The sequence below is a fragment of the Gammaproteobacteria bacterium genome (genome assembly GCA_013151035.1).
In the GTDB taxonomy this organism is placed as follows: Bacteria; Pseudomonadota; Gammaproteobacteria; order JAADJB01; family JAADJB01; genus JAADJB01.
Map to the genome: position 1 here is coordinate 57,672 of JAADJB010000019.1, position 57,671 is coordinate 115,342.

The 57,671-nt window shown below is 44.8% G+C and carries 55 protein-coding genes and 2 pseudogenes (2 of these 57 cut by a window edge); 47 read left to right on the forward strand and 10 right to left on the reverse strand.

Features of this window, described 5'->3' with window-relative positions:
• From GXP22_04610 to GXP22_04725, 24 genes and pseudogenes are all read left to right on the forward strand, one after another.
• A protein-coding gene (locus tag GXP22_04610; GenBank protein ID NOX08762.1) for a hypothetical protein crosses the window boundary here: on the forward strand, window positions 1-626 show its 3' portion. 2,812 nt of this gene lie to the left of the window's left edge; only the last 626 of its 3,438 coding nucleotides appear in the window; its start codon lies off the left edge, out of view; it ends in the stop codon at window positions 624-626.
• Window positions 613-1,809 (forward strand): hypothetical protein, encoded by a 1,197-nt coding sequence (locus GXP22_04615; protein NOX08763.1) that lies wholly within the window; start codon window positions 613-615, stop codon window positions 1,807-1,809. Before GXP22_04610 ends, GXP22_04615 begins: the two co-directional genes overlap by 14 nt.
• A gap of 599 nt (window positions 1,810-2,408) precedes the next feature.
• The gene (locus GXP22_04620) at window positions 2,409-2,636 is read left to right on the forward strand and encodes an antitoxin (protein ID NOX08764.1); all 228 of its coding nucleotides are present in this window, start codon (window positions 2,409-2,411) and stop codon (window positions 2,634-2,636) included.
• 2 nt (window positions 2,637-2,638) lie between these two features.
• Window positions 2,639-3,037, forward strand: a complete 399-nt coding sequence (gene vapC / locus GXP22_04625; GenBank protein ID NOX08765.1) for a tRNA(fMet)-specific endonuclease VapC — start codon at window positions 2,639-2,641, stop codon at window positions 3,035-3,037.
• Between the two features lie 4 nt (window positions 3,038-3,041).
• Window positions 3,042-3,310, forward strand: a pseudogene (locus GXP22_04630) (nucleotidyltransferase domain-containing protein).
• A 208-nt stretch (window positions 3,311-3,518) separates the two neighbouring features.
• On the forward strand, window positions 3,519-3,725 hold the full coding sequence (locus tag GXP22_04635; GenBank protein NOX08766.1) for a CopG family transcriptional regulator: 207 nt from the start codon (window positions 3,519-3,521) through the stop codon (window positions 3,723-3,725).
• An 8-nt stretch (window positions 3,726-3,733) separates the two neighbouring features.
• Window positions 3,734-4,531 (forward strand): ATP-binding protein, encoded by a 798-nt coding sequence (locus GXP22_04640; protein ID NOX08767.1) that lies wholly within the window; start codon window positions 3,734-3,736, stop codon window positions 4,529-4,531.
• 174 nt (window positions 4,532-4,705) lie between these two features.
• Window positions 4,706-5,317 carry an NAD(P)H-dependent oxidoreductase gene (locus tag GXP22_04645; protein ID NOX08768.1) on the forward strand — a complete coding sequence of 204 codons (612 nt, stop codon included), beginning with the start codon at window positions 4,706-4,708 and terminating at the stop codon, window positions 5,315-5,317.
• A gap of 120 nt (window positions 5,318-5,437) precedes the next feature.
• The gene (locus GXP22_04650; protein ID NOX08769.1) at window positions 5,438-5,659 is read left to right on the forward strand and encodes a DUF2892 domain-containing protein; all 222 of its coding nucleotides are present in this window, start codon (window positions 5,438-5,440) and stop codon (window positions 5,657-5,659) included.
• An 8-nt stretch (window positions 5,660-5,667) separates the two neighbouring features.
• Window positions 5,668-7,080 (forward strand): FAD-dependent oxidoreductase, encoded by a 1,413-nt coding sequence (locus GXP22_04655; GenBank protein NOX08770.1) that lies wholly within the window; start codon window positions 5,668-5,670, stop codon window positions 7,078-7,080.
• Window positions 7,081-7,418: 338 nt separating this feature from the next.
• Window positions 7,419-8,381 carry a radical SAM/Cys-rich domain protein gene (locus GXP22_04660; protein ID NOX08771.1) on the forward strand — a complete coding sequence of 321 codons (963 nt, stop codon included), beginning with the start codon at window positions 7,419-7,421 and terminating at the stop codon, window positions 8,379-8,381.
• On the forward strand, window positions 8,378-8,974 hold the full coding sequence (locus tag GXP22_04665; protein NOX08772.1) for a class I SAM-dependent methyltransferase: 597 nt from the start codon (window positions 8,378-8,380) through the stop codon (window positions 8,972-8,974). The genes GXP22_04660 and GXP22_04665 overlap by 4 nt, the downstream gene beginning before the upstream one ends.
• Before the next feature lie 8 nt (window positions 8,975-8,982).
• The gene (locus GXP22_04670; protein ID NOX08773.1) at window positions 8,983-9,660 is read left to right on the forward strand and encodes a glycosyltransferase family 2 protein; all 678 of its coding nucleotides are present in this window, start codon (window positions 8,983-8,985) and stop codon (window positions 9,658-9,660) included.
• A 164-nt stretch (window positions 9,661-9,824) separates the two neighbouring features.
• Window positions 9,825-10,460 carry a glycosyltransferase gene (locus GXP22_04675; protein ID NOX08774.1) on the forward strand — a complete coding sequence of 212 codons (636 nt, stop codon included), beginning with the start codon at window positions 9,825-9,827 and terminating at the stop codon, window positions 10,458-10,460.
• A gap of 136 nt (window positions 10,461-10,596) precedes the next feature.
• Window positions 10,597-12,321: a type I restriction-modification system subunit M gene (locus GXP22_04680; protein ID NOX08775.1), complete on the forward strand. Its 1,725-nt coding sequence runs from the start codon at window positions 10,597-10,599 to the stop codon at window positions 12,319-12,321.
• Window positions 12,322-12,328: 7 nt separating this feature from the next.
• Window positions 12,329-13,759, forward strand: a complete 1,431-nt coding sequence (locus GXP22_04685) for a restriction endonuclease subunit S (protein ID NOX08776.1) — start codon at window positions 12,329-12,331, stop codon at window positions 13,757-13,759.
• The gene (locus tag GXP22_04690; protein ID NOX08777.1) at window positions 13,756-14,778 is read left to right on the forward strand and encodes a DNA-binding protein; all 1,023 of its coding nucleotides are present in this window, start codon (window positions 13,756-13,758) and stop codon (window positions 14,776-14,778) included. The genes GXP22_04685 and GXP22_04690 overlap by 4 nt, the downstream gene beginning before the upstream one ends.
• A gap of 1 nt (window position 14,779) precedes the next feature.
• Window positions 14,780-15,214: a type II toxin-antitoxin system death-on-curing family toxin gene (locus GXP22_04695; protein NOX08778.1), complete on the forward strand. Its 435-nt coding sequence runs from the start codon at window positions 14,780-14,782 to the stop codon at window positions 15,212-15,214.
• Between the two features lie 217 nt (window positions 15,215-15,431).
• The gene (locus GXP22_04700; protein ID NOX08779.1) at window positions 15,432-16,415 is read left to right on the forward strand and encodes a Fic family protein; all 984 of its coding nucleotides are present in this window, start codon (window positions 15,432-15,434) and stop codon (window positions 16,413-16,415) included.
• A gap of 17 nt (window positions 16,416-16,432) precedes the next feature.
• The gene (locus GXP22_04705; protein NOX08780.1) at window positions 16,433-16,972 is read left to right on the forward strand and encodes a hypothetical protein; all 540 of its coding nucleotides are present in this window, start codon (window positions 16,433-16,435) and stop codon (window positions 16,970-16,972) included.
• On the forward strand, window positions 16,969-20,115 hold the full coding sequence (locus tag GXP22_04710) for a type I restriction endonuclease subunit R (GenBank protein NOX08781.1): 3,147 nt from the start codon (window positions 16,969-16,971) through the stop codon (window positions 20,113-20,115). The genes GXP22_04705 and GXP22_04710 overlap by 4 nt, the downstream gene beginning before the upstream one ends.
• Window positions 20,116-20,287: 172 nt before the next feature.
• A protein-coding gene (prfB, locus tag GXP22_04715; protein ID NOX08782.1) for a peptide chain release factor 2 occupies window positions 20,288-21,386 on the forward strand; the annotation gives its coding sequence in 2 pieces (ribosomal slippage) (window positions 20,288-20,362 and window positions 20,364-21,386; 1,098 coding nt in all).
• 28 nt (window positions 21,387-21,414) lie between these two features.
• Window positions 21,415-22,923, forward strand: a complete 1,509-nt coding sequence (gene lysS, locus GXP22_04720; protein NOX08783.1) for a lysine--tRNA ligase — start codon at window positions 21,415-21,417, stop codon at window positions 22,921-22,923.
• Window positions 22,924-22,938: 15 nt separating this feature from the next.
• Window positions 22,939-24,855: a diguanylate cyclase gene (locus GXP22_04725; GenBank protein ID NOX08784.1), complete on the forward strand. Its 1,917-nt coding sequence runs from the start codon at window positions 22,939-22,941 to the stop codon at window positions 24,853-24,855.
• 73 nt (window positions 24,856-24,928) lie between these two features.
• Here the strand turns inward: GXP22_04725 and GXP22_04730 are convergent, their stop codons facing one another.
• On the reverse strand, window positions 24,929-25,981 hold the full coding sequence (locus GXP22_04730; protein ID NOX08785.1) for a folate-binding protein YgfZ: 1,053 nt from the start codon (window positions 25,979-25,981) through the stop codon (window positions 24,929-24,931).
• A gap of 175 nt (window positions 25,982-26,156) precedes the next feature.
• Between GXP22_04730 and GXP22_04735 the strand changes: the two genes are divergently transcribed.
• From GXP22_04735 to GXP22_04775, 9 genes are all read left to right on the forward strand, one after another.
• Window positions 26,157-27,020 carry a hemerythrin family protein gene (locus GXP22_04735; GenBank protein NOX08786.1) on the forward strand — a complete coding sequence of 288 codons (864 nt, stop codon included), beginning with the start codon at window positions 26,157-26,159 and terminating at the stop codon, window positions 27,018-27,020.
• A 100-nt stretch (window positions 27,021-27,120) separates the two neighbouring features.
• Window positions 27,121-27,501 carry a succinate dehydrogenase, cytochrome b556 subunit gene (gene sdhC / locus GXP22_04740; protein ID NOX08787.1) on the forward strand — a complete coding sequence of 127 codons (381 nt, stop codon included), beginning with the start codon at window positions 27,121-27,123 and terminating at the stop codon, window positions 27,499-27,501.
• The gene (sdhD, locus tag GXP22_04745; GenBank protein NOX08788.1) at window positions 27,498-27,833 is read left to right on the forward strand and encodes a succinate dehydrogenase, hydrophobic membrane anchor protein; all 336 of its coding nucleotides are present in this window, start codon (window positions 27,498-27,500) and stop codon (window positions 27,831-27,833) included. The genes sdhC and sdhD overlap by 4 nt, the downstream gene beginning before the upstream one ends.
• 23 nt (window positions 27,834-27,856) lie before the next feature.
• On the forward strand, window positions 27,857-29,620 hold the full coding sequence (sdhA, locus tag GXP22_04750; GenBank protein NOX08789.1) for a succinate dehydrogenase flavoprotein subunit: 1,764 nt from the start codon (window positions 27,857-27,859) through the stop codon (window positions 29,618-29,620).
• A 9-nt stretch (window positions 29,621-29,629) separates the two neighbouring features.
• The gene (locus GXP22_04755; protein NOX08790.1) at window positions 29,630-30,331 is read left to right on the forward strand and encodes a succinate dehydrogenase iron-sulfur subunit; all 702 of its coding nucleotides are present in this window, start codon (window positions 29,630-29,632) and stop codon (window positions 30,329-30,331) included.
• Window positions 30,328-30,618 (forward strand): succinate dehydrogenase assembly factor 2, encoded by a 291-nt coding sequence (locus GXP22_04760; GenBank protein NOX08791.1) that lies wholly within the window; start codon window positions 30,328-30,330, stop codon window positions 30,616-30,618. Before GXP22_04755 ends, GXP22_04760 begins: the two co-directional genes overlap by 4 nt.
• A complete protein-coding gene (locus tag GXP22_04765) occupies window positions 30,575-31,003 on the forward strand; it encodes a hypothetical protein (GenBank protein ID NOX08792.1) in 429 nt (142 codons plus the stop codon). Before GXP22_04760 ends, GXP22_04765 begins: the two co-directional genes overlap by 44 nt.
• 102 nt (window positions 31,004-31,105) lie before the next feature.
• Complete coding sequence (locus GXP22_04770; protein ID NOX08793.1) at window positions 31,106-31,660, forward strand: pseudouridine synthase; 555 nt, start codon at window positions 31,106-31,108, stop codon at window positions 31,658-31,660.
• Between the two features lie 5 nt (window positions 31,661-31,665).
• Window positions 31,666-32,142 carry a L,D-transpeptidase gene (locus tag GXP22_04775; protein ID NOX08794.1) on the forward strand — a complete coding sequence of 159 codons (477 nt, stop codon included), beginning with the start codon at window positions 31,666-31,668 and terminating at the stop codon, window positions 32,140-32,142.
• A gap of 1 nt (window position 32,143) precedes the next feature.
• Here the strand turns inward: GXP22_04775 and GXP22_04780 are convergent, their stop codons facing one another.
• A complete protein-coding gene (locus GXP22_04780) occupies window positions 32,144-33,712 on the reverse strand; it encodes an EAL domain-containing protein (GenBank protein NOX08795.1) in 1,569 nt (522 codons plus the stop codon).
• Window positions 33,713-33,880: 168 nt separating this feature from the next.
• Here GXP22_04780 and nagZ point away from each other — a divergent pair, with 168 nt between their 5' ends.
• The 11 genes from nagZ to GXP22_04835 all read left to right on the forward strand — a co-directional run bounded on the left by nagZ (window position 33,881) and on the right by GXP22_04835 (window position 45,411).
• Entirely contained in the window at window positions 33,881-34,915 is a 1,035-nt protein-coding gene (gene nagZ, locus GXP22_04785; GenBank protein ID NOX08796.1) for a beta-N-acetylhexosaminidase, read from the forward strand.
• A gap of 5 nt (window positions 34,916-34,920) precedes the next feature.
• Window positions 34,921-36,030 carry a mechanosensitive ion channel family protein gene (locus GXP22_04790; GenBank protein ID NOX08797.1) on the forward strand — a complete coding sequence of 370 codons (1,110 nt, stop codon included), beginning with the start codon at window positions 34,921-34,923 and terminating at the stop codon, window positions 36,028-36,030.
• Window positions 36,020-36,385, forward strand: coding sequence for a peroxiredoxin (locus tag GXP22_04795; GenBank protein ID NOX08798.1), 366 nt, complete (start codon window positions 36,020-36,022; stop codon window positions 36,383-36,385). The genes GXP22_04790 and GXP22_04795 overlap by 11 nt, the downstream gene beginning before the upstream one ends.
• Entirely contained in the window at window positions 36,385-36,915 is a 531-nt protein-coding gene (locus GXP22_04800) for a hypoxanthine-guanine phosphoribosyltransferase (GenBank protein NOX08799.1), read from the forward strand. The genes GXP22_04795 and GXP22_04800 overlap by 1 nt, the downstream gene beginning before the upstream one ends.
• 170 nt (window positions 36,916-37,085) lie before the next feature.
• A complete protein-coding gene (locus GXP22_04805; GenBank protein NOX08800.1) occupies window positions 37,086-38,858 on the forward strand; it encodes a restriction endonuclease in 1,773 nt (590 codons plus the stop codon).
• Window positions 38,859-38,959: 101 nt separating this feature from the next.
• Window positions 38,960-39,211, forward strand: coding sequence for a type II toxin-antitoxin system ParD family antitoxin (locus GXP22_04810; protein NOX08801.1), 252 nt, complete (start codon window positions 38,960-38,962; stop codon window positions 39,209-39,211).
• 26 nt (window positions 39,212-39,237) lie between these two features.
• Complete coding sequence (locus GXP22_04815) at window positions 39,238-39,495, forward strand: type II toxin-antitoxin system RelE/ParE family toxin (GenBank protein NOX08802.1); 258 nt, start codon at window positions 39,238-39,240, stop codon at window positions 39,493-39,495.
• Window positions 39,496-39,540: 45 nt separating this feature from the next.
• A complete protein-coding gene (locus GXP22_04820; protein NOX08803.1) occupies window positions 39,541-40,311 on the forward strand; it encodes an S-methyl-5'-thioinosine phosphorylase in 771 nt (256 codons plus the stop codon).
• Window positions 40,311-41,300, forward strand: a complete 990-nt coding sequence (locus tag GXP22_04825) for an ABC transporter substrate-binding protein (GenBank protein ID NOX08804.1) — start codon at window positions 40,311-40,313, stop codon at window positions 41,298-41,300. Before GXP22_04820 ends, GXP22_04825 begins: the two co-directional genes overlap by 1 nt.
• A 7-nt stretch (window positions 41,301-41,307) precedes the next feature.
• Complete coding sequence (locus GXP22_04830) at window positions 41,308-44,535, forward strand: GAF domain-containing protein (GenBank protein ID NOX08805.1); 3,228 nt, start codon at window positions 41,308-41,310, stop codon at window positions 44,533-44,535.
• A 99-nt stretch (window positions 44,536-44,634) separates the two neighbouring features.
• The gene (locus GXP22_04835) at window positions 44,635-45,411 is read left to right on the forward strand and encodes a sulfite exporter TauE/SafE family protein (GenBank protein ID NOX08806.1); all 777 of its coding nucleotides are present in this window, start codon (window positions 44,635-44,637) and stop codon (window positions 45,409-45,411) included.
• Between the two features lie 44 nt (window positions 45,412-45,455).
• Here GXP22_04835 and GXP22_04840 read toward each other — a convergent pair whose 3' ends face one another.
• From GXP22_04840 to sat, 7 genes are all read right to left on the reverse strand, one after another.
• The gene (locus tag GXP22_04840) at window positions 45,456-46,628 is read right to left on the reverse strand and encodes a hypothetical protein (GenBank protein ID NOX08807.1); all 1,173 of its coding nucleotides are present in this window, start codon (window positions 46,626-46,628) and stop codon (window positions 45,456-45,458) included.
• A gap of 150 nt (window positions 46,629-46,778) precedes the next feature.
• On the reverse strand, window positions 46,779-47,627 hold the full coding sequence (locus tag GXP22_04845) for an SDR family oxidoreductase (GenBank protein NOX08808.1): 849 nt from the start codon (window positions 47,625-47,627) through the stop codon (window positions 46,779-46,781).
• A complete protein-coding gene (locus tag GXP22_04850) occupies window positions 47,614-48,513 on the reverse strand; it encodes a hypothetical protein (protein ID NOX08809.1) in 900 nt (299 codons plus the stop codon). Before GXP22_04850 ends, GXP22_04845 begins: the two co-directional genes overlap by 14 nt.
• Window positions 48,514-48,517: 4 nt before the next feature.
• Window positions 48,518-51,961, reverse strand: a complete 3,444-nt coding sequence (gene mfd, locus GXP22_04855; protein NOX08810.1) for a transcription-repair coupling factor — start codon at window positions 51,959-51,961, stop codon at window positions 48,518-48,520.
• 145 nt (window positions 51,962-52,106) lie between these two features.
• Window positions 52,107-52,907 (reverse strand): tRNA cyclic N6-threonylcarbamoyladenosine(37) synthase TcdA, encoded by an 801-nt coding sequence (gene tcdA / locus GXP22_04860; GenBank protein ID NOX08811.1) that lies wholly within the window; start codon window positions 52,905-52,907, stop codon window positions 52,107-52,109.
• A 26-nt stretch (window positions 52,908-52,933) separates the two neighbouring features.
• Complete coding sequence (locus GXP22_04865) at window positions 52,934-53,698, reverse strand: TatD family hydrolase (GenBank protein ID NOX08812.1); 765 nt, start codon at window positions 53,696-53,698, stop codon at window positions 52,934-52,936.
• Window positions 53,699-53,801: 103 nt separating this feature from the next.
• A complete protein-coding gene (sat, locus tag GXP22_04870; GenBank protein ID NOX08813.1) occupies window positions 53,802-54,992 on the reverse strand; it encodes a sulfate adenylyltransferase in 1,191 nt (396 codons plus the stop codon).
• Between the two features lie 463 nt (window positions 54,993-55,455).
• On the opposite strand from sat, the pseudogene GXP22_04875 reads away from it, so the two are divergent.
• The 3 genes and pseudogenes from GXP22_04875 to GXP22_04885 all read left to right on the forward strand — a co-directional run bounded on the left by GXP22_04875 (window position 55,456) and on the right by GXP22_04885 (window position 56,973).
• Window positions 55,456-55,557: pseudogene (locus GXP22_04875) on the forward strand (VPLPA-CTERM sorting domain-containing protein).
• 159 nt (window positions 55,558-55,716) lie between these two features.
• A complete protein-coding gene (locus tag GXP22_04880; GenBank protein NOX08814.1) occupies window positions 55,717-56,661 on the forward strand; it encodes a DnaJ domain-containing protein in 945 nt (314 codons plus the stop codon).
• Window positions 56,662-56,667: 6 nt separating this feature from the next.
• Entirely contained in the window at window positions 56,668-56,973 is a 306-nt protein-coding gene (locus tag GXP22_04885; protein ID NOX08815.1) for a MerR family transcriptional regulator, read from the forward strand.
• Here GXP22_04885 and GXP22_04890 read toward each other — a convergent pair.
• Window positions 56,953-57,671: the 3' portion of a TatD family hydrolase gene (locus GXP22_04890; protein ID NOX08816.1), read on the reverse strand. 61 nt of this gene lie beyond the right edge of the window; only the last 719 of its 780 coding nucleotides appear in the window; the start codon falls outside the window, past its right edge; it ends in the stop codon at window positions 56,953-56,955. The two genes, GXP22_04885 and GXP22_04890, sit on opposite strands and share 21 nt — an antisense overlap.

Here is a 57,671-nt window from a genome sequence, read left to right on the forward strand (position 1 = left end):
AAGACCATGAGGCTCGCTTTCAACAATTGAAACTGGTTGTTGAAGTGCTGGAAAAGGCCAGCAACCCAACAACGGCGGGTACCCTGGAAAGTTTGCGGCTGCTTGATCCTCGTTATCAGATGTCATTTTTTGCTGAAGAGCTGGATGCAAAAACTCACGAGGTTCGTGATGTTCTGGCATCCTCCAGTGGTAAGTCAGGTGGTGAAAAGGAGTCTTTTGCTGGCACAATTGTTGCGGCAAGTCTGGCCTATGTTTTAACGCCGGATGGTTATGATCGACCCGTTTACAGCACGGTATTTCTGGATGAGGCGTTTTCCAATACAGCAGAAGCGGTTAGTCGTAGAGTGCTCAGGGTTTTCAGGGAACTCCATATCCATGTTAATTTGATAACGCCCTACAAAAACCTCAATCTTGCAAGAGAGTCTGCTCGCTCATTACTTATTGCAGAGCGAGATCAGGAAAAACATGAAAGTCACCTTTGCGAAGTGACTTGGGAAGAAATAGATCGCCGTTTAAAATCAGAGCGTGAACGAAAAACCAGGCTTGAAGCGCAAGCCCATGGAATAGAAACCCATGCAATAAAATCGGGTGTGGAAACCGAGCAGGGGATTGATGGTGGGCTCTAGATTGTCAGCCCGGGATTGGGGGTTATTGCCTGCGGATGTGAGAGTCCTGGTTTTAAAACGGGAATGGAATAATGATGCAGGCTTGAAGGCGCGTCTTCTGAATCGCAAACCCTTTCCGATTCGTATCGGGCTAAAGCCACCCGCAGGGCGTAGCGCCATTGCTGATATCGCCCACTTTCAAAGATTTATTGGTGAATGGCGTTCGTATTCATTGCAAAAAAATATTCGATGGGAATCTCGGCGTTATAGAGCACTTGCAGAACAAACAGTGCCAAAGTTTTTTATTCTTGAAAACATTAAAGAGTTGATTGAGTTTGTTGGCAAAGAGGCACTTGTCCGGAGTGAAAAATGGACGAAAAACATGGCTCCGCTGCTGTCGATTAGAGCGGATCTCTATCCAGCACTGGTAAAACATTTGAAAACCATTGAGTTGATACAATTATCTGATGCTGAGTTAGTTCACGATCTAGTCAAACAATTGTCCTTTCAAATGGGGGCGGGACTTTACCTGCGAGCCCTGCCTCTGATCGGTGTAGATACCAAGTTTTTAGAAAATCACCAGGCGCTGATATCGGATCTTCTGGATGTTCTGCATGATGGCGAGATCACGGCAAGCGGCGGGCTGCTTGAATGGCTCGGCTGCCTGAAAAACCCGAAAGGCTGGTTAACAGTTCGCCCGCTGTGCGAAAAAGTAAAAATGAACATCGGTGGTTTTCCTGTCATGCAACTTCATAACGATGTTTTGCGAGAACATGCACTACCCGCTAACAATATTCTTGTGGTGGAGAATATGCAGTCAGGATTAGGTCTGCCTTTGCTCAAGGATACTATCGCCGTATTGGGTGGCGGTAAGAATGTTAGCTGGATGGATGCTGACTGGCTTAAATCCAGGCGCGTTGCCTATTGGGGGGATATTGATACCTGGGGGCTATCTATATTGAGTGATGTTCGTTCTAAGCTCTCATCTGTTAAAGCGATCATGATGGATTCAGATACCCTTGGACAGCATGAAGATCGTATGGTTGTTGAACCGGAACCGTTGCAATATCTACCCGAATTTCTAACTGACTCTGAAGCGAAAATATTCTCGAATTTAAAGAACGGTTATTACCAGGGTTCCAGACTGGAGCAGGAGCGGTTGTCTCCCGACTATATACGTATCAAGCTGGAAGCTTGGCGATAAGCATTTTTAGAAATACGGTAATAGACACGGGTCTTAATATTATGAAACTCAATACGGAGCATTTAGGTCGATGTTCTTGACTGGACACGGTTGCAGAAGAGACGCTTAAATTGCTCCCTGGTTTTATCGCTGATGCCAAACAATTAAACCAGGCACTGAAGCGTATTGAATCGAGAAGTAGTGCGCAGGTGAAGTTGAAAAAGCAGCAGAGGTAAGTCTAGCCAAAGTTTTTCGGGGAAGCCATCCTCTTCGAGGTCGAAATCGGGGAGCTTGCTTATATGGACAAGCTCCAAAGCCTCCAGGGGCATATCCATCCGGATAAACGGGAACTGGATGAGGCGCTTTATCGACTCTATGAGAACGCAGCTGGTGATGATACTCGTATCACACACTACCATTGAGGCGAAAAAGGCCTACGAGCGCGGTGTGAGTGAGTTTAATGTGACCAGACAAGGCGTTAATTTTTTTGCCCTGGAGGAAAAGTCTTTATCGAAGGTATAGAGTTTTCATATTCAGGGGTTTTGCTGTTGATATATCCAAATCAGCCCGCTATGATTGGATATACCACAAGGATATACATGGAGATTACGATGACTGCAATCCACACCACCCTTTTTAAGAGCAACAAAACCCAGGCAGTGAGACTCCCCAAACCGGTTGCATTGCCGGAATCTATCAAAAAAGTGGCTATTGTTGCCATTGGTAATACCCGGATCATCACTCCTGCTGGAGAGTCATGGGATCACTGGTTTGACAGTCCCGGTGTATCCGATGACTTCATGCTCGATCGTGAACAAGCTTCAGGCCAGGATCGTGAGGCGTTTTAAACATGCTGAAATACATGCTGGATACCAATATCGTTATCTACACGATCAAGAATCGTCCAGAACAAGTTCGTGATGCCTTCAAACAACACGAGAATCAGATGTGCATCTCAGCTGTTACACGTGGTGAGCTGATTTTTGGCGCTGAAAGATCCTCCCAGACTGAACGAAACCTTGCAGATATTGAGGGTCTGATTGCACGCCTGGAAGTTGTACCCTTTGAAGAACACGCGTCGGAACATTTTGGGCAACTCAGAGCGGAACTATATCGTACCGGACAGCCTATCGGGCCTTACGACATGATGATTGCTGGCCACGCAAGGGCAATGGGTTTAATCCTGGTCACCAATAATATGAAAGAGTTTGAACGGGTGCCAGGACTCCGACTTGAGAATTGGGCGTGAGTGAATAGGTATACTGTCCCTCTATATCCATGTTCTTCATGCCGAGGTCTGGGCCTATGGTAGCCGGGTTAATGGTCAATGCCATGAGGCGAGTGACCTCGATCTGGTATTGCGAATCCGGTTGATCTTACCTGTCCACAGGAAGGCTTGTCTGACCTCAAGCAGGCTCTTAGTGATAGTAATATCCCGATATTGATCGATGTGCTGGATTGGGCACGGTTGCCGGATGATTTCCATGCTGTGATTGAACAGGAATATGTTGCTGTGAGATAGGGTCTTGTTGCATGGGGCGGCGTGTGAAACGCCGATTCTTGCATGTTGATAGATGCAGTGTGTCAATTAAGGCCTTTAATGTAGATTACAGGTGAACTCAATGTTAAAGAGGCAGCGGAATATATCGCGACTAAATGGCCCAAGCATCGTTGACACCTCTTATTCGTGTATTACAATATGTATTACACGCTCCGCATGAGAAGATAAAATGATCACCCTTAGACTTGACCCGGAACTGGAGAAAAGTATCAATAATATCGCCCATCAAATGGGTATTAGCAAATCAGAATTGATACGAAAAAGTATTGCCGAGTTCCTTAATGACACGGTGCAATATAATGTAGATTATGGGGTAATATGCCTGGACTTTAAGAGGAAGCTCTCTTATCCTTTTCGCATCCCACTCAAGCCATAAAAATCACTGTGTCCAACAATAGCATTATAACCATTTTAAAATTCTTAATACTGGGTGCCCTTATCGGAGTGCTGGTTCTCCATCCGTTGACAATGGCTCTTTACTGGTTTGAATTTAATCCTCCTGAAGCGGCAGGCGTTTCATTACTGGACTTTATATTTAAAAAAATGGGTGCGGCATTTTATGGAAAAATGCTATTTATGACCTTGGCTTTTTCGACTATAGGTGCCTTTCTGGGATTGTTCTTCTGGTTCTACCATAGAAGCTTATCTGCCAGAGAAAGACTGATTTTTTCGCTTTCCGGTGAGCTGGACAGAGATATTTATTCTTTGATAAAAAATGGCGAAACTGAAACACTCGAATTCAAGTCCTCTGCTCGATGGGATTTTAGACAGAACAAAACAAACAAGGCACTTGAATTAGTCATCGTAAAGGCCATATCTGGTTTTATGAACCATAAGGGTGGGACACTATTAATTGGTGTTGATGATGAGGGTCAATCCCTTGGTCTGGAGAAGGATTACAACTCATTAAGGAAGAAAAATAGTGATGGCTATGAGCAATTTATTATCGGGCTGATTTCATCTTATATGGCGACCGATCTTTGCCAGAACATCAGCGTGATATTCCAGATGGTTAACTCGAATGAGATTTGTCGAATCATTATTTCACCCTCTCAACGTCCGGCTTTTTGTCAGAATGGTAATGACACTCATTTCTTTCTTCGCACCGGCGGTGGTACGCGTGAACTCAATGTGAAAGAGGCAACGGAATATATTGCGACTAAATGGCCCAAGCATAGTTAACATCCAGCATTCCCGTACTGGACTTGTGCAAAATGGGGGGGTTATTCTGTTAAACATGATAGCGAAGACCTACATAGAGAAGTTTCTAATGCTGATGCCGCCAGCGATAGGGTTGTTTGTATCCGGGTTATTGGGTTTATTAACACTTTCAAGGCGTAATATTAAGGCACTAATATGAAACTAGGAATTATCTGTGGTAGCCACAGAAGACCATCACAGAGTGCCCGGGTTGGACATTACATGGAACAGCGATTACTGGATAAGGGCTATTGTGATGAAGTCTTTTTTCTGGATTTATTTGAGCAACCCTTCCCGCTTTGGGAAGAGGGTATCTGGGCAGGTGATGAGCAATGGATGGCAAGGCTTAACCCGGTATCCGATGAGTTGATCGCCTGTGATGGGTTTATTGTCATCGTGCCCGAGTATCATGGCATGGTGCCATCGGCATTGAAGAATTTCTTTCTGATGTGGGGTAAGGGTGAGCTGGCGCATAAACCAGCCTTGATTACGGCTGTTTCCAGTGCTGATGGTGGTTCTTATCCAGTGGCAGAATTACGCATGAGCAGTTACAAGAATAATCGTCTTTGTTATATCCCTGAACAGTTAATCTTGCGCCATGTTGAAACCATTCTGAACGATGATGGCGATAATGATGAGGATGCAGATCGTTATTTTCGTCAACGAATCGATTATGCTATCGGCATATTACATCAGTATGCATTGGCCTTGAGGTCGGTGCGTGATAGCGGTGTGGTGTTTGATCCGATGTTCAAAAACGGGATGTAGATAATGGTGAACGACCCGGCGAAGCGTATTAACAAGCCGGAGTCACTTCCCGATATCCTATTTGCAGATAGACCAGCAATCACCTATAGTTATTGACATATATCAAACAGAGGAAAGGCGATGTCTAAATGTAATGTCTGTGGTATTGACCAAAAATTACGTATTATTTTTGGCCTGGTTGTATTCAGCCTGGCATTTATCGGACCACAGACGCCCTGGGGATGGTTAGGTCTGATACCGTTAATGACAGGTATTCTGGGTTTTTGTCCTTTTTATCCTATGGCGGGCTTTAGCACTTGTGCGGAAGCCGATGAGAAAGTGGAAATGGAAGTCGATAAATAAGTACAAGCATGTCCATACAATATGACTTTATCATCATTGGTGGTGGTGCCGGTGGCCTGGTGGTTGCTAGTGTTGCCAGTCAACTGGGGCTTTCTGTTGCACTGATTGAAAAGGAACCCACCCTGGGCGGGGATTGCCTGCATTACGGCTGTGTGCCCAGCAAGACCCTGATCCATAGTGCCAATCTGGCAGCAAAGATGCGTCATGCCTCGAACTATGGTCTATCTGATACTGACCCCAAAGTTGATATACATAAAATCAATGCGCATATCGCGAGTGTGGTCGCACATATTCAGCAGCATGATTCGACTGAGCGTTTTCAAGATTATGGTTGTGATGTATTTATCGGGTATGCGCATTTTACCGGTAAGGATGAAATAAGAGTCGATGATCAACGGCTATCCGGCAAACATTTTGTCATTGCCACGGGTTCTGAGACCTTTGTTCCTCCTATCAAGGGGCTGGATCAGACTGCATTCCTGACCAACCGGGAGTTGTTTTCACTGGATCAACTTCCTCCGCGACTGGCTGTGTTTGGTGGCGGTGCCATTGGTGTTGAAATGGCACAGGCCTTTTCTCGGCTTGGTTCACAGGTCACAATTCTTCAACGCAACAGGCATATTCTTGCACGTGAGGATACCGGTGCATCCGAGGCACTTAAACAGATATTGCTTGATGAAGGAATTGATATACGCACCTCAACAGATATCAACGAGGTGTGTGAAACGGCGGAGGGGAAGCGAATTATTTGTGCCGATGGAGAGGAATTGTTGGTTGATGAAATCCTGGTTGCCAGTGGTCGCAGACCGGTAGTAAATAACTTGGGGCTGGGTGATGCGGGTGTCGATTATAGTCAATCTGGTATTAAGGTGGATGCCAAACAGCGTACGACACAGCCACATATCTATGCCTGTGGTGATTGCTGTGGCCCGTATGCCTTTACTCACATGGCTGAATACCAGGCGGGGATTATTATCAGTAATGCTATATTCAAGATTCCGAAAAAGGCAGATTACCGAGTGGTTCCTCGGGTCATTTATAGTGACCCTGAACTGGCGCAGGTAGGTCTAACAGAGGATGAGGCCAGACAGCAGGGGATTAAATATAAAATCGCACAGTTTCCTTTCAATGGTATTGATCGCGCGTTAACTGATGCTGAGAGTGCCGGTTTTATCAAACTGTTGACCTGTCGAGGCAAGATAGTGGGTGCCACTCTGTTAGGTCAACAAGCGGGTGAATTGATCCATGAGATTGTGCTCGCGATGCAAGCTAATATTCCAGCACGACAAATAGCAGCAACCATTCATGCCTATCCGACCCGCGCCCAGATTCATCGGCGGGTGGTTAATAGTACCTATACGCAAAAATTATACGGGCCGGTGTCACGTTTTATTGTAAAATGGTTGCATCGAATATTTTAAAACTAAACACTGCTGTCCGTTAAGGTCGAGACATGAATTGTTCTTCTCTAACAGAGACACGCCGTGAATACATCCCTGTAGGCTCGATGCCCGCGTCCATGCGGGCAACGGTCTCTGTTAGAGAAGAACAATTCCTATCTCTTGAGTTAACGGGGTAGCAGTGAAAAATAAAGTAAAAACCTCTAGTTATTGAGTTTGTACAATATGGAAAAATTAGTTCTTGATTTATCACACATGGATTCTCTCTTGCGAGGGAACGAGAAAAACTTGTCATTCTCGCGTAGGCGGGAATCCATACAATGGGGTTTCACCTCTTCAGGAATAACAAGAGTAATAATATGTTAGCCACCTTACCTCTTTTACAACAGCGTCATTTCCCGGCTATCAAGCGTGGAAAATTGAACATCCTACAGGTCAATATGGGTTATCGTTGTAATCAATCCTGCCTGCACTGTCATGTGAATGCAGGGCCAAAGCGTACCGAAGAGATGTCTGCTGAGACACTGGATACCGTGGTCGAGTTTATTCGCAAGCAATCCATTACGACACTTGATTTAACCGGTGGGGCACCGGAATTACACCCTGGTTTCAGAGACCTGGTGAGCAAGGTATCCGCGCTAGGGGTGCGTATTATTGATCGTTGTAACCTGACCATACTGGAAGAACCTGGACAAGAGGAGCTGGCTTCTTTTCTGGCACAGCATCGAGTTGAGGTGGCGGCATCACTGCCTTGTTACTTGTCTGAAAATGTAGAAAATCAACGGGGGGCGGGAGTATTCAAAAAGAGTATTCTTGGCCTGCAACAATTGAATCAGCAAGGTTATGGCTTAAAGGATACGGGGCTACAATTGAATCTGGTATTTAATCCACAAGGGCCGGTTCTACCGCCCTCACAGGAAGGGCTGGAAGCGGATTATCATCGCATTCTGCAACAGGATCATGCGGTATCCTTTAATCAATTATTCACCATTACCAATATGCCAATTAAACGCTTCGGTAGTAGCCTGATATCAAAGGGTCAGTTTGATGATTATATGGAGCTATTGCAACAGGCCTATCAGCCGGAAAATCTTGATGGTGTGATGTGTCGCAGCTTGATTAGTGTCGATTGGCAGGGTTATGTCTATGACTGTGATTTTAATCAAATGCTGGATCTGCCACTCAACATCCATCATCATAATCAACCTCGTTTGAGTGATCTAATAAATGTGGATCTGGAGTCCAGTGATATCGTGGTGGCTGATCATTGTTATGGTTGTACAGCAGGACAAGGGTCAAGCTGTGGTGGTGCCTTATCATGAGCAAACAAGATCTCTTTCATGCTACATTAATGCCGGATCAGGATTGGTGGCAGGCCTTATGGCCTGACCCAGCTGCGGTATTACGCACGGTAGGCATTAAACCGGGTATGGATGTGGTTGATCTATGTTGTGGCGATGGTCTCTTTACCCGACCCATGTGTGAACTGGTTTTCCCTGCCAAGACCTGGGCACTGGATCTGGATGCTGATTTGTTGGAACAGGCACAAAAGGCCTGTCGAGATAATTCAAATCTTCATGTTATTGCTGGCGATGCCCGTGAATTAGTCAACACGATTGATCATCCTGTTGATTTTATCTTCATTGCCAATACCTTTCATGGTGTCCCTGAAAAAACCGAGCTGGCAAGGGCGGCGCATCAGTCACTCAGAGAGGATGGGCACTTTGCTGTTGTTAACTGGTCTCCTCAGCCACGCGAGGAAACCACGGTACTGGGTCAACCGCGTGGTCCGGATACCGAACTACGGATGCACCCGGACGATGTGCAGCGATTTGTTGAGGCGGCGGGTTTTAAACTGGAGCAGTTGGTGGATGTAGGGCCTTATCACTACGGGGCTGTGTTTCTGAAGGTGTAAATGCAGACATGGTGAAGATCTCGATTATTATTCCGACCTTGAATGAAGAACAACATATAACAATGACCTTACAGGATCTACAGTGTCTGCGTCAGCAGGGGCATGAGATTATTGTGGTCGATGGTGGCAGTGAAGATAAAACCCTGCAAAGGATTGGTGGTTTATATGATTCACTGATATCCAGTCAACGGGGACGCGCCCGCCAGATGCATGAGGGCGCGATACAGGCCAGTGGTTCTATCCTGTGGTTTTTGCATGCAGATACCCGTGTGCCTAAGACGGTTATTGATTCGATGATACAGATTACAGCGACATCTGAAAGGCTCTGGGGACGTTTTGATATTAAACTATCGGGGACGCATCCATTACTACGCATTGTTGAACGTCTAATTAATCTCCGTTCAAGGCTTAGTGGTATCGCTACCGGTGATCAAGGTATTTTTATTAGTCGAGCACTTTATGAACAGGTTGGCGGCTACCCACAGATCTCCTTGATGGAAGATGTTGCTCTGAGCAAGAGGCTGAAACAACAATGTAAACCGCTCTGTCTTCATCAACGACTATTGACCTCTTCAAGACGTTGGGAAGAGAAGGGAATTATGCGCACGATTTTTTTAATGTGGTCTCTGCGTCTGGCTTATGCGATGGGAGTTAGCCCTGGCACGCTTGCCCGTTATTATCGGTAGGGTGCGTACCACGCACCAATAAACCACCATAAACAATATCATCTGGTGCGCATTGTGCACCCTACCAAAATGAGGGTTCTGTCATTCCCGCGCAGGCGGAAATCCATCTGTAAAAGTACCATGGATCCCCGCCTACGCGAGGATGACATTAAAAGGCACCAGTAATGACCAATAAACTCATCATCTTCACCAAGGCACCTGAACCGGGACAGGTTAAGACACGTTTGATTCCAGCCTTAGGCGCGGTTAATGCGGCTAAGTTATACCATCGTCTGCTCATCCATACCCTGCAACAACACAGCAAACAACAAGAATACAGTATTGAACTTTGTTGCACCCCGGATACGAATTATCCGCTATTCCACACCCTGCAGAAAGATTACGGCTGTCAATTATCTGTACAGACGGGCACTGATCTTGGTCAACGTATGCATCATGCCCTGCAACAAGCATTAACTGAATCCCCCCGTGCCATCCTGATTGGCTGTGATTGCCCACTATTATCGGCTACCGATATCTTGCAAGGATTTGAGTTATTGGCACAGGACAATGAACTGGTATTAGGCCCTGCCGAGGATGGTGGTTATGTCATGATCGGGCTATCCAGCCCTCATGAAAGTTTGTTCCAGGGGATTAACTGGGGCAGTGATCAAGTCTATCAACAGACTATTGAACGTACGAACACACTGAACATACGTCATGCCTCGATAGCAAGCCACTGGGATCTGGATTTGCCAGAGGATCTGGAACGATTAAAGGCATCACCAAAACATGCAGACCTGGTAAAAGGCCTTTGGTAGGGTGCGCACTGCACACCAAAATATTCTTCCCCAACATATCCTGATGCACACGACTCACCAAAGTGCTAATATCAATGATTCACTCTGAACACAAACTTTCATGATAATAAACAATCAATAACAAGGCATATCATCAATGCAACAGGATGAACAACAATTCCTTAATGAACTGGAGAAAAAGCTCTGGACCAGCGCTAATAAACTGCTGCCAGCACTGGATGCCTCACAATACAAACATGTTGTCTTAGGATTAGTGTTTTTAAAATATGTCTCCGATGCCTTCGATATTCGAAGAAAGGAACTCAGCAAACAATTCAAAGATAAGGCCCACGATTATTTCCTCGACCCTGCCGGATTCGACTCAGAACAAGAGTGTCTGGAAGAGATCAACAGCGAACTCGAACAACGTGACTTCTATGCCGAGGCCAATGTGTTCTGGGTGCCACAACAGGCACGTTGGGAGTTCCTGCAAAATCAGAACAAGGTGGTCATCACCGGTGAGATAGAGATTGGGACAGGCAATCGTAAAAAGAAGATCCGCTCCGTCGGCCAGCTTATTGATAATGCCCTGGAGGCCATCGAGCACGACAACCCCAAACTCAAGGGTGTACTCAACAAACGTTATACCCAGTTACAAATTGATCAGGCCAAGCTGGGCGAATTGATTGATCTGGTTGCCACCATCCCCTTTACTCATGCAACATTAAGCAGCAAAGACATCCTCGGCCATGTCTACGAATACTTCCTCGGTCAATTTGCCCTGGCTGAAGGTAAAAAAGGTGGTCAGTTCTACACCCCTAAATCCATCGTTAGCCTCATTGTACAGATGCTCGAACCCTTTAAAGGCCGCGTCTATGACCCCGCCATGGGTTCCGGTGGTTTTTTTGTGCAGTCCGAGCATTTCATTACCGCACATGAAGGCCGTATGGGCGATGTCTCCATCTATGGACAAGAATACAACCACACCACATGGCAACTGGCCGCCATGAACATGGTGATACGCGGTATCGACTTTAACTTTGGTAAAGAACCTGCCAGCACCTATACCAATGATCAACACCCCGATCTACGTGCCGACTTTGTTATGGCTAATCCACCCTTTAATATGAAAGAGTGGGATATCGGGGTAGATGAAAATGACCCCCGTTGGCAATACGGCAAGCCACCCTCGAACAATGCCAACTTTGCCTGGCTACAACACATGCTCTGGCACCTGGCTCCCAATGGCAGTATGGGACTGTTATTAGCCAATGGCTCCATGAGTTCCAATACCAGTGGTGAAGGTACAATTCGTAAGGCCCTGATTGAGAATGATCTGGTGGAATGTATGGTCGCCTTACCCGGCCAGCTATTTACCAATACCCAGATACCCGCCTGTATCTGGTTTCTGACCAAAAACAAGAAAGAACGTGCAGTAGATTACAGTCATTACCGTGATCGCAGTGGTGAAATACTCTTTATTGATGCCCGTAACCTTGGCTATATGAAAGACCGTGTACTCAAAGACTTTAGCCCTGAAGATCTGGAAAGCATCACCCGAACCTATCACGGCTGGCGTATGAACTATGGTAAATGTGATAATGGCGATGGCATCATATCCAAGGTCGATCCTGATCCAGAATACCTGTACCAGGATACCCCCGGCTTTTGTTATTCCGCCAAACGAGAAGAAATAGAAAAACATGATTATGTACTCACCCCAGGCCGTTATGTTGGTGCCGCCCCTGAGGAAGACGATGGCGAGCCCTTTGCTGAAAAAATGGCACGATTGACAGGGCAGTTAAAGGTACAGTTTGAAGAGAGTGATCGGCTGGAAGGGGAAATTAAGAAGAATTTGGCGGGGTTGGGATTTGATGTCTAATTCAAGCATGAAAATAACAGATTTTATTGATTTCAACCCAAAGAGGGCCCTTAATAAAGGTTGTCTTGCACCATTTATAAACATGGCTGCTTTACCTGTGGATAGTCGAGATATAAACCAAATTGGTGAGCGAGAATTCAAAGGGGGTGGATCAAAATTTAAAAATGGTGATACCTTGTTTGCACGAATAACACCATGTTTAGAAAATGGGAAAACAGCAAAGGTTGCTGAGTTGCCTGAAAATACCGTAGCGCATGGTTCAACAGAGTTCATCGTAATGGCCGCTAAAGAGCCGGAATATGATCAAGACTATATTTATTATTTGGCTAGACTGCCTGAATTCCGTTCATATGCTCAGGCACGTATGGAAGGCACATCTGGACGGCAACGCGTCCCATGGCAATCGCTTGTGGAATTTGACTTCAATTTTCCAGAAAAAGAGAAGAGAAAAGAGATCGGTGATTTTCTTAAAACTATTGACAACAAAATCGAACTAAACCGCCAAACTAACCAAACTCTCGAACAAATCGCCCAGGCCATTTTTAAATCTTGGTTTGTGGATTTCGACCCTGTAAAAGCCAAGGCACAGGTATGTGCCAGTGTCGCGGAGGGCAGGATACCCGGGAGCGAAAAAAATACACCACTACCCAAAGACTTTGATGTAGAAACTGCCATCGAACGTGCCGCCATGTGTGCCATCAGTAGCAAGTCATTAGAAGAACTTGAACAACTAAGTTCTGAAACCCAACAACAACTCAAAACCATCGCTGCTTTATTCCCTGATACTTTGGTTGAATCTGAGTTAGGTGAGATACCGGAAGGGTGGGCTGTTACTCGTTTTAAACAAATTGTTGAAAAGTACATTGATAATAGGGGAAAGACACCGCCTTTAGTAGATTTTGGGATTCCATTGCTTGAAGTGAAGCATCTACCTAATGGCTCGATGAAACCTGACCTTGATACTACAAAATACGTAGATGACGAAACTTATGAAAATTGGTTTAGAGCTCATCTTGAGACGAGTGATATTATTATTTCAACTGTTGGGACTATAGGCCGGATTTGCATGGTTCCTGAAAATGAAAAGTTTACTATTGCGCAGAACTTACTCGGTATGCGTTTTTATAAAGAAAAATCTTCACCATATTTTATGTATTACCAGATGGATGGTTTCAGGTTTCGACATGATGTTGATGCGCGCTTAATTATTACGGTACAAGCTAGTATAAAAAGAAAAGATCTAGAGACAATTGACTTGTTATCACCACCTGTTGAATTACAAAATAAATTTGAAGAATTTATTAGCCCATTTGTTTCAATGCAACAAAGTAATCAAGAAATTAAACTTTCTAATATGAGAGATTCCTTATTGCCGAAACTCCTTTCCGGTGAACTCCAAATAGAACAAAATCAAACAGGATTGGAGGAAGCGATATGAGTCATGACTTAACCACTTCAGAAGTCGCTCGGCAAAATGTGCTAAATAATCGCTATGCCTTGACCAAGTTGGAGGAACATCTGGCACTTGGGGGGCTTCAGTTTGAGGGTGAGACGATTTTCACTAAATCCCAGCTTGCTGAAATATTAACCATTGATGAGCGTACAGTTGACCGTTATTTGACCACTCATGGTAGTGAAATCAAGGCAAATGGCTATCGAATACTGAAAGGTCATGCTTTAAAAAACATAAAGTTAGCCTATGTCGACGACACAGATGTCGTCGACATCATCGACCCCAAAACTCCTTCTCTGGGTGTGTTTTCATTTCGGGCGGTTTTGAATGTTGCCATGTTGGCTACGGAGAGTGAGCGAGCCAAAGTCATTCGCAGCCGAATGTTGGATATTGTTATCGACGTAGTAGCTGAAAAAGCAGGGGGACATACTAAATATATTAATCAACGGGATCAAGATTATTTACCTGCGGCATATATGGAAGACAGCTACCGTAAGCAATTTACCGATTCCTTGCGAGATCATCTGGAAATGGGAAACCATAAATATGCTGTTTATACAGATAAAATATATAAAGTGGTATTTTGTGAAAATGCACTTGAATATAAAAAAGTTTTAAAGCTTGCAAGTAAAGAGAAAACACGTAACACCATGTATGCCGAGGTACTCAAGGCCATTGCAGGCTTTGAACACGGGTTGGCCACACAAATGCGAGAGTGGTCTGAACAACATAATCGTAAATTAGTGCCTTCTGAACTAGATAGCATGATTACAGAGGCAAAGAACAATCCATTTCTAAAACCATCAATTGAGGATGCCAGGGTGAGAATGGCAAGCCGCGATTTGGGTTTTCGTGATGCTTTACATGATAAGTTAGAGCACTACATTCAAACGGTTCCAGAAGGTGATTTCGATCGATTTTTGGGTGAAAAGACAAAGTCCTTGGAAGAACAGCTTTCTGATACTAAGACGCTAGAAGTTTTAAAGCGGTTAAAGGATCGCTAGTATGAATGAGCTGATTCTTTACTTTGATGTAAATCATGCTGTAGAGGTACATGATTGGATTATCGAAAACTCAGGCGGTTTGTCTGGTACAAAAGATTTAGGTCAAGTGGATAGTGTTCTAGATCATATTCAAAATGATTTGTATTACCCAAGCTTTGAAGAGAAGTTGAATCATTTAGTTTTTTCTATTAATAAATTTCACGCATTTAATGATGGCAATAAGCGTTCGAGCCTGAGTTTAGGTGCCTACTTTCTTGAGTTAAATGGTTATGATTATTGTGTCCAAACATTTGTTCAAGAAATGGAAAATATTGTAGTTTGGCTGGCAGAAGGAAAAATTTCAAAAGCCTTGTTATTGAAAATAGTGACTTCTCTTATTATGGATGATGAGTTTTCAGAAGAATTAAAACTAGAATTATTAGAGGCGGTAAAATAATGATTACCGAAGATCAATTAAATAATCAAGGGGCACCCATTGAAAATCACGAGTCACACTAAACGTAACAAAAACTTGATATTAAAAACCCTGAAAAACAAAAGGCCCCGACGAATCTGCCGAGGCCAGTTGTCGACCGAGAATCCCCAGTCCTTTGAAAAGATTGTAGGAATATGACTACTTAATAGCAATACATTAATGTGTAAATAATAATCCCATGCCTGAATATAAACCGCCATTCACCTTAACCAACACAATCCTGAAACTGATCGCTGAGATCAGTGAAGCAATAGGGCGTTTGTCGGTACAGCTTGAATGCGAACAGAACCTACGTTTACGGCGTGTCAATCGTATGCGTACTATTCAGGGTTCATTAGCGATTGAAGGCAATACGCTGTCTGAAGAACAGATCACAGCCATTCTTGATGGTAAACGAGTTGTTGCACCGCCTAAAGAGGTCAAGGAGGCACTCAATGCGATCAGTGTCTATGAGCAACTGGATACCTGGCAGCCCTCTAGTGAACAGGCTTTGTTAGCGGCTCACAAAACACTTATGACCGGGTTGGTTGAAGAGGTCGGCAGCTATCGTACTGGTGGTGTTGGTGTCATGTCGGGTGATAAGGTGGTACACATGGCCCCACAGGCGAATCGAGTCGCTAAACTGGTATCCGATTTACTGGAATGGCTGGCGCATACAGATAGCCATCCATTGATTGCCAGTTGTGTCTTTCATTATGAGTTTGAGTTCATTCATCCCTTTGCGGATGGTAATGGCCGCATGGGGCGTTTATGGCAGACCCTTATCCTGTCCAGATGGCATCCTGTCTTTAGTCATCTTCCAGTGGAAAGTCTGGTCTATCAGCATCAAGATGAATATTATCAGGCGATCAGGCAAAGTACCGCACAAACTGATTCTTCGCCATTTATTGGATTTATGTTACAAATGATCCTGGATGTGCTTATTGAAGTTCAGGCTGAGGCTGTAACTACCCAGAAGACTACCCAGAAGACTACCCAGAAACAGAAGGCGATTCTAGCCTATCTGCAGTCCAATCCAGGGGCAGGAAGACGAGAGATCGCTGAGGCCCTGGGTAATATTACTGAGGATGGTGTAAAGTATAATCTTAAAAAATTACAGGAATTCAATCTGTTGAAGCGAGTGGGTTCAGCACGTTCTGGCCACTGGGAGGTGCAGGCATGATTACGGAAGAGTTATTTATGTCGGAAACTAATCAAATTCAACTATTCCAATCCGCTGATGGTGTTGTGCAATTAGATGTATCACTTGATCAAGAAACCGTATGGTTGTCACAAGCCCAAATGACTGAATTATTTGAACGTGAACGATCTGTTATTACCAAACATATTAATAATATTTTTAAGGAAGGGGAATTAGAGCGTGATGCAGTATGTGCAAAAATTGCACATACTGCTAATGATGGGAAAACATATAAAATTCAATCATTTAATTTAGATGTTGTGATTTCAGTAGGCTATCGAGTGAAATCACAGAGGGGCGTACAATTTAGACAGTGGGCCACTAACATCCTGAAACAGCACGTAGTAAAAGGCTATATTTTTTTATTCCTGTATTTACGACTTAATCAACATTTTTTGGAGAAACCCGTTGAGTTATTGATTAATGATAATACGCTAGTAGCCTTAGCTCTATTGGTTGCAGAGAGCAAGCCTGAACAGAAGGAGCTAATGATCAGATTAGTAGAACATTTTATAATATTAAAGGATAGTAAGACGTGATCACGGAAGACCAACTGGAACAACTCTGTCTCGACTGGTTTAGGTCCATTGGTTATGACTCTATCTGTGGCTATGATATTGCCCCTGATGGTGATCGCCCTGAACGTACTGATTATGCTCAGATCATTCTATTTGAACGTTTGATTCAACAACTGCAAAAGATCAATCCACATATCCCGTTGGCTGTGCTGGAGCAGGTGACCGGACAGGTTGCCAAACCTGAAACCCCTGTATTAATCAAAGGCAACAAGGTCTTTCACCAGTTCTTACTGGAAGGTATCAAGGTTGAATTCAAGGACGGTGATAAATCCAGGACGGACTATGTGCAATTAGTCGATTTCACCAATGTCGATAACAATCAGTTCCTGGTGGTCAATCAATACACTATTGCTGGCAGCAAGGGTCATCGTCGCCCTGATGTCATTGTGTTTATCAATGGTCTGCCACTGGCGGTTATTGAACTCAAAAATCCAGCGGATAGCAGTGCCGATATATGGTCGGCCTATCAACAGCTACAAACCTATAAGGATGAGGTACCTGATCTATTTGTCTTTAATGAGGCCCTGGTGGTCAGCGATGGTTTGAATGCCCGGATCGGTTCATTAACAGCCAATAAAGAACGTTTTTTGCCCTGGCGTACCATGACCAGTGAAAATGATAAACCCTTGTTTGAGTATCGGCTGGAAACCTTGATTAAAGGCTTCTTTAATCGTGAGTTGTTTCTGGACTATATCCATTACTTTATATTGTTTGAGCAAGAGGGTGATGCACTAATTAAAAAGATCGCTGCCTATCACCAGTTTCATGCTGTGCGTGCTGCTGTGGATGCCACAGTGATAGCCTCACGGCCACCCTTGCTTGATAAGGTTGCTGATGCACGGGAGCATTATTCTGGCAGCTTACAAGGCTCAGGATCAGGCAAGGCAGGTGTAGTATGGCACACTCAAGGTTCAGGTAAGTCTATCTCCATGGTGTGTTATGCCGGTAAGTTGTTGGCACAGCCAGAGATGAATAATCCAACCATTGTGGTCGTTACTGATCGCAATGATCTGGATGGCCAGTTGTTTAATACCTTTGCCATGGCGGCTGATGCTCTGAAACAAACCCCGGTACAGGCCAGTAACCGTGATGATCTGCGTGATATATTGGCCTCACGCCAATCGGGTGGCATTGTTTTTACTACCATACAAAAGTTTGCATTACTGGCGGATGAAGCCAGTCACCCGGCATTAAGTGAGCGACATAATATTGTCGTAATCAGTGATGAGGCACACCGCAGTCAATACGGTGATAAAGCCAGATTTAATGCGAAGACAGGCAAGTACACCTTTGGTTATTCCCGGCACATGCGTGATGCCTTGCCCAGGGCCTCATTTATTGGTTTTACCGGCACACCGATTTCAGCAGCCGATAAAGATACCCGTGCTGTGTTTGGCGATTATGTCTCTATCTATGATATTCAGGATGCGGTGGATGATGGTGCCACCGTGCCAATCTATTATGAATCACGTCTGGCTAAGCTGGATATTAATCAGGCAGAGCTTGAGGCGCTGAATGATGACGTTGAAGAGGTGATTGAAGACGAAGAGGATATGGCTACCCGGGAACAAACCAAATCCAGATGGGCTGCATTAGAAAAACTGGTGGGTAGTGCACCGCGCATGGAACAGGTGGCTAAGGATCTGGTTGCTCATTTTGAAAGCCGTATTGCTACTATGCCGGGTAAGGGCATGATTGTATCCATGAGCCGTGAAATCTGTGTGGATATGTACAATGCCATTATCACTATCAGGCCTGAATGGCATGATAGTGATACAGCCAAGGGCGCAATTAAGGTTGTAATGACCGGATCAGCATCGGATAAGGAAAAGCTGCAACCACATATCCACAACAAGGAAACCAAAAAGCGGTTTGAAAAACGTTTTAAGGATGTTAACGATCCGCTACAACTGGTAATCGTGCGAGATATGTGGCTCACCGGTTTTGATGCCCCTAACTGTCACACTATGTATATCGATAAACCGATGAAAGGGCATAACCTGATGCAGGCCATCGCCAGGGTAAACAGGGTGTTTAAGGATAAGCCTGGTGGTTTAGTCGTGGACTATATCGGTATTGCCAGTGAATTAAAGCATGCATTGAAGACCTATACCGATTCAAAGGGTAAGGGTGCGCCGACCCTGGATACCAATGAAGCCTATGCCATCCTGTTAGAAAAGATGGACGTTGTGCATGGTATGTTAAGTGGTTTTGATTACAGTGATTATAAAACCAATGCCTTGCAACTGTTGCCAATGATAATGAATCATATCCTGGGTCTGAAAGAGGGTAAAAAACGCTTTTTAGATGTCATGGCTGCGATCAGTAAGGCTTATACCCTATGCGGCACTATGGATGAAGCAGAAGGAATGAAAAAAGAGATTGCCTTTCTTTCTGCAATAAAGGCGGCGATCAGTAAATTTACCACCATCGATAAACGGCGCACCGATGAAGACAAAAATACCGCCCTGAAACAGATTATTGATAATGCTATCGTTGCTGATGGTGTGGCGGATGTGTTTGAAATGGTAGGGCTGGATAAACCGAATATTGGCCTGTTATCCGATGAGTTCCTGGAAGATGTAAAGAATATGCCGCAGAGAAATCTGGCCATGGAGCTACTGGAAAAGCTGTTACGGGATGAGATCAAGGCGCGCTTGAAAACAGATGTGGTGTCAGAGAAGAAATATTCTGATCGTATACTGGAAACCCTGCGTAAATATCATAATCGTGCCATTGAGACCGCTCAGGTGATTGAAGAACTCATTAATCTGGCCAAAGAGATGGAAGAGGATCTGGTCGAAGCAGATAAGTTGGGTCTGAATAATGATGAAATTGCTTTTTATCGCGCCCTGATTCAAAACGAAAGTGCAGTACGTGAACTCGGTGATAATAATCTACGTGAATTAGCCAAATACGTCACGGAACAACTGCGTAAAAGCACGACTGTTGACTGGCAAGTACGTGATAGTGTGCGTGCAAAGCTACGCAATCTTGTCAGGCGAGCTCTGAAACGATGGAAATACCCACCGGATAAGGCCGATGAAGCCATTGAGTTATGTCTGAAGCAGGCCGAGGTTCTGAGCTGTAGTTGGAGTATTTAATCATGTATCCATTCCTACGCAGAGCGTAGGAACGAGGTGAATATATTTGGTAGGGTGCGCATTGCGCACCCAATAACCGAAGTCCCCAAGCAACGGAAAATAAGGCGTTTTTCCGCTAGCTGTTGTATCATGCGCACGCAAGAATAATGTATTCATCAGGATCAAGACCACCATGCTTGAAGTTAACCCGATATTCAATCAGATCAAAGACCTGGAACAGCGTTCAGATGCGCTTAGGGGGTATCTTTGACTATGATCTCAAGAGTGAACGTCTCACCGAGGTTGAGCGTGAACTAGAGGACCCGGCAGTCTGGAATAAGCCTGAACTCGCTCAGGCACTGGGGCGGGAACGTTCCCGTTTAGAAGAGATCGTGTCTCTATTGAGTGGTATCGGTCAGACGCTACAGGATGCGGGTGAATTGCTGACCATGGCGCGTGATGAGGATGATGTGGATACAGCGGCTGAGGTTGAGGCGGATATTGTTGACCTTGAACAACAGATTGCGGCAATGGAATTTCGTCGTATGTTTTCCGGTGAGATGGATGCCAACAATGCCTTCCTCGATATCCAGTCAGGTTCCGGGGGTACTGAGGCGCAGGACTGGGCGGAAATATTGTTACGCATGTTTCTGCGTTGGGGTGAGCGCCATGAGTTTAAAGTAGAACTGATGGAGGTCTCAGCGGGTGAGGTTGCGGGTATTAAGAGTGCGACAATCAAGTTTGATGGTGATTATGCCTTTGGCTGGTTGCGCACCGAGATTGGTGTCCATCGTCTGGTGCGAAAATCCCCGTTTGATTCCGGCAATCGCCGTCACACCTCTTTTGCTGCCGTCTTTGTCTCACCCGAGGTGGATGATGATATTGATATTGACATCAACCCGGCAGATCTGAGGATCGATGTCTATCGTGCCAGTGGTGCCGGTGGTCAGCATGTCAACCGGACTGAATCCGCTGTGCGTATCACCCACCAACCTTCGGGTATCGTGGTACAGTGTCAAAATGATCGCTCCCAGCATAAGAACAAGGCAACGGCGATGAAGCAGCTCAAGGCTAAACTCTATGAGTTGGAGATGCAGAATCGCAATGCTGATCAACAAGCGTTGGAAGAAACGAAATCAGATATCGGCTGGGGCAGTCAGATCCGTTCCTATGTGCTGGATCAGTCGCGTATCAAAGATCTGCGTACCGGAGTTGAGACTGGAAATACCCAGGCTGTTTTAGATGGTGATCTGGATCAGTTTATCGAGGCCAGCCTGAAGGCGGGTTTATAATTTTTAATCTAACTAGATGTGAATAGCCATGAGTAAAAAAAATCAACAAGCCCCTGTGCAGGATGAACACCGTTTAATTGCTGAACGTCGCGCCAAACTGGCAAAGGTACGTGAACAAGGCATTGCCTTTCCTAATGACTTCCGCCGCAATGTGATGGCAGGTGAGTTACATGCTGAATATGACGATAAGGAAAATGACTTCTTTGAGGATCAGGAGGTTCGCGTCAAGGTCGCTGGACGCATGATGGCAAAGCGCGTGATGGGTAAGGCTAGTTTCATCCGTATTCAGGATATGTCCGGGGCTATTCAGTTTTTTCTACAGCGTGACACCCTGCCAGAAGGGGTTTATCTTAATTTCAAGACCTGGGATGTCGGGGATATTGTCGGCGGGGAAGGCAAGTTATTTGTCACCAAGACAGGTGAGTTAAGCGTTAAGGTGGATCAGTTATTTTTACTGACAAAATCACTGCGTCCACTACCTGAGAAATTTCATGGCTTGAGCGATCAGGAGACGCGTTATCGTCAGCGTTACCTTGATCTGATTATGAACGAGAGCTCCAGGGATGTGTTTCGTATGCGCACCCGGATTGTTCAGTACATTCGCAATTACCTGAATGAAAAAGACTTCATGGAAGTGGAAACCCCCATGATGCAGGCGATACCGGGTGGTGCCACGGCACGACCTTTCACCACCTTTCATAATGCCCTGGATATGGAGTTATTCTTGCGTATCGCGCCGGAGCTTTATTTGAAACGTCTGGTGGTTGGTGGTTTTGAACGCGTCTACGAGATTAATCGTAACTTCCGTAATGAAGGTCTATCCACACGTCATAATCCAGAGTTCACCATGCTTGAGTTTTATGAGGCCTATGCCACTTATCATGATCTGATGGATCACACGGAAAATTTGTTGCGCGGACTCGCCAATGACTTGCTGGGTTCAACCACCATTGAATATCAGGGTGATCACTATGACTTTGGAAAACCCTTTACGCGTATGACTATCAAGGGTTCTATTCTGCACTTTAACCCGGATATTACAGCAGATCAGATTTCGAATATTGACTCTGCACGCAAGATTGCCGAGGGTCTGGGTATTCCATTAAAAGACAGTTATGGGCTGGGCAAAGTGCAGATTGAGATCTTTGAAAAGACCGTCGAGCATCGTCTGATGGATCCTACTTTTATTACCGCCTATCCAACCGAAGTGTCCCCCCTGGCCCGACGCAATAATGACGATCCCTTTGTTACAGACCGTTTTGAGTTCTTTGTTGGTGGTCGTGAGATTGCCAATGGTTTCTCCGAGTTAAATGATGCCGAGGATCAGGCAGAACGCTTCCAGCAACAAGTGGCCGAAAAAGAGGGCGGTGATATTGAGGCGATGCATTTTGATGCGGATTATATCTGTGCCCTGGAACATGGTATGCCACCGACAGCGGGTGAGGGTATTGGTATTGATCGGTTGGTCATGTTGTTTACCAATGCACCTTCGATTCGCGATGTATTATTGTTTCCACATATGCGCCGCGTAGAATAGTGCTATTATCAGGTAATGAATCTGATTTCTCGTAAAAAGGGTTTGTTGGTAGGGTTGTTGACCTTATGTCTGGCTCTGCTTGTTTTTCTTTATGGTTTTCTGGTTACCAGTCAGATAAAACAAATTCATCAGAAATGGAGTAACTACGATTCTGATGTGGTACTCACCTATTACACCTTATCCAGGATTGAACGCAGTTTTGGTTATGGCGGGTTTATTCATAATTTCAAAAATATGGTGTTACGCCTGGATGCCTCGCGTATACCGTCCATCGACCAGAATCTGGCAGAGACCTATGCCGCTATTACTGAATACGAACAGCTTGAATCAAGCAAGCATGATGTGCCAGCCCTGATACATATTCGTGCGGTAGTCGATGAATACAGTGCTAAATATGCCATTGCCAAGGAGATGCTTGCAGCAGGATATAGTGCAACAGAGATTGATAGCAAGGTGAAGGTAAATGACAAACCGGCATTGGCGGCTATTGCCAACTTAAGTCGACATGCCCTGAATCACGCAAAAACCTATCAACAAGGTATCGGGCATGATCTATCCTATACCCTGTATTTTTTGCAATGGGGTATTGCTTTGATCCCGCTGATTCTGTTAACAGGAGGACTGGTGTTATGGTTTCTCAGACAGTTGATTATTCGCACACAAGAAACTCAAAAAGCCAAGTTGTTTTTAAGCGATGTATTGGAGGCAACCCCGGATGCATTGCTTATTATTGACGAGGATGGCTTTATTCGACGTACCAATATCCAGGCTGAACGACTGTTGGGCTATCAACGTGATGAACTGTTATCCATGACCGTTGAGGATCTGATGCCGGGGCGGTATCGTGGTCATCATGTGGCACAAAGACAGCAAACATTTTCTCTGCGCACCAAAAAATCATTCAGACCTCATACCCACTTTATAATCAAGACCAAAGAAGGTCAGGAAATACCGATTGATATCAGTATTGGTTACACCCGGCAGGATTCCGAAGTATTGGCGATCACTTCTATTCGTGACATCCGTGAGCGTAAAAAGGCAGAAGAACGTCTGCGTTTATCCCAGCGTATCTTTGAAGATACCGTTGAGGCTATCCTTATTACTGATACCAACAAGTGTATCGTTGATATGAATGATGCATTTTGTCGAGTGACCGGTTACAGCCGAGGTGAATTATTAGGTAATACGCCCAGTATATTTCGTTCTGGCAGACATAATGATGTGTTTTATCATGCCATAGAGGAATCCTTGGACAAGACCGATCATTGGCAGGGAGAAGTTTGGGATAAACATAAGGACGGGCATATCTTCCCACTGAGGAATTCAATTAGTGTCGTCAGGGATGATTATGGTCATATTAGCCATTATGTCGCGGTGATGTCTGATATCAGCACAAGAAAAGAACATGAAGCAAAACTCAAGGATATGGCTCTGCATGATCCATTAACAGGTCTGGCGAATCGTATTCTGTTTTACACCAAACTGAACAGAGAGATGGCGCGTGCTCAACGAGAAGGCCATCGTCTTGCCGTTGTCTACATTGATCTCGATGGTTTTAAAAAAATAAATGATACCTTGGGACATGATGCGGGTGATCAATTACTCAAGAAAGTAGCCAGGGAAATTTTATCGAATATTCGTGAGTATGATACTGCAGCACGTCTTGGTGGTGATGAGTTTGCACTTATTATCCCTAACGCAGATAGTATCATGTCAGAGTTGACCGCACGTATTATTGAAGGGCTATCCATTACGGTGGAAGAGGCGGGTAAGTGTTTATCCATTAGTGCCAGTGCAGGCATTGCGATTTATCCTGATGATGCCTCTACCCGTGATGAGCTGCTATATAACGCCGATACCGCTATGTATTATGCCAAGCAACATGGTCGCAATAATTACAAGATATTTAACAAGACGATGTTGACTAAATAGATCCCCGCCTGCGCGGGGATGACAGGGGAACTGCGCGGGATGACAGGGCTGGTGGGGTGACAGGGAAGCTGTGTTATTCCTCTGGAACCTCGTAGGGTAAATCCATCAGTTTAAGTGCAGCACCACTCTTGCTACCTAGATAAATATCACCCTGTTTGACACTGGCGATTTCAATGACTGCCAGGCAGACATAGCCACCATCAGCATAGGGGCTGGCATTAATGATCTTGCCCGCGCCCTGAGCCGATGTCGAGTTGCTGGAGAACAAGGTGTCACCTGCCTGTGGGGCTGATTCACTATCTATTTGAGCCAGATAGGTACGGCGCTTGACCTTACCCAAATACTGCATACGCGCCACAATCTCCTGGCCGGTATAACACCCTTTTTTGAAACTAACCCCGTTAATTAATTGCATATTGGCCATTTGTGGCACAAAGGCCTCTGCGGTAGCATCCAGAATAACCGGAATCCCGGCTAGAATATCCAGTGAGTCCCAATAATCTTGTCCAATGGGTGCGGCTGCAACATTCAGGTTATCCCATAATGCCATTATTTTTTCAGATGGGCCAAAAACCTCAAAGCGAGGGACAATACCCATTACGCGAATAATAGTGACATCAGCGGCTTGAACCACCTCATCAACAGCAACAGGTAAATCACAGCCGCAGGCCTTTTGTAACAAAGTCATAGCATCATTGCCGGAGACCCCGATGCCAATAAAAGACTCACTGGCATTCTCAAGACTAACCTCGGCGCGTAAAACAAACATGCGTAACCGGTTAATGACGCTATCGAGTCGTTGTTGAGGTATCTTAAGATAATAGGTATCTGCACGACGAAACACACGAAAATTACCCAGCATCCGTCCCTTGGGCGTGCAGTAACTGCTCAGTTGGGTATGTGTATCATCAATATCACGGATATCATTACTGAATTGACCTTGTAAAAAATCTTCTGCATCTTTACCGTGAACAGAAATAAGACCATAGTGGGAGAGGTCAGCGAAGACTGTCCCCGTCGTTGTTATACACCGCTCACGATTGGCATTACCAAAACTGAATAGTCTGCCTGCATCATTAAACTCTGCACCATTTTGTTCGAGAAAGGTACGCCAGCTTGCTTTCATCTTGTTTGTTCTCTTGCCTGCATGTTTACTAAAACACGTACCATAGCATAATCTTGCTGTTGTTTTATGAGTCCCATTATTAATTGAGGGGGATCTTCCTGAAAAACAAGACAATATAAAGGGTTTATGTTATAAATAATTTGTATTATTGCTACCTAAGCTAAAGGAGATAGTCTTGACCAGCCTAGCGTTATCATCTGTCTTGAAAACAGGAATTGAGCATATCGATGAACAACATCTGTCATTGGTGAAAATGATCCAAAGTTTTGATGAAGCCATTAGTGAAAATAAAAACGATGCCTTTCTCGAACAATTACTGAATGAATTGATTGATTACATTAATTATCACTTTAAGGCTGAAGAAGAATTGTTAGCCCAGCACAATTACCCGGATCTTGAAAAACATAAAAAAACGCACCAGGATCTGGTCGAAAAAGTCATTCATTTTCATGCCAAGTATAAAAAAGGCATTCCGGGGCTTGAAGTCGAGATTATGTTTTTTCTGATGGACTGGATTATTAATCATATCAACAGATCGGATATGAACTACGCTGCTTATATAACCGGGCATACCAATGATGGGTCAGATACATTAGGTGGGGTGATATCGATTAAAAAATCAGCGCTTTATAATGAACAAATACCTGTTAGTGTTGAAAAGATTGGCTTACCTGATGATTGTTATACCGGTATTGATGTCATTGATACACAGTCGCTTGGTTTTTTTGATTTAATCAATGATCTGGATGAAGCCATTAGACTAAAAGATTCCACTTCCAAACAGGTATTGGCAAGCCTGGTTGATCATGCGAAGGCACAATTTAGTATGGAAGAGGCTCTGTTACAGGAAAGCGATTACCCTGATCTGGAGGTGCATCAAACTATGCACAAAAAATTCATTAAAAAAATAAGTATGTTTCAAAGGATGTGTAATGACGGTGTTGGCTGTGCTGAGACAGAGATTATTTCTTTTCTTAAAAGCTGGTTAATTGACCATATAAGGGATGCTGATATGGGATATGTTGCTTATATTAAATGATAGAGAAGCGCAATCCTTGTCTCTTGAGTTAACGAGACAGCAATGGTATAAAGTATAAGGCATCCTTAACAGGGTGATAACACAGGAGAGTCAGGCCTATATGCATAACGTAGATAATCGACCAAGATTCCTGAATCTATTTGCGATTCATTTTCCCTTACCTGCTATTACCTCAATTTTGCACCGACTCTCCGGTCTGTTCATGTTTGCATTAATTATCCCCGCCCTATATGTTTTTGATCTATCGCTACAAGGTGAACAGGGATTTTTAATTGTTCAAAAGCTTATGCATCATGGTTTCGTTGTCTTCCTGTCGGTTGCTCTGGTCTGGGCTCTGACACAGCATTTACTGGCGGGTATTCGTTTCCTGTTGCTGGATATTCATATTGGTGATGAGCGTAAAAAAGCGGCTCATTCAGCTCGCTGGGTCAATCTAGTCGCGTTATTAGTCGCTGTTTATTATCTCGGGTATCGTCTGTGAGTATGTTGCTACAGGGCTTGCGTGCATGGATGCTACAACGTGTCACAGCCATCTATTTACTTCTATATATTAGTATTGCCATAATTAGTATGATGTTTTACCCGATTGAAAGCGGGTCTCAATGGCGTGAACTATTTGCGATACACTGGTTTAATATTGCAACCCAGGGTTTTATCCTTGCCTTGATCCTGCACGCATGGGTGGGCGTAAGAGATGCCGTAATTGATTATATTAACCATTTTCCTAGCCGTTTATTGATACTCAGCGTGATTGCAATAACGCTTATTTTAAGTGGTTTGTGGTCAATTATGATACTTATCAGGGTAATGTAGAAAAACACTTATATGGAACCTGTATGTCGATAGAACGTAGAAAATTTGATACCCTGATTATTGGTGCTGGTGGGGCTGGTCTCAGGGCTGCCTTGCAACTGGCTGAGGCAGACGCTCATGTTGCAGTGGTATCCAAGGTCTTTCCCACCCGCTCACATACCGTTGCCGCGCAGGGTGGTGTGAATGCAGCGCTGGCAAATGTTGATGATGATAACTGGCACTGGCACATGTTTGATACTGTGAAGGGTAGTGATTATCTGGGTGATCAGGATGCCATTGAATATATGTGCCGAGCAGCACCGCATGTGGTGTATGAGCTTGAACACATGGGCGTACCTTTCTCCCGATTAGATAATGGCAAGATATATCAACGTCCCTTTGGTGGTCAGAGCAAGGATTTTGGTGGTGATCAGGCTACACGAACTTGTGCGGCAGCCGATCGTACCGGACATGCCATTCTACAGAGCCTGTATCAACAAAACATTCGTCTCAAGACCCATTTCTTTGATGAATATTTTTCAGTGGATTTGATTCGGGATGTATCGGGTTTTATCCTTGGTGCCCTGGTACTCAACATTGCTACTGGCGAACCACTGATTATTGAGGCAAAGACAACACTGATAGCAACGGGGGGTGCCGGCCAGCTATTTCGTACCAATACCAACGCCCTGATTAATACCGGCGATGGTATGGCAATGGCGTTGCGTGCCGATATTCCATTGCAGGATATGGAATTCTTTCAATTTCATCCCACCGGTATTGCCGGTAAAGGTATGTTGATTAGTGAGGCTGCGCGTGGTGAAGGGGGCTACCTGGAAAATAGTGAAGGTGAACGTTTCATGGAGCGTTATGCACCTAAGGCAAAAGACCTTGCCTGTCGTGATGTTGTTAGTCGTGCCGTAGCCACCGAGATCCGTGAGGGCAGGGGTTGTGGCCCGGACAAGAATTATATCCTGTTGCGCATAGAACATCTTGGTCGTGAAATTCTCACCGAACGCCTGCCGGGCATCTACGACATGATCAAGACCTTTCTCGGTATCGATGCCGCCACAGAACCGGTGCCAATCTATCCAACCGCCCACTACACCATGGGAGGCATTCCCAGTAATCGTTTTGGTCAGGTTGTTGTTCCAGTGCAGCAAGGAGCGGAAGAACCTATCCCTGGTCTTTATGCGGCCGGGGAATGCGCCTGTGTCTCGGTGCATGGCGGTAATCGTCTAGGTGGTAACTCATTACTGGATATCCTGGTTTTTGGGCGCGCCTCGGCAAATCACATTATCGAGTACCTGGCAGAACATCGTTATCACCGGGAGATGTCGGATTCTGATGTTGAATATGCAATGACACGTCTACGACGTTGGGATCGAAAGGGTGAGGGTGAATCAGTTGATCAATTACGCCAGGAATTGACACAGGTGATGGAAGAACACTGCGGGGTATTTAGAACCGAGGAGGTATTGAAACAGGGGCTGGATAAGGTTATTGCACTGGAACAGCGGCTACAAAATGCACGACTTAAAGATCACAGTAAGATCTTCAATACCGCACGGATCGAGGCAATGGAACTGGAAAACCTGATGGATATTGCGCTCGCCACAGTGTCCTCAGCTCTGCGGCGTCAGGAAAGTCGTGGTGCGCATACGCGTATTGATTTCCCGGAGCGAGATGATGTGCATTGGTTAAAACATAGTCTGTACTATAAAAAAAATCGCACGTTGGATTACAAGCCTGTACGGACACGCCCAATGACGGTTGATGCCTTCCCACCCAAACCGAGAGTCTATTAGGAATCTGGTATGAAATTCTCAATATACCGTTATAACCCTGAAACCAATATAAAACCCTACATGCAGGACTGTGAACTGACAGAAGACAAAATCGAGTCAGGCATGAAGCTCCTTGATGCCTTGTTATTATTAAAGGCACAGGATGAAACACTGAGCTTCAGGCGTTCCTGCGGTGAGGGTGTTTGTGGCTCCGATGGCATGAATATCAATGGTCGTAATGGTCTGGCTTGTGTTACTGCGTTAGATGATCTGGAACAACCCGTTGTGATACGCCCAATGCCAGGGATGCCGGTGATTCGTGATTTGATTGTTGACCTGGAACCGTTCTATCGACAGTACCGATCTGTTAAACCCTATTTAATGAACAAAGATCCGATGCCCGAGGTCGAGCGTCTGCAAAGCCCGGATCAACGCGAACAACTGAACGGCTATTATGAGTGTATCCTGTGTGGTTGTTGCTCAACCGCTTGTCCATCCTTCTGGTGGAATACGGATACCTTCCTTGGCCCGGCGGCATTATTACAGAGCTGGCGTTTCCTGGCCGATAACCGTGATCAGGCAACCGATGAACGTCTGGCTGACCTGGATGGGCCAAACCGCCTGTTTCGTTGTCACAGCATTATGAATTGTGTCGATGTCTGCCCCAAGAGCCTGAATCCAAAACGGGCGATTGGTTTGATCAAGGACAAGATGCTAAAACGCTCATTATGAATTGTGCGTCGAGTGATATTGCCCAGGGTGGTCGCCTATACTGGCAATGTCGACGCGGGATGCGTGAGCTTGATCTGTTTCTGCTCAAATTCCTGGAACTAGGTTACGCACAACTGAATAACGAATCACGTGAACACTTTGAATTATTATTAAAGACACCCGACCCCTTATTGCTTGAATGGCTAATGGGTCGTCAGATACCCAGGGAAGGGGAACTAGCCGATGTCGTACAAAAGATGCGGGATGCCGTTAATCATCAAACTGCAACCATCGAAGATACTGAGTAGCTTACTGATAGTCGCTTACCTTACAACCATTACCGTCCTGTTGTTCTCCGATCTCCCTGCTAGTCTGTTCTATAGCAGTCTATTGCTGGTATTGTGGCAGGGCTATCGTCATTATCATGATTATCTGGCGCATGACACCTCGTTCGGGATTGATTATCTTAGCTGGCAGGGTGATGGTGAATGGCGCGTGTATTTCAAGACCCGGGTTAATAATGATTATGTTATAAAAACGATCTCATCCGTCTTTTACTGTCGCTGGTTTATCGGTTTTTTCTTACAGGGAGATAAAGAACGAGGTCTAGCTTTGTTGATCCCCGTTGATATGCTGGATGCTCATCACTTTCGACAACTTTATGTGCATTTGAAGATTCAGTCATGCGGATAATTGATTGGTGCGTAGTACGCACCATTAAACAATGACCGGAAATGTCGAAATAATTCACACTCTTTGGTTCAGATCTGTTGGGTATGAGCGTACCATTAACTAATGACAACAATCCGTTTCAACAAACCCTTCCGGGTACTCACACAATTCCGTGAGGATGGTACACACACCACCCTGGCAAGCTATATCGACCTAAAAAAGGTCTACCCTGCGGGCAGACTGGATCACGATAGTGAGGGCCTATTATTGTTGACCGATGACGGTCGTCTGCAGCATCGTATCTCTGACCCCAAACATAAACTGGAAAAACGTTACTGGGTACAGCTTGAAGGTGAAATCAATGACTCCGCTATTCAACAACTGCAACAAGGCGTGTCGTTGAAAGATGGCATGACTAAGAAGGCGTATTGTCGTAGAATTAATGAACCCGCCACGCTCTGGCCACGCGACCCACCGATACGTCAACGTGCCAATATCCCCACCAGTTGGATTGAACTGGGCATTAAGGAAGGAAAGAACCGACAGGTGAGGCGCATGACCGCAGCCGTGGGGTTCCCAACCCTGCGCCTGATTCGTTATGCCATTGGATCAATCACACTGGATGGCCTAAAACCAGGTGCATGGGATGAAATTGATGAAACTGAGTTAACGAAATAACAGTGATTAATCATATAAAAATCAGCATTCAAGATCAGCAACTCGAATTACATAAGAGCGATCAATCCGTTCAACGCTACCCAATATCCACTGCAAAAAAGGGTGCAGGAGAACTGAACGGCAGTGAATGCACCCCAAGGGGGCAGCATCAGATTCGTGCCATGATAGGTTCAAATTGCCCGCTCAATACGGTGTTTGTTGCCCGTAGACCCACCGGTGAGATCTATAACGAAGCACTGGCACAACAATATCCACAACGCGACTGGATTCTAACGCGTATTCTATGGCTGAGTGGTATGGAGAAGGGTAAAAATCGTCTGGGTGAAGTTGATACCATGCAACGTTTCATCTACATTCATGGTTGTCCTGATGATTGTCAACTGAGTCAGCCCGGATCACATGGCTGTATTCGTATGCATAATCAGGATGTTGTGGCATTATTTGATCAGGTAGAACCAGGAACGCCTGTGATTGTTCAGTGAATCAAGCCAAAACCGCATTAGCTTGAACGTCTCCCATCTTGATTAAGCGAACATTCTCCTTGCTGATACCCCAGCGGCTATCATGCAACCAGGCCTCCAGTTTTTCAGCAGGCAGAGGGCGACTGAATAAATACCCTTGAACCACGTCACAGCCTAATATTTCCAGTACATTTAATGTCTCTTTGTCCTCAACGCCCTCGGCAACAACACTACGCCCCATATTATGAGCGAGATCGATAATAGAGCGTACGATAATGGCATTATTCTCATTACGTGTCATATCAGTAACGAAGGAACGATCAATCTTGAGTTCATCAACGGGGAGCTGATTGAGGTAGGATAATGAAGAAAATCCCGTGCCAAAATCATCAATCGACAGGGTGACACCCATTACATCCAGTTTATCCAGAATTTCTTTAGCCCTGACAATGTCCTTCATCATGGCACTTTCTGTAACCTCTAGCACCAGACAATTAGCGGGCAGCCCCCATTTCTTTAGCAGTGTATCAATCTGTTTGGGGATGCTGATATCCTGTAAGCTACGTGCTGACAGATTAAACGCCATATTGATAAATATTCCCTTGTTACGCCAGATTGAACATTGATGTAGGGCATCATTAAGAACCCACATTGTTAGCGCATTAATTAAGCCATTTTGTTCAGCAATGGGGATGAACTCATCGGGTGAGATAAAACCATATTCCGGATGTTGCCAGCGAACCAGAGCTTCTACACTAGTGATTTTTTTGCGATGTAGATCAATCTTGGGTTGAAAGTGTAATAGTAGCTCATCGTTCTCGATGGCCTGTCTGAGTCCACTGCGCAAGGCCAGTCGTTGCACACTATGAGGGTCTTCTGTTTTTTCATAAACAGAATAAGGGCTATTTGTTTTCTTTGATTGATACATGGCGGTGTCGGCATGTTGGAGAAGGGTAGAGGCATTGCTGCCGTGTTCAGGGAAGCTGGATAGTCCCATGCTGGCTCTTATTTCCAGATCAATATTGGCAATGACAAAGTTTTTTTCCAAACAATCATTAATCCGTTCCATGCAGCAAACGGCTTCTTCGATTGTTGTGTCAGGCAATAGTAAGGCAAATTCATCTCCGCCTAAACGCGCCAATATATCCCGTTTACGCAATGTTCCTGTGATTCGATTGCTTACTTCTTTCAGTAGTTCATCACCGGCATGATGCCCAAGGGTATCATTGACCTCTTTGAAGCGATTAAGGTCGATAATACACAAGACCAGTGGACTTTCATTTAATCGGGAATGCTCAATAACGGCATCAATTTCCCGGTATAAAAAGGCGCGATTGGGTAATTGAGTCAGGTCATCGTGGTGTGCCTTGTGAGAAAGCTGTATATTTTGCTGCTCGATATGACGAATAAACTGATAACCAAGCGTCAGGGTAATGACAAAGAATATGCCAAGGGTAAGTAAAATGATTTGTTGTAGACTCTGGTTATTAAGAGAGAATAATTCCGGATTTATTCCTGCTCCAGAGAAGATTATCGCTAAAAGCAGCAATATAGTTGATATCAGGGTTAGTGATCGTAATCTAACACGCATAATAAATTTTTTCTCTTTTCAGTAGCACATCCCTGATGATGGTTGACTTGCAGATCTATCGTCAGATAACAGCTTAACTTTAGTGATTTTTCAGGTGTTTTGATGTATTCCAATTAATACTAATAAAGGTACAATAAGCCCCATGATAATCATATTAAAGGGTGAGCAATGACCTTAGGGCCTGTCATGCTGGATCTACAAGGACTTCAGCTTCTGGAAGAGGAAAAAGATCTGTTGAAACACCCCAGCGTAGGAGGTGTTATCCTGTTTGCGCGCAATTTCGAATCACCACAACAACTCCAGGCATTAACCCGAGCTATCCATGAGACGCGAACCCCACGTCTGTTAATTGCCGTTGATCAGGAAGGAGGTCGGGTACAACGTTTTCGAGAGGGTTTTACACACCTGCCAGCGGTTGCTGAACTGGGGCTGTTATACACACATGAACGTCGACACGCCCTGTTACTAGCAGAGATTACCGGTTGGTTAATGGCAAGTGAGTTACTGGCTTGTGGGGTAGACCTGAGTTTTGCCCCGGTACTGGATTTGAACAAAGAGCAGAGCGAGGTCATTGGTGATCGCGCCTTCCACCAACAAGCGGAAGTTGTCGCTGATCTGGCTCATGCCTATCAACACGGTATGTTACGTGCGGGGATGCAGCCTGTTGGCAAGCATTTCCCTGGACATGGCTCCGTTATCGCCGATTCACATCTAAGCCTGCCAGTGGACACACGCGGCTACCCTGATGTGCGTATGGATGATCTTATTGTGTTTGAACGGATGGTTCACTATGGTATCAATGCACTGATGACAGCACATATACAGTATCCTCATATTGATGAACAGATTGTGAGTTATTCCCGCTTCTGGTTGGAACAGGTATTGCGTGGCGAGCTGAATTATCAAGGTGCAATCTTTAGTGATGATCTGAGCATGGAGGCTGCGGCGGGTGCGGGGGATTATCCGGCACGCGCTAGAACAGCGCTGGATGCGGGTTGTGATATGGTGCTGGTTTGTAATCACCCCCAGCAGGCCATTGAGGTGGTGCAAGACCTGGCAGAGGATAGTAATCCGGTCTCCGGCATAAGACTGGCTCATCTTCATGGGCATCGACATATTACATGGGATGAATTACATGATAATATTCACTGGTCACAGGCCGTTGCCATGGTGCACGGTTATGCAAACAATCAGGATTCTTAACACCTATGGATTTTATTAATTACATTGATAACTGGCAAATATGGGAAGACTGGATTATTCAGGTCTTTGTTGTTGTGTTTATTACCTTGCTCCTTGATTTTCTGCAACGTCGCATCCTGGTACATCTGCACAAACAAGTACAGGCGACAAAAACCCCGTGGGATGATGCCTTAATCGAATCGGCACAAAAACCAGCAAGTCTATTGATCTGGGCGATCGGTATTACCTTTGCTGCGGAGATCATCTACCAGGAGACCGAGGCCAGTATCTTTATGGCACTGGGGCCGATTCGTGATATTGGCATTATTACAGCCATTACCTGGTTTCTGGTACGCCTGACTAACAGTGTTCAGGTTAATCTGATTACTATTAATCAACAGCAGGAGAAGGACTTTGATCGCACCACGATTGATGCCATTACCAAACTGACACGTTTGTCGATTATTATTACCTCTGCCCTGGTTGCCATGCAGACTCTGGGTTTTAGTATATCGGGTGTGCTGGCATTCGGCGGTATCGGTGGTATTGCGGTCGGCTTTGCTGCTAAGGATCTACTGGCTAATTTCTTTGGTGGGTTAATGATCTATCTGGATCGCCCCTTTGCAGTGGGTGACTGGATTCGTTCACCTGATCGTAATATCGAGGGGACGGTTGAATCTATCGGCTGGCGACTCACCCGTATCCGTAGTTTTGACAAACGTCCGATCTATATACCCAATTCAATTTTTATGGCCATTGCCGTTGAGAACCCACAACGCATGTCACATCGCAGGATCTATGAAACCATTGGTATACGCTATGATGATGCCGACAAGATGGCTCAGATCACTCAGGATGTGCGTACTATGCTACAAAACCATGAGGCCATTGACACGTCTCAGACCTTGATGGTCAACTTCACCAGTTTTGCCCCGTCATCGCTGGACTTTTTTGTCTATACCTTCACGCATACCACCGTATGGACAGAGTTTCATGAAATCAAGCAGGATGTGTTGTTAAAGATCAATGCAATCATTGCACAACATGGTGCCGAGATAGCCTTCCCAACATCCACCTTGCATCTTGCCAAGCCGTTACCATCAGATATGATGGCAGGACAAGGCAATGCCGAGTAAATTATTGATCATCATCTCACAAGACCCTGGCGATACCTTGTCGATGGCAACTATACTCTCACGCAGTCGGGTGGCAGCTGCAATGGAATATGAGGTTGAGGTTATCTTTACCGGTCATGCCGCCAAACTGGCCTGTGAAGGGATCGCACAAGGGTTACCTTCACACCTGCATAGCCATCATAGCCTGCATGATCTAATCAAGGAGAGCGTTGATGACGGTGTTGTCTTTAAGGTCTGCTCAGCCATGATGGAGAGTATGGAAGCGAATAGTATCAGTGAGATTCAGGATACGGTGGGGGAGGCCTATATCATTAGCGAGGCAATGGATAGTGATTGCCGGGTGATGACTTTCTAATGGATCAGGCACGCCAGAACGCCCGTTGTATCTACACCCGTGATGAGGTCAATAACGCGATACAACAGATGGCTGATGAGATCAATCAACACCCGACATTGCCCGCTAGCCAACCTGTTGTTATTTGTGTTATGAATGGTGGACTGGTTCTAACCGGACAGATACTGCCCTTATTAAACTTCCCGTTGCAACTGGATTATCTACATGCCACTCGTTATCAGGGGGCACAAGAGGGTGGTGAATTACACTGGATCAACAAGCCACAAACCAGCCTGAAAGGGCGCGCAGTTTTATTACTGGATGATATCATGGAGCAAGGCATCACGCTGGCAAGGGTGATAGATTATTGCAAGGAACAGGAAGCCAGCGCTGTTTATTGTGGCATATTGTTAAAGAAAAAACTCCAGCAACGTCAATGTGAGATCGAGATTGATTTCACCGGGTTGGAGATCGATGATTATTACGTCTTTGGCTTCGGTATGGATCTGGATCACTATTGGCGTAACGCAGACGGGATTTATGCAATATGACTACTAAAAGCTATACCATCGCTGTGAATACATCCATGTAGGCTCGATGCCCGCGTCCATGCGGGCAACGGTCTCTGTTAGAGAAGAACAATCCTTATCTCTTGAGTTAACGGGACAGCAGTGATTTTTAGCGTTAGATTTCACAAGAGTACGTACAGGGGAAACGTAATATGGCATATCGTGAAATATGGGAAATTGAAGTTCGTCATAATGGGCTAAACAAATATCGCCATATACGTGGTTCAGATAAATATATCGTTGAGCAAAAAGCCGCTGCACAGCGAATCACTTGGGATGAGATGTGGGATAAAAAACAAATAGCAGAACAAAAAAAGAAAGATAGAGAATCTGCAATTAGAAGTAAAGAAGAAAAAAAAGAACTAGCAAAAACAAAAACAAAAGAAGCAATGGAAGCTATAAATAAACTCGAAACAATATTACTGCATACACTAAAAGTCGATGATGCAATTGATTGGTCTAGTTTGCTGGACAATAAAAAATATTCTATAAAAAAACCTATTAAAAAGAAATATTCCACAAAGAAGCCAATCAAGCCTAAACCGGCTCAGAATCCTTCTGAACCAAATAGAACAAATGTGAAATACAAGCCTAAATTGGGTTTTTTCGATAAACTATTATCTAAATCAAGAAAAATAAAAGAAGATGAAGCGGAAAAATTATTTAATTCTGACTATGAAGGATGGAAGAAAAACAAACAGAAAACCCAGAAAAAAAATGAAGGAATAGAATCTGATTACCAAAAAAACATTAAAGATTGGGAGATTCATAAAAAAGCCTTTGATAAAAAACAGGATGAATTGATCGGCGGTTGGGTAAATAAAAAAAGCAACCACGAACAAAAGAAAAAAGAGAGCAACAATAAAATATTAGCCAAGAAATCAGAATACCAAAACAAGGATGCTGGAGCCGTTTCTGATTACTGTGAAATGGTATTAACAAATTCAAAATATCCAAATTATTTCCCACAAGAATGGGATATTGATTATCAAGCAGATACTAAAATATTAATCATCGATTATTCTCTTCCAGATCTGGATATTTTACCAACAATCAAGGCAGTGAAATATATTGTTTCAAGGGATGAATTTATTGAAACCAACCTGTCCAGTACTGCATTAAATAAACTATATGACGGGCTTCTTTATCAAATTTCGATAAGGACAATTCATGAATTGTATGAGGCAGATGTTGTAAATGCGATTGATTCGATTGTATTCAATGGGTGGGTTAATTCAATAGATAAAGCAACTGGGCATAACGTAAACTCTTGCATTATGTCCCTCCAAGCATCTAGGGATGAATTTTTAGCAATTAATCTTGGAAAAGCTGATCCAAAAGCCAGTTTCAAACAACTTAAGGGTGTCGGTAGCAGCAAGCTACATGGATTATCACCTGTTGCACCAATTATCAATATAAACAAGGAAGATCGACGTTTTGTTTCAGCTTACGAAGTGGTAGATGGAATTGATGAGACAGATAATCTTGCTGCTATGGATTGGAAAGATTTTGAAAATCTAATTCGTGAAGTATTTGAAAAAGAATTTGTTAGTTCAGGCGGTGAAGTAAAAATAACACAAGCAAGCCGTGACGGAGGCGTTGATGCTATTGCCTTCGACCCTGACCCAATACGAGGAGGAAAAATCGTTATTCAAGCAAAGAGATATACAAATGTTGTTGGGGTTTCTGCTGTAAGAGATTTATTTGGAACAACAGTAAATGAAGGAGCAACAAAGGGTATTCTTGTAACAACAGCCGATTTTGGCCCCGATGCTTATGAATTTATTAAAGGAAAGCCACTCACATTATTAAATGGTGGAAATTTACTTCATTTGCTCGAAAAACATGGGCATAGAGCTAAAATTGATTTAAAAGAAGCTAAAAAGATATTAGCTGAGGAAAAATCTAATGCATATGAGCCATAACTCTGTTAATTACTAATTATTGGGGTCTCCAGGAAAATTTGTGTCCAATATTGACATAAATGGACACGCGATATATATTTATTCTGTGGAGGCATCAATTTATGAACGTTAGCTTAAGCTCAACCTTTGAGACCTATATTCAGAAACAACTGGATGATGGGATTTATAATAACGCGAGTGAGGTTATTCGCGAGGCATTGCGATTAAAAATGCAACAGGATGAAATATATCACACCCGGCTGGAATCTTTACGCACTGCAATTATTCAAGGTGAAGAAAGTGGCGATGCTGTATCTTTTGATATACACGATATTATTCAAGAGGCTAAAAAAGATGCGGGGTTGAATGCCTGAAGTCTTAATACGACCACAAGCTAGAAATGATATTAAAAAAAATCTGGCGTTACACCTGTAATAATTTCGGAGAAAGACAAGCGGATATTTACACAAATGCACTCGGGCAGGCAATTGAGGAGCTATCTGAAAACCCAGGGATAGGGAGTGATATTGAACTTATCCGGAAAGGTTACAGACTTTACCATTTCAAACATCATTTTGTTATTTATCACCCATCATCAAAAGTAATTGATATAGTACGTGTGCTTGGTGAAAATATGGAAATTAAGCGACACTTATAACAGGCTTGATTAATATCAGGCCATAAAAGCATGGGTTCCCTGAACATGAGCACTAAAAACTACACCATCGCCGTGATTGGTGGCACGGGTCTGAATCAAATCGAAAACTTCGAGATTGAACGACGCGAGGTGGTACACACACCTTATGGTCGTCCATCAGCACCCCTGGTTCATGGTTGTCTGAATAACATCCCCATTGTGTTTCTTGCCCGTCATGGCTCGGGGCACAGAATTCCACCGCATCATATTAATTATCGCGCTAATATATGGGCGTTGAAGCATGCCGGGGTTAGCCAGATTGTTGCTATTGCTGCAGTGGGTGGTATCAATGCTGATATGCCTGTTGGCACATTGGTGATACCTGAACAGATTATTGATTACACCTCGATGCGTAAACATACTTTTTTTGAAGGCAATGATATTGACCATGTGACGCACATTGATTTTTCCTACCCTTATTGTCCTAATCTGAGGGCGGCATTGATTAAAGCCGCTGATGCCGCATCGGTTCCCTATTATAATGGTGGTACCTATGGTGCAACTCAGGGCCCGCGTTTAGAAACTGCCGCCGAGATCAATCGTATGGAGCGTGATGGTTGTGATCTGGTCGGCATGACCGGTATGCCCGAAGCGGCATTGGCTAAGGAACTGGAAATGCATTACGTCACCTGTGCCGTAATTGCCAACAGAGCCGCCGGGCGTGGCGATCAAACGATTACTATGCGAGATATTGAACAGAATCTGGTGAGCGGCATGGTTTATGTGCGTAAATTATTGGGGCAAATGGTAACGACACCCTGTGATATTAATTTGTAATGCATTTTTTAGCTATCGTCCTTGTAGGTTTTTTTCTAAATCTGCTTGCCGGTGATTCCCATACAGGCAGTGAACCTAAAGTTAAAATCAATGATGAAAATAAACTTGATACGGTCAACATCGGTCGTTTGATCTGTGGTGGGCATTTGCCTTTGGCTATTGTAGAAAAAAAATTTCAGGGACATCAGCTTAAGAGATTTCAATTGCAGACCATACAAAACCATGACTGGAATGACGTGGTTGAGGATATGCAATCCGGCAAGTTAGCAGGAACCTTTATTTTATCGCCTCTCGCCATGAATCTAATTCGAGAAGGATTCCCCGGTAAAATCGTTATGACGGCTGACCGTAACGGCAATGGTTTTGTGTTATCCGATAAAATAAAATCAATTGAACAGTTAAAAAAACAAAAAAGAATTATTGCTGTCCCTCATATTTATTCTCAACATAATGTGTTGTTACATATATTTATGCGACAGCACGCTATACCCCAGGACAATATTATTGTCGTAGGAATGCCTCCACGCGATATGATAGGTTCACTACGCAGGGGAGAAATTGATGGGTTTATTGTCGGCGAACCGGAGGGCAATAAATCTATTGAGCTTGGTGTAGGCTGGATGGTGGCAATATCACCTGATATATGGAAAGACCACATGGATCATGTATTGCTGGTAACGGACAGATTTATTGAAGAACGGCCACAACAGCTACAGGAACTTGTTATCCAGTTATTACATGCGGGTGCGTTTATCGAGGCCAATCCACATGAGGCTGCAGTAATGGGGGAGGATTATACCGGGTCACCGGCATCGGTATTTGAAAGGGTGCTGACGGATCCCCCTGACTGGATTGACTATAGTGATATGACTCCGCACAAGACAGATATTGTGGCAATGGCACAATATCTGATAACGATGGGTTTATGGGATAATGCACCTGTTAATCCCGAACACTACCTTGACCTGCGCTTTATTAATCAGGAATAGAAGATAGATGCAATATAAATCACCCTTAAAAAGGATATTGGTAACACTGATTCTTCTGGTGGGTGTTATGCCATCGATTACCTTACTATTCTTGTACTGGAATACTGAACACAGTTATCGTCTAGATAGTGCGCTGTCACATGAGATCCATACTAATGACATGCTGCAACAAGATCTGGAAAAAGAGATTGCGCGTTATATTACATTGCTACAAAACAAAAGTGATCCGATAGCCATATCAATTTCCAGAAAAGAAGATAATAGATTAATTAATGCCTTGATGAAAATCATGCTGCAGCGAGAACCTGCGGTGCATGGTCTGTTACTTATATCAGACAAGGGAAAGATTATTGCTACGCATGAACGTGGGTCGCAGCATGGCGTTCCGCTTATAACAGGGGATATGACAAGTTCCCGACAATGGCTTAAAAACCACTGGAATCTTGTATGGGATCAGGTCATCCGTTCTCCGGAATTATTGATCCCCTTGCAGGGGCGTATTTATATAGGTGCTACTGACCTTCGTGAAGGCGGCTATCGTTTTACCATTGCGGTTCCAGTAGGGGGTATTCAAAAAACAGAAGCCGTTTTACTTGCCGAGATTGAGGTGTCAAGCCTCTGGCAACGCCGTTCCCGAACCCATGTCACAGAGGGTGTAATCTCCTACCTGATTGATCAACGCGGTAATCTGCTAACAAAAATAGAGGCTGTTAATCCGGGTGAATCAATGACCCAGATAGGTATAGTGCGCCATGCACTGGCCGGTAAACCATGGCGTGTTACAGATACCTATACAGGCTTGTCAGGTGCGCCCGTATATGGTTCGGTTACCTCGATTCCCATTTTAAACTGGAATGTTATTTCAGAGATACCCGTAGTCTTTGTTACTGCACCTATTCAGGATGAATTGACTTATAGCACTATTATTTCAGCAGGATTTATTACCTTATTTATTATGCTTGGTTTTTGGTTGGTAAGACGGGTGCTAGTGCCTGTTCATCAATTAACCGTAGCAATGGATAATTTTGCCATAAACGAACGTTTTGATACACCTGTTAAAGGCTTCGTTAAAGAATTTGAGGATATGGCTTTTAGCTTTAAACGAATGGTTTCCAGCCGTTTACAAATAGAACAGGGCTTGCATGATAATAAGGACAGGATTCAGTTATTACTTGATTCTACCGGTGAGGCTATTTATGGCGTGGATATGGAAGGGTATTGCACCTTTGTTAACCGAGCCTGTCTGAGGATATTGGGTTATAAAGATCAGAAAGATCTGCTTGGAAAAAACATGCATACCCTTATACATCATACTCATTCTGATGGTGATGTTTACCCGGAACAGGAATGTCGTATTTATCAGGCCTTTCGAAAAGGTAAAAATGTACATGTCGATAATGAGGTCCTATGGCGTGCGGATGGTAACATGTTTCCAGCGGAATACTGGTCTTATCCCATTTGCAAAGATGACCAGGTCATTGGTTCTGTTATTACTTTCATTGATATCAGCGAACGTCATCAGGCCGAGCAATCAATGCAAAGACTTAACCGCTCGCTAACGGTATTAAGTAAATGTAACGAGACCCTGGTGCGAACAACGAATGAAGAGGTTTTATTGCACAGGATTTGTCAGATTATTATCGGGGAGGCCGGGTACACACTTGCCTGGGTTGCATTTGCCCAACATGATGAGGAGAAAAGTATCCTGCCTGCAGCACAGGCAGGTGATGAACAAGGTTACCTGGAGTCCTTAAAACTCAGTTGGAGTGATAGCGAGCAGGGACAGGGGCCTACTGGTGTAGCGATTCGAACCGGTCAAGTGAGTTGTATTCACAATATTACAGGGGATGTTCGTTATGTACCCTGGCGCGATCGGGCGCTGAAACATGGATATCAGTCATCCCTTGCACTGCCACTAAAAGATAAAGAACAGACATTTGGTGCATTGAATATATATTCATCGGAAGCCAATGCTTTTAACGAGAAAGAAATTCATCTTCTTGAAGAATTGGCGGATGATCTGGCATACGGTATTGTCACTCTGCGTTCGCACAAAGAACGTCACCATTTAAACAAGCAACTGCGACAGGCACAAAAGATGGAGGTCATCGGTCAATTGACCGGGGGTATTGCCCATGATTTCAATAATATCCTCACCTCAATCCTTGGCTTTACCAATCTTGCCCTGGAACGTTTTGTCACTGATAATCAACCTGAGCTTCGCAAATATCTTATGGAGGTTTCGCTGGCGGGTGAGCGAGCGCGTGATCTGGTCAGCCAGTTACTGGCCTTCAGTCGAACAAGTAGTGGAGAGGCGAAACCACTACAGTTGTCACCTATGGTGCATGAAGTCATCCGTCTGTTACAGGCAACATTACCTTCAAGTATACAGGTGTGTAGTCAACTGGAGACAGACCTTCCTGCGGTGATGATGGATCCAGTACAATTACAACAGATACTGATGAACCTATGCATTAATGCCCGCGATGCGATGGGTAACAGGGGCCGTATTGATATTGAGACACGTTATAATCAAACACAATCACAAGCTGTTTGTGTCGCTTGTCATCATGACATAGAGGCTGGAAGCTATGTTGAATTATCAGTAAGTGATACAGGAACAGGCATATCTCAAGAGGTATTAAGTCGAATATTCGAACCCTTTTTCACCACCAAAGAGGTGGGTAAAGGTACCGGTATGGGGCTGTCTATGTTACATGGTATTGTTCACCAGCATAAAGGGCATATTCTTGTTGATACCAAAGCTGATTCAGGAACGACATTCAGATTGCTATTCCCCGTAACAGAAAATATTCTTTTGCATCAAGAACATTCCATAGTAGAAATAAACCCGGCTAAAAGTCTGAATCATGCCCGTATACTGATCGTTGATGATGAAGAATCGGTTGCCGGCTTTATGAGTGATCTATTTGAGAGTCGTGATGGAGATGTTACGGTGTTAACAAATAGCCAGTCAGCATTAAGATTATTCAAACAAGATCCATCAGCATTTGACCTCGTGATTACCGATCAGACCATGCCGGGGTTATCCGGTGCAGAACTGGCACGCAGTTTATTGATAATAAGACCAGAATTACCTGTGATTCTATGTACCGGTTACAGCGAAAATATGGATGAAGAAAAGGCCAGGGCGTTAGGTATTAGTGGTTACATCAACAAGCCAATGAATGTGAATACATTATTAAGCATGGTTATCCAACGGCTAAAGGCTTAACCTCTATATGCATAGATGAATGGACTTGACCTTTTGCTATTTAATGCTATTCTAGTATTCAATAGTTTTATTGAATAAGCTGAAGTTAAGGAAAGGTCTATGTCTATTTCAATGATTATCGCAGGTCTACTGACCGGTTTATTGCTGGGTATTTTTGGTAGCGGCGGTTCCATTATAACCATGCCTTCATTACTCTATCTGCTTGATGTGGAGCCTAAGGCAGCGATTGCCATGAGCCTGGGGATCGTAGCTGTCACGGCAACAATTAGTGCTCTGCAACACTGGCGACATGGCAATGTTGATTTCAGGATTACCGCTGTTTTTGGTCTGTTTGGTATCATAGGTACCTATGCTGGTGCTTTGGTGGGGGTTATTACTCCGGTAGTCATACAGCTCAGTGTGTTTGCTTTGGTGATGTATGTCGCTGCCTGGAGGATGCTCAAGCCTAAGCAACCGCTTGCTGCTGCCGGGATATCAGAGTTGAAGGATTGCCCTGATGGTAACTGTAACCTTCAATATGGTCATATTGCTGCACATGGTATTGGTGTTGGCATTCTAACCGGTATCGTCGGTGTCGGTGGTGGCTTCCTGATCGTACCCGCACTGGTATTGTTATCCGGGCTCTCCATGAAGAAGGCGATAGGAACCTCACTGAGTATTGTCGCGCTCAAATCATTTGCCGGGTTTGCCGGTTATGCCGGTGCCGTTAGCATCGACTACTCAATGATGGCAATGTTTACCGCTATTGCTATTGTCGGTAGTTTGATCGGTAGCCAGGTAGGGGACAAACTACCTGCCGACCTGCTGAAAAAAGGATTCGGTCGTTTTCTGGTTCTGGTCGCCAGCTATATTTTGATCGAGAGTGTTTTGTTTTAATAGGGGTAGGGTGCGTATCACGCACCATAGTTTTGATGCTCCGCTTACTTAACAGCAGATAGAGGAGGCGGAGGCAGTAAGACATCAATTGCCACCAAGATCTCACTATTAAGACGAGCCCTCATTATACCAGAACTACTTGTAACCTCCGGTAAAATTATACCCGATGTAACATTACTCGCCCCGGTGAGTCGGCGCTGAATCATTAATCCGTCATTAGCATCAACATCCATATCGCCATCAACATCAAAGACAATACCCGCTGTATCAATTACTTGTAAAATTTCTGTATTAGAACGAGCGCCATCAACACCAGAGCCTCCGACATTAGTTGGCAATACAATACCTGTGATAACATCACTCGCGCCAGTAAGTCGACGTTGAATAATCAGACCATCATTGGCATCCCCATCACCATCGCCATCAACATCTAGGGGGACACATACTGCTCCTATAGAAATCTGTATTTTTATTTGATCTGCTTTACTATCCTGAATGCCATCATTTACGATAAGACTAAAGATATAAATCCCTGCACACCGTGGCGTAAAACGGGCTTGTGATGCCTTCGTGAAAGACAGGCTAATACTGGAACCCACTGCCGCACTGACAATATCCCAGCGGTAAGTCACAGGATCATTATAAGCATCTGAAGAAAACTGACCATCAAGCAAGATCTCTCTCCCTACAAAACCTAGCCGTGCCTCACCGGTGTCAATGTAAGCTGTTGGTCGCGTATTGGCACTCGTGGGAGGCTCAATCGTGATATACACTGTATTTATATTACCGCCATTAAGGCTATATTGAAAACTATCCAGACCCAATGCCTCGGTATCTGGACTATATACAAATAGACCTGTGGCAGAGGAAAAGCTAATAATATCACCGAGCAGTGGTGCTGTTTTTATAGAGAAACCCAATAAACCAATATCTGTATCACTGGAAAGCATCCCGATATAGTTATTATCTTGAGGTACTATAATAGTGGAACCATTTGAGACTGGCTTATCAGTCATTACAACCACAGCAGTAGGGGGTGGAGGGAACATGTTGAGTACTGGTCTAGTAGCAATAATAGTGACACCAGTGACGGCTGCATTAAAGTTAGCAGTGTTTCCAATACTGCTCGTTTCTTTATCAGGATAAAGATCGGGTTCTAATGTTTCATTGGCAAATAAAGAGACGGGCTTCAATAATAGAAACAGTAATATAATCAAGCATCTTTCCATTTCAGCATCTCCCTATATCCGAGTGCATCTAGGCACACCACTCTATTATTCTGATTTTTGAACCCAATGATCGTGCAAGTGTAATAGAATAAAAGAGGGAGTACAACAACTGGAGACAGAGCTCTGACCCCTTGAAATTTATTTGGGGATCTTATTCAACACCCAATCAAGCCAACGCGTACTCAATACACGCCTTAAAACCATAAACAGGTAACTGGGGAAGGTGACATAATAACGTGCCTTGGGTCGTTTGCTCTCCAGCGCATGAACCAGTTTTTTTGTGACTGCATCAGGATCCAGGGTGAAGGGTGCAGCGGGGCCTTGTTTGGTCAGACGTTGCTCCATAGCAAGATAGGCTTCACGATGAGGGCTGGCATCACGATTAATATGTTGTTGATACATCTGCCAGGCGTTGGCGCGGAAACGACTATTAATCGGACCAGGGGCAATCAGTGATACCTGAATATTCGCTGCCGCCAGTTCCAGTCGCAGGGTGTCGGACAGTCCTTCCAGCGCATGCTTGCTGGCATTGTAGGCACCGCGATAGGGTAGGCTAACAAAGCCAAGGAGTGAACTATTTTGTATGATGCGTCCATAGCCCTGCTGTCGCATCACCGGAATAATACGTTGAGTGAGCTCATGGGTACCAAACAGGTTGGTCTCAAATTGTTCGCGCAATACCTCGCGTGACAGATCTTCAACCGCACCGGGTTGGCCATAGGCGGCATTATTAAACAGGGCGTATAACTTGCCACCCGTCATTTCCAGCGCTTCACTAACAGCCTGTTGGATTGACTCACTATCATTCAAATCAAGCCATACGGTATCCAGCCCCTCATTTTTTAAACGAGCGACATCCTCAGCCCGACGGGCACTGGCAATGACATGATAATTGCTATGTTGTTGCAGGGTTTTGGCGGCATGATAACCAATACCCGATGAGCAACCGGTAATCAGTACTGCATGACGTGCTTTATTCAGACTCATTAATATCGAATCGCCTTACCTTTGCAATAACACCAAAACGAGGATGGTCAAAGTAATGAATTTCATTAAGACGCATCTTGCGTTGTTCACGCAAGCGGTAATGCCATACCTTGGGTTCATCAACAATGTCTGGTTCTAATTCCTGTTCAATAACCAGCGGATCATAAAAGCTGGAATCAAGTCCTGTAATCTGTTGCTCTGCCGTAGCGGTGGATAGCGGAGGTTTTTCAGAGGCAAAGATAATATCCAGATCTAGATGTAGATATAGACCGACTGATAACATCACCGTCCCTCTGGTTTTATCGTTATCATCACGATCCGTTGCCAGTGATTGATTGCTGAAATACTGCGTTGAGTTATCCTGCGTAATCATGCCACCAAAGCTGGTATCCATACCTTCATCAAGCACCATCTGTTGCTCATTAATCTCACGATTAATTATTTCAGCCATTGAGGGTGGAGCGGGGGTCTGATCCATCCCTTCATAAAAATAGACCTTGCGCGCCATTTTTCTATCCACTCCTGGCTGATACCAGGAAAGATAAAGCAGGGGATGATAAGGTCGGGATCGTTTGAGTCGCCCCCATACATCATTAATACTCAACCAACCACTATTCAATAAGTTATAGGGCAAAGGTAAGGTGTTTTCTTGTTCTTTATTATTACTAATAAGCGGCATGGCCGATGAATCCAGTTCAGTGCCAATCTCTGGCCAGACCTCAGAGTCCTCCGGATAGAGCTGTTCAAAGACGATAATCTCAACCGTGTAATAAAGGGGTAAATGGGGCGCACCGTTGCTCTCTCTCGCCTGATTAACAGCACTCCACAACAGCAGGAATACAGGCAGCCATATAGAGTGGAGAAGGTAACTCTTTCGTCTTATCATACAATCAATCATCTGATATTCTTTTTAACAGGGTCTGCAAATATTCAATCCGAGTTTCAATGGTTTCAAGTGTATCAGATATCCTTAATTGATCCCCACCTTCGAGTCTAAATCGCTGGGGTTCAGATTGTATTAACTGGATGATCCTGGCAGGATTCACATTAGGTTCAGGTGTAAACAGAATTCGCCCACCCTTGTTACCAAGATCAAGCTTTTTAATACCCAATGGTGCTGCTAATAACTTGATCTCGGTAACAGCCATCAGGTGTTTAACGGGATCAGGGAACAGTCCAAAACGATCAATCATTTCAACCTGAAGGTCATAGAGTGCCTCCTTGTTCTCAGCACTGGCAATACGTTTATACAAGATCAAACGCGTATGCACATCGGGAAGATAGGTGTCCGGGATCAGTGCTGTGGTATGCAGATCAACCTCAGGGCCATGATCCAGTGGACAATCCAGTTGCGGCTGTTTGCCATCCTTGAGGGATGCCACCGCACGTGCCAGCAGCTCATTGTAGAGGCTAAAGCCAATCTCATGAATCTGGCCACTTTGACCTTCGCCCAGCAATTCACCGGCACCCCGAATCTCCAGATCATGTGAGGCAAGGGCAAAACCAGAACCCAGTTCACCCATAGCCTCAATAGCCTCGATTCTTTTTATTGCATCAGCAGTCATCAATTTGCGTGATGGTACCAGCAGATAGGCATAGGCACGATGATGAGAACGACCGACACGACCGCGTAATTGATGCAGTTGTGCCAGTCCCAGATGATCTGCTCGATTCATAATAATAGTATTGGCACTCGGTACATCAATCCCGCTTTCAATAATCGTGGTGCAAACCAGGATGTGATAACGCTGATGATAAAAATCCAGCATGACCTGTTCCAGTTGCGCCTCCCGCATCTGTCCATGGGCAATACCAATCGTTGCATCAGGTAACAAGCCTTGCAGCAGCGCGGCAATCTTTTCGATGCTTTCAACCTTGTTATGCAGAAAATAAACCTGTCCACCACGTTTGATCTCGCGCAGACAGGCCTCGCGTATGACCGTATCATTCCATTCACTGACCATGGTTTTGACCGCAATTCGATGTGAGGGGGCTGTGGCAATGATGGAGAAATCACGCATCCCGGCAAGAGACATATTGAGTGTCCTGGGGATGGGCGTGGCCGTCAGGGTCAGGATGTCCACCTCAGCCCGAAGTGACTTCATGCGTTCTTTATGACGCACGCCAAAACGATGTTCCTCATCAATAATCACCAGCCCCAGGCGTTTAAAAATCACATCTTTTTGTAATAGTTTATGCGTGCCGATAACAATATCGACCTTACCATCAGCGAGACCAGCCAACACCACATCCTGTTGTTTCTTGCTGCGAAAACGTGAAAGTCCTTCAATGCGAAAGGGCCAGTCGGCAAAGCGATCAATAAAATTCTGGTAATGTTGTTGTGCCAGCAGTGTGGTGGGCACCAGGATCGCCACCTGTTTACCGCCCATTGCTGCCACAAAGGCAGCACGCATGGCAACCTCGGTCTTACCAAAACCAACATCACCACAGACCACTCGATCCATCGGGCGCTGTTGAACCAGATCATTAACCACCTGTTCAATCGCCTGATATTGATCCGGGGTCTCTTCAAATGGAAACGATGCCGCAAAGCGCTCGTATTCAACCCCGGGTTCATTAAAGGCAAAACCCTTTTGTGCCTCTCGGCGGGCATAGATCTCTAGCAACTCAGCCGCTACATCGCGCGCACGTTCCGCTGCTTTACGTCGAATCTTTTTCCATTGTTCCCCACCAAGACGGTGTAACGGTGCGTTTTCCGGGGAGGCACCGGTATAACGACTAATCAGATGCAACGAGGAAACGGGGACATATAATTTATCATTGGCGGCATACTCCAGACAGACAAACTCGGTCTTGTCCGTGCCGACATCAAGATATTGCAGTCCCAGATAACGACCCACACCATGTTCCTCATGCACCACTGGAGCACCTTCCACCAGATCAGTGAGGTCGCGTATGATATTTTCTGCATTACGAGCCGATTTTTTACGCCGACGACTGGCGTGACCCACCTTATCGCGCAATAGGTTCTCGGGTATCAGCGCTATTGCCGGATCAGCTAACAGCATACCCGTCTCAAAGGGAGCTACGGTAATACCTAACGCGATATCAGCACTAATAAAGGCCTGCCATGAATCCATAGTTATAGGATGAATACCATACGCTAGTAAGGACTCACGTAATTTCTCACGCCGACCTTCGGATTCCGCGCTAAACAGGATACGTGCCGATGCCTGTTCAATAAACTGTGTAAGTCTTGTTGCAGGAGAATCCTCTTTTTCATCCAGAAGCAGATCCGGTAAGGTCTGTGTCTGATAGCGGATATCGCCCTTATCCTGTGACAGAGATAAATTAATCAAAGGATATTTATTAAGTTGCTGGCTAACAGCCTCGGAGGATAAAAATAATTGTGGCGGTGGGAGTAATGGCCGTTCAGCATCATGGCGATACTGTTCATAACTCAGCTCTGCTTGTTGGTAAAAATCAGTACCCGCCTTATCACTACCGGGTAACTGGATCAGCAGGGTATTATCAGGCAGGTAGTCAAACAGGGTAGAAGTCTCTGAAAAAAACAGCGGTAGATAGTATTCTAGTCCACCCATAGCAGCACCCTGACTAACTTCCCGGTAGATTGGGCAATTGGCTGGGTTACCTTCAAAGCAGTTACGAAATTCTCGTCTAAAGTGTTGAATCCCATCCTCATCCAGTGGGAACTCATGTGCCGGTAACATCCGAATGACATTCACCTGATCAATCGAGGTTTGTGTCTCTGGATCAAAGGTGCGAATGGTCTCAACCTCATCATCAAACAGGTCGATACGATAGGGTAGTGGTCGCCCCATGGGATAGAGATCCAGCAAGGAACCTCGAATGGCAAACTCACCATGCTCCATAACCTGTGATACACATTGATACCCTGCCTGTTGCATACGAGCACGCATGACATCCATAGACAGGCTGTCACCAATCTTCAGGATCAGACTATGCGCCTCAAGATAACGTCGTGGTGCAATACGTTGCATACAAGTGGCGATAGGCACCACCATAACCCCTTTATTAAATTCGGGTAGACGATACAGGGTCTCCAAGCGATTAGAGATGATATCCTGATGCGGTGAAAAACGATCATAGGGCAGGGTCTCCCAATCCGGAAAACCGATGACTTCATGATCAGGTGCACTAATAAAGAAACGTAATTCACGTTGTAATTGCTCCACCTGCTGCATATCCGGGCAGATAATCATTACCGGGCCGGGGTGTTGTTCGATGGCGCGAGCAATGGCTAAACGGCTACTGTCACCGGCAAGGCCATCCCAGGTATGGTGGTGTTTATTATCGGGTAGCGGTGGGGTTAGGGGATTGGCAGGGTTCATGTTTTATTCTGTATATTTTGGGGCTAGTGGTATGTTCTAACAGGGGTCAGAGCCAAAAACCGGCGCTGACCCCAGGTTCGGAGTGCATTTTAACTTAATTTGGTGCGCAATGCGCACCCTACCATATCACGCAGCAATGACCTTGTTATTTAACAACGATCTGATGACGATCCAGGGTTCGTCTGATGACCCTGGAAACCGCCATAAAACCAAAGCTGGCGGTGACAAAACTAGCAGAGCCATAACCCCTATTACAATCCAGCGAGACCCCGTGAATACCTGGCTTCTCATGGCTGACATGACCATCGGCACGCGGATAGACTTGTTGCTGGGATGAAAACACACATTCCACCCGAAAATAACGCTTAGGATTACGGGTAAAACCAAAGTCATCACGCAGACGCTTACGCACCTTTGCAGCCAGCGCATCATTGTGGGTTCGACTCAGGTCAACCACCTTGATTTGAGAGGGATCATCCAGACCACCAGCACCACCAATAGTAATAACCGGGATTTTATTACGGCGACAGTGATAGATAATATTTGCCTTGAACTTGATGCTATCGATAGCATCCACCACATAATCATAGTGACGTTCGAGTGACAGGTAATCCATAATATTCCTGTCCGTCAGGAAGTCATCGATATCAGTAAAATCACCTACCGGATTAATCGCCTGCATACGTTCAATCATGACCGCTGATTTCTTTTGATTCACCGTATCAACCCGCGTATGTAACTGCCGATTAGTATTTCCTATGCTAATGGTATCGTAATCAATCAGGGTAATATGACCCACACCACTACGCGCCAGCGCCTCCGCCACCCAGGAACCGACACCACCGATACCAATCACACAGACCCGCATCTGGCTGATAACCTCCAACGACCCTTTTCCATACAGCCGCTGGATACCGGCAAATCGTTCTTTATAATCGTTATTCATAAAGTTATTGGTGCGTAGTACGCACCTTACCAAAGATTAAAAACATCACGGGCATTACGCGTGGTGATCGCCGCAATGATAGCAGGATCTTCCTGTCGAAGCAGCGCCAATGCGCGCAGTGATTCAATTAAATACTCAGGGCTATTACGTTCACCTCGATGTTCAAACGGCGACATATCCGGCGCATCGGTCTCAAGCACGATATTTTCAATTGCTATCTCGCGTGCTAAACGGTGAATTTTGTGTGCATCAGGGTAGGTCAAAGTGCCACCAAAACCCAGTTTAAAACCCAGCTCAATATATTGCTTCGCTTGTTGCAGACTGCCATTAAAGGCATGAATAATTCCACCACGAGGTGGTTTTTTTTTGAGCAAGGCGATAACCTGATCGTGCGCCTTGCGCACATGCATAATAACCGGCAGGTCAAATTCCTGCGCCAGGATTAACTGATGTTCCAGCAAAACTATTTGTCGATCTCTATCAGCAGATTTATGATAAAAATCCAGCCCAATTTCGCCGATTGCAAGCGGATGGTGATGCTCAATATGCTCAGCCAGGCGATCAAGATCATCATCCTGATGTTGAGCAGTAAACATTGGGTGCAGACCCAGTGCCGGGTAGAGTTCAGCATGTTGGGCACAGATAGATAACAACCGACCCCAGGTAGCCGCCTGCGTTGCTGGCACAATCAATACCGATAATCCTGCCTGTCGACAGTGCTGCAGGATCTCATCGCGGTCTGAATCAAACGCACTAAAATCGCAATGGCAATGGGTATCAATGAACTGCATAATATCAGAATTATACATCACAAAATAAAAACGGCACCCTTAGGTGCCGTTTTTAGATTCCCGCCTACGCGGAAATAACATCAAGTCTACGAAATGATGTCTATCAGGAATTAATGCTCTGATAATAATCCATCAATATTTTAGCAACCTCAGGACGTGAGAATTCTTTCGGTGGGGCAATACCCTTACCCAACATCTCACGCACCTTGGTGCCGGATAGTAATACGAAATCATCCTTCACATGATCCGGTGCCTCACACATCATCACAACCTTTTTCATTTTCTTGGAATAAGCGGTGTGATCAGCCTTGAAGATCTCGATATCCATAGCGCCTTCGGGTACGGAATCAAAAATAGTCTGCGCATCAAAGGCACCATAGTGATCACCAACACCGGCATGGTCACGACCAATAATAAAGTGCGTAGCACCCATATTCTGGCGGAACACGGCATGTAACACAGCCTCACGAGGCCCCGCATAAAGCATATCAAAGCCATAACCCGTTACCATGGCACTATTTTGCGGGAAATATAGCTCAACCATCTTACGAATGGCCGCATCACGAACCGGGGCAGGGATGTCACCAGACTTAAGTTTGCCCAACAGCATGTGAATCACCAGGCCATCACAACCCAAACGATCCATAGCGATGTGACAAAGTTCTTCATGTGCCAAATGCATAGGGTTACGGGTCTGGAAGGCAACGACCTTTTTCCAGCCACGCTCTGCGATCTCATTACGAATCTCAACTGCCGTACGGAAGGTATCAGGAAATTCAGACAGGAAATATGAGAAATTCAACACTTGGATAGGACCAGATAAACAAACCTTACCCTGAGAATTAAAGGCCTCGACACCAGGATGTGCCTCAGCATCGCTAGGGGCATAAACCTTTTCAGTAATCAATGCCATTTCTTCATCGGTGAATGCTTCAACAGCTTCAACATCCATAATAGCCAGCACAGGGTGACCTTCAACATTTGGATCCTTCAGTGCAATGCGATCACCAGCCTTGATGCTACCCGCATCTTCAACCAGATTCAGTACCGGTGTCGGCCAGAACAAACCGGAACTGGTCTTCATATCCGTTGCCACTGACAGGGCATCGGCCTTGGTCATGTAGCCAGTGAGTGGATTAAAATAACCCGCGCCCAACTGAACAGCATTGGCTGCTGTTGCCGAACTCACAACAATCGATGCCAGGCCTTCAGCTTCTTTTTGCAGAGCGTCATTTTTGGCACTGTCATATACAAATAATGGATTCAGTTCATCAGAACCATGAGGTTTAATCATTGAGTATCTCCAAGTTTATTTTTACACCGGCCACAAGCTTATGCCGACATCATTAAAAATCCTGCGCGCATTATACAATAAACACTATTGTTTTGAAGGATGATTTCCTGGGATGAAATCAAGAAAGGACAAAAACACTCGATCACATTGTTTTTACACTCATACATAGCTCAGATATAAATTCAATAAACACATAAAGATCAATAATCTATGTTTATGGCATGTTTATTGCTTTCTTTGTAGTCTGCCTCCTGGCATTATTACAACACCATTACATCAGGCAATATAACCATTGATGGCATTGATTACGCTATGTCAATGGCTGGAGATTACGCACTACAGATAGGCGATGGCGCCAATGACAAAACCTCTGCCTTTGGTGGATCTGTCTGGATGATGGATGGTTGCTGGCGGTAGCTACACAGGCGGTCGCTGGGATCTGAATATGGATTTTGCCACCATAATAACGCCATCTGTTTCATCGGTACCTGTTCCAGCCGCTGCTTGGTTGTTTGGTTCGGGCCTATTAGGTCTGATCGGAGTTGCTCGTCGTAGAGTGTCTTAGAGCGGTATACCAGTCAGAATAACATATTCTTGTAATTATTTAACATAATATCTATTATGCGCATATTTATGCGTATTCTTATTCTTATATTGAAGCTTATTCAATACGGGTTCATTATTATTCCATAGACACTACTCTATCTACTGGAGCAAATAACACATGGACTTTAAAGATTATTACAAGATCATGGGAGTCGAACGTAATGCCACTCAGGATGAGATCAAGCGCGCCTATAAAAAACTGGCGCGCAAGTATCATCCGGATGTTAGCGCAGCCACCGATGCTGAGGATCGCTTCAAGGAACTGGGTGAAGCCTATGAAGCGCTCAAGGATCCTGAAAAACGAGCAGCCTATGATCAGCTTGGAGCCAACTGGAAAAATGGTCAGGACTTTAACCCACCACCGGACTGGGATGACGGTTTTGAGTTTCGTGGTGGTAACGCCGGTAATGCAGCCGATTACAGTGATTTCTTTGAATCACTGTTTGGCCAGAAGTTCCAATCGACACAGACATCATCCCGTCATACTGGTTTTCATGCGCGTGGTGAGGATCATCACGCCAGGGTGTTTATTGATATTGAAGATGCCTATCAAGGTGCCACTCGCAGCATTAGCCTGCAAACACCGAAAGTAGATTCGCATGGGCGTATCGTTACCAAGCAACGCACCCTGAATATCAAGATCCCCAAGGGTGTAAAACAGGGACAGCGTATCCGGCTATCCGGTCAGGGTTCAGCAGGAACGGGCAATGCTCAACCTGGCGATCTATATCTCGAGATCAATTTCAAGCCACATAGCATCTACAGGGTAGATGCTCATGATGTCTATATTGATCTTCCGCTTACACCCTGGGAAGCGGCGCTGGGTGCAACTATTAAGGTTCCAACGCCTGCCGGCATAGTTGATTTGAAAATCCCTGAAAACACCAGCACTGGACGCAAACTACGAATGAAAGGTCGTGGTATTCCAGCAAAGTCTCCGGGTGATCTCTATGTTGTACCACAAATCACCCTGCCACCTGCCGATAGTGATGTAGCCAAGGCGTTATATCACAAAATGGAACAGGAACTGGCCTATAACCCACGTAGTCAATTGGGAGTGTAACAAGTTATGAAACAGGAAATACTAACTGGAATTCTACTTGATGAAGAAAGTGAGTTATCACTCAATGAGCTCTGCCAAGCCTGCTCGCGTTCGACCGAATGGATTATTGAACTGGTCGATGAAGGTGCACTGGAACCCATTGGTCAACAACGTGCACAATGGCGATTTCCTGCAAATAGCCTGCAAAAGGCACGTACAGCCATGCGTTTGCAGCATGATCTTGGTGTCAATCTTGCGGGTATTGCCCTGGCACTGGAGCTACTTGATAATATCCAGGTATTACAATCACGCTTATGCCGATTTGAAAAATAGCTGATAAAAATTCTCTGTGGTCTGCTCACCCAGTTCTTCTACCGAGACACCTCTAAGCTGGGCAATAAAGGCTGCCGTGTGTGCGACATAGGCGGGATAATTGGCTTTTCCACGTTTCGGCACGGGTGCCAACCAGGGAGAATCGGTTTCAATCAATAAACGATCAGCAGGGATTTTTTTTGCCGTTTCCTGCAATTCTTTAGCACTATTAAAGGTCACGATACCAGAAAGAGAGATATAAAAACCCAGATCCAGGCCCTTTTTTGCCATCGCCCAATCTTCGGTAAAACAGTGCAATACACCACCAGCCTGATCGGCTGATTCCTCTCGTAACACAGCGATGGTATCCTCACGCGCCTCACGGGTGTGGATAATCAAGGGTTTCTGACTTTGTTTGGCCGCCGCAATATGGGTACACAGAAAGGCCTGTTGGATCTCCTTATGTTCTGCCCCACCACGAAAATAATCCAGCCCAGTCTCACCAATAGCAACAACTTGTTGGTGCTGTGCCAATTCCAGCAGTTCTTCTATCGTTGGCGGTTGTTCATCATAATGATTGGGATGAACCCCCACCGAAACAGATATATCATTAATACCCTCAACCAGCGCTAACATCGCCGGATATTCCTCCAGGGTAACCGAGACACAGAGAAAATGTTCAACGCCCTGCTCCCTTGCCTCATCCAGCACAGGCTTAA

Coding starts and splice junctions, on each gene's coding strand:
- GXP22_04615 (NOX08763.1), top strand. CDS start 613: ATGGTGGGCTCTAGATTGTCAGCCCGGGATTGGGGGTTATTGCCTGCG.
- vapC (NOX08765.1), top strand. CDS start 2,639: ATGCTGAAATACATGCTGGATACCAATATCGTTATCTACACGATCAAG.
- GXP22_04635 (NOX08766.1), top strand. CDS start 3,519: ATGATCACCCTTAGACTTGACCCGGAACTGGAGAAAAGTATCAATAAT.
- GXP22_04645 (NOX08768.1), top strand. CDS start 4,706: ATGAAACTAGGAATTATCTGTGGTAGCCACAGAAGACCATCACAGAGT.
- GXP22_04650 (NOX08769.1), top strand. CDS start 5,438: ATGTCTAAATGTAATGTCTGTGGTATTGACCAAAAATTACGTATTATT.
- GXP22_04655 (NOX08770.1), top strand. CDS start 5,668: ATGTCCATACAATATGACTTTATCATCATTGGTGGTGGTGCCGGTGGC.
- GXP22_04660 (NOX08771.1), top strand. CDS start 7,419: ATGTTAGCCACCTTACCTCTTTTACAACAGCGTCATTTCCCGGCTATC.
- GXP22_04665 (NOX08772.1), top strand. CDS start 8,378: ATGAGCAAACAAGATCTCTTTCATGCTACATTAATGCCGGATCAGGAT.
- GXP22_04670 (NOX08773.1), top strand. CDS start 8,983: ATGGTGAAGATCTCGATTATTATTCCGACCTTGAATGAAGAACAACAT.
- GXP22_04675 (NOX08774.1), top strand. CDS start 9,825: ATGACCAATAAACTCATCATCTTCACCAAGGCACCTGAACCGGGACAG.
- GXP22_04680 (NOX08775.1), top strand. CDS start 10,597: ATGCAACAGGATGAACAACAATTCCTTAATGAACTGGAGAAAAAGCTC.
- GXP22_04685 (NOX08776.1), top strand. CDS start 12,329: ATGAAAATAACAGATTTTATTGATTTCAACCCAAAGAGGGCCCTTAAT.
- GXP22_04690 (NOX08777.1), top strand. CDS start 13,756: ATGAGTCATGACTTAACCACTTCAGAAGTCGCTCGGCAAAATGTGCTA.
- GXP22_04695 (NOX08778.1), top strand. CDS start 14,780: ATGAATGAGCTGATTCTTTACTTTGATGTAAATCATGCTGTAGAGGTA.
- GXP22_04700 (NOX08779.1), top strand. CDS start 15,432: ATGCCTGAATATAAACCGCCATTCACCTTAACCAACACAATCCTGAAA.
- GXP22_04705 (NOX08780.1), top strand. CDS start 16,433: ATGTCGGAAACTAATCAAATTCAACTATTCCAATCCGCTGATGGTGTT.
- lysS (NOX08783.1), top strand. CDS start 21,415: ATGAGTAAAAAAAATCAACAAGCCCCTGTGCAGGATGAACACCGTTTA.
- GXP22_04725 (NOX08784.1), top strand. CDS start 22,939: ATGAATCTGATTTCTCGTAAAAAGGGTTTGTTGGTAGGGTTGTTGACC.
- GXP22_04730 (NOX08785.1), bottom strand. CDS start 25,981: ATGAAAGCAAGCTGGCGTACCTTTCTCGAACAAAATGGTGCAGAGTTT.
- sdhC (NOX08787.1), top strand. CDS start 27,121: ATGCATAACGTAGATAATCGACCAAGATTCCTGAATCTATTTGCGATT.
- sdhA (NOX08789.1), top strand. CDS start 27,857: ATGTCGATAGAACGTAGAAAATTTGATACCCTGATTATTGGTGCTGGT.
- GXP22_04755 (NOX08790.1), top strand. CDS start 29,630: ATGAAATTCTCAATATACCGTTATAACCCTGAAACCAATATAAAACCC.
- GXP22_04760 (NOX08791.1), top strand. CDS start 30,328: ATGAATTGTGCGTCGAGTGATATTGCCCAGGGTGGTCGCCTATACTGG.
- GXP22_04765 (NOX08792.1), top strand. CDS start 30,575: ATGCCGTTAATCATCAAACTGCAACCATCGAAGATACTGAGTAGCTTA.
- GXP22_04770 (NOX08793.1), top strand. CDS start 31,106: ATGACAACAATCCGTTTCAACAAACCCTTCCGGGTACTCACACAATTC.
- GXP22_04780 (NOX08795.1), bottom strand. CDS start 33,712: ATGCGTGTTAGATTACGATCACTAACCCTGATATCAACTATATTGCTG.
- nagZ (NOX08796.1), top strand. CDS start 33,881: ATGACCTTAGGGCCTGTCATGCTGGATCTACAAGGACTTCAGCTTCTG.
- GXP22_04790 (NOX08797.1), top strand. CDS start 34,921: ATGGATTTTATTAATTACATTGATAACTGGCAAATATGGGAAGACTGG.
- GXP22_04795 (NOX08798.1), top strand. CDS start 36,020: ATGCCGAGTAAATTATTGATCATCATCTCACAAGACCCTGGCGATACC.
- GXP22_04800 (NOX08799.1), top strand. CDS start 36,385: ATGGATCAGGCACGCCAGAACGCCCGTTGTATCTACACCCGTGATGAG.
- GXP22_04805 (NOX08800.1), top strand. CDS start 37,086: ATGGCATATCGTGAAATATGGGAAATTGAAGTTCGTCATAATGGGCTA.
- GXP22_04810 (NOX08801.1), top strand. CDS start 38,960: ATGAACGTTAGCTTAAGCTCAACCTTTGAGACCTATATTCAGAAACAA.
- GXP22_04815 (NOX08802.1), top strand. CDS start 39,238: ATGATATTAAAAAAAATCTGGCGTTACACCTGTAATAATTTCGGAGAA.
- GXP22_04820 (NOX08803.1), top strand. CDS start 39,541: ATGAGCACTAAAAACTACACCATCGCCGTGATTGGTGGCACGGGTCTG.
- GXP22_04825 (NOX08804.1), top strand. CDS start 40,311: ATGCATTTTTTAGCTATCGTCCTTGTAGGTTTTTTTCTAAATCTGCTT.
- GXP22_04830 (NOX08805.1), top strand. CDS start 41,308: ATGCAATATAAATCACCCTTAAAAAGGATATTGGTAACACTGATTCTT.
- GXP22_04835 (NOX08806.1), top strand. CDS start 44,635: ATGTCTATTTCAATGATTATCGCAGGTCTACTGACCGGTTTATTGCTG.
- GXP22_04845 (NOX08808.1), bottom strand. CDS start 47,627: ATGAGTCTGAATAAAGCACGTCATGCAGTACTGATTACCGGTTGCTCA.
- GXP22_04850 (NOX08809.1), bottom strand. CDS start 48,513: ATGATAAGACGAAAGAGTTACCTTCTCCACTCTATATGGCTGCCTGTA.
- mfd (NOX08810.1), bottom strand. CDS start 51,961: ATGAACCCTGCCAATCCCCTAACCCCACCGCTACCCGATAATAAACAC.
- tcdA (NOX08811.1), bottom strand. CDS start 52,907: ATGAATAACGATTATAAAGAACGATTTGCCGGTATCCAGCGGCTGTAT.
- GXP22_04865 (NOX08812.1), bottom strand. CDS start 53,698: ATGCAGTTCATTGATACCCATTGCCATTGCGATTTTAGTGCGTTTGAT.
- sat (NOX08813.1), bottom strand. CDS start 54,992: ATGATTAAACCTCATGGTTCTGATGAACTGAATCCATTATTTGTATAT.
- GXP22_04880 (NOX08814.1), top strand. CDS start 55,717: ATGGACTTTAAAGATTATTACAAGATCATGGGAGTCGAACGTAATGCC.
- GXP22_04885 (NOX08815.1), top strand. CDS start 56,668: ATGAAACAGGAAATACTAACTGGAATTCTACTTGATGAAGAAAGTGAG.